Annotated in this window: 55 protein-coding genes and 1 other RNA gene (2 of these 56 only partly in view); 29 read left to right on the forward strand and 27 right to left on the reverse strand. The window is 61.3% G+C overall.

Annotation, left to right across the window (positions count from 1 at the left end):
* Nucleotides 1-951 carry the 5' portion of an NAD(P)/FAD-dependent oxidoreductase gene (locus J5274_RS14740; protein ID WP_219274657.1) on the reverse strand. It extends 312 nt beyond the left edge of the window, so 951 of the gene's 1263 nt are visible here — the first part of the coding sequence; the start codon lies at nt 949-951; the stop codon falls past the left edge of the window.
* Nucleotides 952-1188: 237 nt separating this feature from the next.
* Here J5274_RS14740 and J5274_RS14745 point away from each other — a divergent pair, with 237 nt between their 5' ends.
* Complete coding sequence (locus J5274_RS14745) at nt 1189-1521, forward strand: hypothetical protein (RefSeq protein WP_111222911.1); 333 nt, start codon at nt 1189-1191, stop codon at nt 1519-1521.
* 9 nt (nt 1522-1530) lie between these two features.
* On the opposite strand, the gene J5274_RS14750 is transcribed toward J5274_RS14745, so the two are convergent.
* Nucleotides 1531-1995: an Lrp/AsnC family transcriptional regulator gene (locus J5274_RS14750; protein ID WP_142823139.1), complete on the reverse strand. Its 465-nt coding sequence runs from the start codon at nt 1993-1995 to the stop codon at nt 1531-1533.
* 159 nt (nt 1996-2154) lie between these two features.
* Between J5274_RS14750 and J5274_RS14755 the strand changes: the two genes are divergently transcribed.
* Nucleotides 2155-2874: an aspartate/glutamate racemase family protein gene (locus J5274_RS14755; RefSeq protein ID WP_142823140.1), complete on the forward strand. Its 720-nt coding sequence runs from the start codon at nt 2155-2157 to the stop codon at nt 2872-2874.
* A 32-nt stretch (nt 2875-2906) separates the two neighbouring features.
* On the opposite strand, the gene J5274_RS14760 is transcribed toward J5274_RS14755, so the two are convergent.
* The gene (locus J5274_RS14760; RefSeq protein ID WP_142823141.1) at nt 2907-3326 is read right to left on the reverse strand and encodes a helix-turn-helix domain-containing protein; all 420 of its coding nucleotides are present in this window, start codon (nt 3324-3326) and stop codon (nt 2907-2909) included.
* 139 nt (nt 3327-3465) lie between these two features.
* Between J5274_RS14760 and J5274_RS14765 the strand changes: the two genes are divergently transcribed.
* Entirely contained in the window at nt 3466-4347 is an 882-nt protein-coding gene (locus J5274_RS14765) for an SDR family oxidoreductase (RefSeq protein WP_142823142.1), read from the forward strand.
* A gap of 55 nt (nt 4348-4402) precedes the next feature.
* On the opposite strand, the gene J5274_RS14770 is transcribed toward J5274_RS14765, so the two are convergent.
* The 3 genes from J5274_RS14770 to J5274_RS14780 all read right to left on the reverse strand — a co-directional run bounded on the left by J5274_RS14770 (nt 4403) and on the right by J5274_RS14780 (nt 7112).
* Nucleotides 4403-5155, reverse strand: coding sequence for a pyridoxine 5'-phosphate synthase (locus J5274_RS14770; protein ID WP_142823143.1), 753 nt, complete (start codon nt 5153-5155; stop codon nt 4403-4405).
* Nucleotides 5156-5269: 114 nt separating this feature from the next.
* Nucleotides 5270-6397 carry an ATP-dependent RecD-like DNA helicase gene (locus J5274_RS14775; RefSeq protein WP_111222907.1) on the reverse strand — a complete coding sequence of 376 codons (1128 nt, stop codon included), beginning with the start codon at nt 6395-6397 and terminating at the stop codon, nt 5270-5272.
* A gap of 121 nt (nt 6398-6518) precedes the next feature.
* Nucleotides 6519-7112: a LysE family translocator gene (locus tag J5274_RS14780; RefSeq protein WP_142823144.1), complete on the reverse strand. Its 594-nt coding sequence runs from the start codon at nt 7110-7112 to the stop codon at nt 6519-6521.
* A gap of 280 nt (nt 7113-7392) precedes the next feature.
* Here J5274_RS14780 and J5274_RS14785 point away from each other — a divergent pair, with 280 nt between their 5' ends.
* Nucleotides 7393-8238, forward strand: a complete 846-nt coding sequence (locus tag J5274_RS14785; protein WP_142823145.1) for an aldo/keto reductase — start codon at nt 7393-7395, stop codon at nt 8236-8238.
* Between the two features lie 27 nt (nt 8239-8265).
* Here J5274_RS14785 and ilvN read toward each other — a convergent pair whose 3' ends face one another.
* Together ilvN and J5274_RS14795 are read right to left on the reverse strand one after the other, a co-directional pair.
* Nucleotides 8266-8838, reverse strand: a complete 573-nt coding sequence (gene ilvN / locus J5274_RS14790) for an acetolactate synthase small subunit (protein ID WP_111222904.1) — start codon at nt 8836-8838, stop codon at nt 8266-8268.
* A gap of 80 nt (nt 8839-8918) precedes the next feature.
* Nucleotides 8919-10712 carry an acetolactate synthase 3 large subunit gene (locus J5274_RS14795; protein ID WP_142823146.1) on the reverse strand — a complete coding sequence of 598 codons (1794 nt, stop codon included), beginning with the start codon at nt 10710-10712 and terminating at the stop codon, nt 8919-8921.
* A 323-nt stretch (nt 10713-11035) separates the two neighbouring features.
* On the opposite strand from J5274_RS14795, the gene J5274_RS14800 reads away from it, so the two are divergent.
* Complete coding sequence (locus J5274_RS14800) at nt 11036-13078, forward strand: ATP-binding protein (protein ID WP_219274658.1); 2043 nt, start codon at nt 11036-11038, stop codon at nt 13076-13078.
* A gap of 12 nt (nt 13079-13090) precedes the next feature.
* Here J5274_RS14800 and miaA read toward each other — a convergent pair whose 3' ends face one another.
* A complete protein-coding gene (miaA, locus tag J5274_RS14805) occupies nt 13091-13984 on the reverse strand; it encodes a tRNA (adenosine(37)-N6)-dimethylallyltransferase MiaA (protein WP_142823148.1) in 894 nt (297 codons plus the stop codon).
* Between miaA and serB the strand changes: the two genes are divergently transcribed.
* Nucleotides 13983-14873 (forward strand): phosphoserine phosphatase SerB, encoded by an 891-nt coding sequence (gene serB / locus J5274_RS14810; protein WP_142823602.1) that lies wholly within the window; start codon nt 13983-13985, stop codon nt 14871-14873. The genes miaA and serB overlap by 2 nt on opposite strands.
* Before the next feature lie 48 nt (nt 14874-14921).
* Nucleotides 14922-15491, forward strand: a complete 570-nt coding sequence (locus J5274_RS14815) for a GNAT family N-acetyltransferase (protein ID WP_142823149.1) — start codon at nt 14922-14924, stop codon at nt 15489-15491.
* A 3-nt stretch (nt 15492-15494) separates the two neighbouring features.
* Here the strand turns inward: J5274_RS14815 and J5274_RS14820 are convergent, their stop codons facing one another.
* The 4 genes from J5274_RS14820 to J5274_RS14835 form a co-directional block, all read right to left on the reverse strand.
* Nucleotides 15495-17222 (reverse strand): Do family serine endopeptidase, encoded by a 1728-nt coding sequence (locus tag J5274_RS14820; protein WP_142823150.1) that lies wholly within the window; start codon nt 17220-17222, stop codon nt 15495-15497.
* Between the two features lie 209 nt (nt 17223-17431).
* Nucleotides 17432-18403 carry a protease modulator HflC gene (hflC, locus tag J5274_RS14825; RefSeq protein ID WP_142823151.1) on the reverse strand — a complete coding sequence of 324 codons (972 nt, stop codon included), beginning with the start codon at nt 18401-18403 and terminating at the stop codon, nt 17432-17434.
* Nucleotide 18404: 1 nt separating this feature from the next.
* Entirely contained in the window at nt 18405-19526 is a 1122-nt protein-coding gene (gene hflK, locus J5274_RS14830) for an FtsH protease activity modulator HflK (protein WP_142823152.1), read from the reverse strand.
* Nucleotides 19527-19765: 239 nt separating this feature from the next.
* Complete coding sequence (locus J5274_RS14835) at nt 19766-20278, reverse strand: dihydrofolate reductase (protein ID WP_142823153.1); 513 nt, start codon at nt 20276-20278, stop codon at nt 19766-19768.
* Nucleotides 20279-20503: 225 nt separating this feature from the next.
* On the opposite strand from J5274_RS14835, the gene yghU reads away from it, so the two are divergent.
* Nucleotides 20504-21373, forward strand: a complete 870-nt coding sequence (gene yghU / locus J5274_RS14840) for a glutathione-dependent disulfide-bond oxidoreductase (protein ID WP_142823154.1) — start codon at nt 20504-20506, stop codon at nt 21371-21373.
* Nucleotides 21374-21432: 59 nt separating this feature from the next.
* On the opposite strand, the gene J5274_RS14845 is transcribed toward yghU, so the two are convergent.
* Nucleotides 21433-21804, reverse strand: coding sequence for a cytochrome c family protein (locus J5274_RS14845; RefSeq protein WP_202617114.1), 372 nt, complete (start codon nt 21802-21804; stop codon nt 21433-21435).
* Nucleotides 21805-22050: 246 nt separating this feature from the next.
* Between J5274_RS14845 and nhaA the strand changes: the two genes are divergently transcribed.
* Complete coding sequence (nhaA, locus tag J5274_RS14850) at nt 22051-23265, forward strand: Na+/H+ antiporter NhaA (RefSeq protein WP_142823155.1); 1215 nt, start codon at nt 22051-22053, stop codon at nt 23263-23265.
* A 21-nt stretch (nt 23266-23286) separates the two neighbouring features.
* Here nhaA and J5274_RS14855 read toward each other — a convergent pair whose 3' ends face one another.
* Nucleotides 23287-24222 carry a thymidylate synthase gene (locus J5274_RS14855; RefSeq protein WP_142823156.1) on the reverse strand — a complete coding sequence of 312 codons (936 nt, stop codon included), beginning with the start codon at nt 24220-24222 and terminating at the stop codon, nt 23287-23289.
* Between the two features lie 132 nt (nt 24223-24354).
* Here J5274_RS14855 and ssrA point away from each other — a divergent pair.
* The 4 genes from ssrA (at nt 24355) to J5274_RS14875 (ending at nt 25880) form a co-directional block, all read left to right on the forward strand.
* Nucleotides 24355-24715: a transfer-messenger RNA gene (gene ssrA, locus J5274_RS14860) on the forward strand.
* Nucleotides 24716-24833: 118 nt separating this feature from the next.
* Nucleotides 24834-25340 (forward strand): SspB family protein, encoded by a 507-nt coding sequence (locus tag J5274_RS14865; RefSeq protein WP_142823604.1) that lies wholly within the window; start codon nt 24834-24836, stop codon nt 25338-25340.
* Nucleotides 25341-25377: 37 nt separating this feature from the next.
* On the forward strand, nt 25378-25572 hold the full coding sequence (locus J5274_RS14870; RefSeq protein ID WP_142823157.1) for a DUF4169 family protein: 195 nt from the start codon (nt 25378-25380) through the stop codon (nt 25570-25572).
* 86 nt (nt 25573-25658) lie between these two features.
* Nucleotides 25659-25880: a ribbon-helix-helix domain-containing protein gene (locus tag J5274_RS14875; protein WP_142823158.1), complete on the forward strand. Its 222-nt coding sequence runs from the start codon at nt 25659-25661 to the stop codon at nt 25878-25880.
* A 23-nt stretch (nt 25881-25903) separates the two neighbouring features.
* Here the strand turns inward: J5274_RS14875 and J5274_RS14880 are convergent, their stop codons facing one another.
* Complete coding sequence (locus tag J5274_RS14880; protein WP_219274659.1) at nt 25904-29800, reverse strand: AsmA family protein; 3897 nt, start codon at nt 29798-29800, stop codon at nt 25904-25906.
* An 88-nt stretch (nt 29801-29888) separates the two neighbouring features.
* Nucleotides 29889-31301 carry an FAD-binding oxidoreductase gene (locus tag J5274_RS14885; RefSeq protein ID WP_142823605.1) on the reverse strand — a complete coding sequence of 471 codons (1413 nt, stop codon included), beginning with the start codon at nt 31299-31301 and terminating at the stop codon, nt 29889-29891.
* Nucleotides 31302-31649: 348 nt separating this feature from the next.
* Here J5274_RS14885 and J5274_RS14890 point away from each other — a divergent pair, with 348 nt between their 5' ends.
* The 4 genes from J5274_RS14890 to J5274_RS14905 all read left to right on the forward strand — a co-directional run bounded on the left by J5274_RS14890 (nt 31650) and on the right by J5274_RS14905 (nt 34541).
* Complete coding sequence (locus tag J5274_RS14890) at nt 31650-32444, forward strand: transporter substrate-binding domain-containing protein (RefSeq protein ID WP_142823160.1); 795 nt, start codon at nt 31650-31652, stop codon at nt 32442-32444.
* Between the two features lie 66 nt (nt 32445-32510).
* Entirely contained in the window at nt 32511-33182 is a 672-nt protein-coding gene (locus J5274_RS14895) for an amino acid ABC transporter permease (protein ID WP_142823161.1), read from the forward strand.
* On the forward strand, nt 33179-33838 hold the full coding sequence (locus J5274_RS14900; RefSeq protein ID WP_142823162.1) for an amino acid ABC transporter permease: 660 nt from the start codon (nt 33179-33181) through the stop codon (nt 33836-33838). Before J5274_RS14895 ends, J5274_RS14900 begins: the two co-directional genes overlap by 4 nt.
* On the forward strand, nt 33816-34541 hold the full coding sequence (locus tag J5274_RS14905) for an amino acid ABC transporter ATP-binding protein (protein ID WP_111222883.1): 726 nt from the start codon (nt 33816-33818) through the stop codon (nt 34539-34541). The genes J5274_RS14900 and J5274_RS14905 overlap by 23 nt, the downstream gene beginning before the upstream one ends.
* A gap of 9 nt (nt 34542-34550) precedes the next feature.
* Here the strand turns inward: J5274_RS14905 and J5274_RS14910 are convergent, their stop codons facing one another.
* Nucleotides 34551-35588: an aldo/keto reductase gene (locus J5274_RS14910; protein ID WP_142823163.1), complete on the reverse strand. Its 1038-nt coding sequence runs from the start codon at nt 35586-35588 to the stop codon at nt 34551-34553.
* A 90-nt stretch (nt 35589-35678) separates the two neighbouring features.
* Between J5274_RS14910 and J5274_RS14915 the strand changes: the two genes are divergently transcribed.
* The 3 genes from J5274_RS14915 (at nt 35679) to J5274_RS14925 (ending at nt 37349) form a co-directional block, all read left to right on the forward strand.
* Nucleotides 35679-36584: a LysR family transcriptional regulator gene (locus J5274_RS14915; RefSeq protein WP_142823164.1), complete on the forward strand. Its 906-nt coding sequence runs from the start codon at nt 35679-35681 to the stop codon at nt 36582-36584.
* Between the two features lie 153 nt (nt 36585-36737).
* Nucleotides 36738-37085 carry an HNH endonuclease gene (locus J5274_RS14920; protein WP_142823165.1) on the forward strand — a complete coding sequence of 116 codons (348 nt, stop codon included), beginning with the start codon at nt 36738-36740 and terminating at the stop codon, nt 37083-37085.
* Nucleotides 37086-37103: 18 nt separating this feature from the next.
* Nucleotides 37104-37349 carry a hypothetical protein gene (locus J5274_RS14925; RefSeq protein ID WP_142823166.1) on the forward strand — a complete coding sequence of 82 codons (246 nt, stop codon included), beginning with the start codon at nt 37104-37106 and terminating at the stop codon, nt 37347-37349.
* 70 nt (nt 37350-37419) lie between these two features.
* On the opposite strand, the gene J5274_RS14930 is transcribed toward J5274_RS14925, so the two are convergent.
* On the reverse strand, nt 37420-38088 hold the full coding sequence (locus tag J5274_RS14930) for an OmpA family protein (RefSeq protein ID WP_142823167.1): 669 nt from the start codon (nt 38086-38088) through the stop codon (nt 37420-37422).
* A 294-nt stretch (nt 38089-38382) separates the two neighbouring features.
* Between J5274_RS14930 and J5274_RS14935 the strand changes: the two genes are divergently transcribed.
* Nucleotides 38383-40854 carry an ATP-dependent helicase gene (locus tag J5274_RS14935; RefSeq protein WP_142823168.1) on the forward strand — a complete coding sequence of 824 codons (2472 nt, stop codon included), beginning with the start codon at nt 38383-38385 and terminating at the stop codon, nt 40852-40854.
* Nucleotides 40855-41141: 287 nt separating this feature from the next.
* Here J5274_RS14935 and J5274_RS14940 read toward each other — a convergent pair whose 3' ends face one another.
* The 3 genes from J5274_RS14940 to J5274_RS14950 form a co-directional block, all read right to left on the reverse strand.
* A complete protein-coding gene (locus J5274_RS14940) occupies nt 41142-42710 on the reverse strand; it encodes a hypothetical protein (protein WP_142823169.1) in 1569 nt (522 codons plus the stop codon).
* Nucleotides 42711-43019: 309 nt separating this feature from the next.
* Nucleotides 43020-43439: an N-acetyltransferase gene (locus J5274_RS14945; RefSeq protein WP_142823170.1), complete on the reverse strand. Its 420-nt coding sequence runs from the start codon at nt 43437-43439 to the stop codon at nt 43020-43022.
* A 45-nt stretch (nt 43440-43484) separates the two neighbouring features.
* Nucleotides 43485-43982 carry a GNAT family N-acetyltransferase gene (locus J5274_RS14950; protein ID WP_142823171.1) on the reverse strand — a complete coding sequence of 166 codons (498 nt, stop codon included), beginning with the start codon at nt 43980-43982 and terminating at the stop codon, nt 43485-43487.
* Nucleotides 43983-44298: 316 nt separating this feature from the next.
* Between J5274_RS14950 and fucP the strand changes: the two genes are divergently transcribed.
* The 3 genes from fucP to J5274_RS14965 all read left to right on the forward strand — a co-directional run bounded on the left by fucP (nt 44299) and on the right by J5274_RS14965 (nt 47469).
* Nucleotides 44299-45576: an L-fucose:H+ symporter permease gene (fucP, locus tag J5274_RS14955; RefSeq protein ID WP_142823172.1), complete on the forward strand. Its 1278-nt coding sequence runs from the start codon at nt 44299-44301 to the stop codon at nt 45574-45576.
* Nucleotides 45577-45682: 106 nt separating this feature from the next.
* Nucleotides 45683-46309, forward strand: coding sequence for a bifunctional nicotinamidase/pyrazinamidase (gene pncA, locus J5274_RS14960; RefSeq protein ID WP_219274955.1), 627 nt, complete (start codon nt 45683-45685; stop codon nt 46307-46309).
* 44 nt (nt 46310-46353) lie between these two features.
* A complete protein-coding gene (locus J5274_RS14965) occupies nt 46354-47469 on the forward strand; it encodes a glycosyltransferase family 1 protein (RefSeq protein ID WP_257625646.1) in 1116 nt (371 codons plus the stop codon).
* Between the two features lie 7 nt (nt 47470-47476).
* On the opposite strand, the gene J5274_RS14970 is transcribed toward J5274_RS14965, so the two are convergent.
* Nucleotides 47477-48859, reverse strand: coding sequence for a hypothetical protein (locus J5274_RS14970; protein ID WP_224127726.1), 1383 nt, complete (start codon nt 48857-48859; stop codon nt 47477-47479).
* Between the two features lie 206 nt (nt 48860-49065).
* On the opposite strand from J5274_RS14970, the gene panC reads away from it, so the two are divergent.
* Both panC and panB read left to right on the forward strand, forming a co-directional pair.
* On the forward strand, nt 49066-49941 hold the full coding sequence (panC, locus tag J5274_RS14975) for a pantoate--beta-alanine ligase (protein WP_142823175.1): 876 nt from the start codon (nt 49066-49068) through the stop codon (nt 49939-49941).
* A gap of 1 nt (nt 49942) precedes the next feature.
* Nucleotides 49943-50764, forward strand: a complete 822-nt coding sequence (gene panB / locus J5274_RS14980) for a 3-methyl-2-oxobutanoate hydroxymethyltransferase (RefSeq protein ID WP_142823176.1) — start codon at nt 49943-49945, stop codon at nt 50762-50764.
* A 9-nt stretch (nt 50765-50773) separates the two neighbouring features.
* Here the strand turns inward: panB and J5274_RS14985 are convergent, their stop codons facing one another.
* Nucleotides 50774-51028 (reverse strand): DUF2164 domain-containing protein, encoded by a 255-nt coding sequence (locus J5274_RS14985; protein WP_142823177.1) that lies wholly within the window; start codon nt 51026-51028, stop codon nt 50774-50776.
* Nucleotides 51029-51153: 125 nt separating this feature from the next.
* Between J5274_RS14985 and J5274_RS14990 the strand changes: the two genes are divergently transcribed.
* Nucleotides 51154-51876 (forward strand): AzlC family ABC transporter permease, encoded by a 723-nt coding sequence (locus J5274_RS14990; protein WP_142823178.1) that lies wholly within the window; start codon nt 51154-51156, stop codon nt 51874-51876.
* 2 nt (nt 51877-51878) lie between these two features.
* On the forward strand, nt 51879-52190 hold the full coding sequence (locus J5274_RS14995; RefSeq protein ID WP_111222868.1) for an AzlD family protein: 312 nt from the start codon (nt 51879-51881) through the stop codon (nt 52188-52190).
* 27 nt (nt 52191-52217) lie between these two features.
* Here the strand turns inward: J5274_RS14995 and J5274_RS15000 are convergent, their stop codons facing one another.
* Nucleotides 52218-54053, reverse strand: a complete 1836-nt coding sequence (locus J5274_RS15000) for an aminopeptidase P family protein (RefSeq protein WP_219274660.1) — start codon at nt 54051-54053, stop codon at nt 52218-52220.
* A gap of 287 nt (nt 54054-54340) precedes the next feature.
* Here J5274_RS15000 and J5274_RS15005 point away from each other — a divergent pair, with 287 nt between their 5' ends.
* Nucleotides 54341-54505, forward strand: a complete 165-nt coding sequence (locus J5274_RS15005; protein ID WP_162854792.1) for a hypothetical protein — start codon at nt 54341-54343, stop codon at nt 54503-54505.
* 204 nt (nt 54506-54709) lie between these two features.
* On the opposite strand, the gene J5274_RS15010 is transcribed toward J5274_RS15005, so the two are convergent.
* Both J5274_RS15010 and J5274_RS15015 read right to left on the reverse strand, forming a co-directional pair.
* The gene (locus tag J5274_RS15010; RefSeq protein WP_142823180.1) at nt 54710-55588 is read right to left on the reverse strand and encodes a 50S ribosomal protein L11 methyltransferase; all 879 of its coding nucleotides are present in this window, start codon (nt 55586-55588) and stop codon (nt 54710-54712) included.
* A gap of 219 nt (nt 55589-55807) precedes the next feature.
* Nucleotides 55808-56226, reverse strand: the 3' portion of a protein-coding gene (locus J5274_RS15015; RefSeq protein WP_142832208.1) for an SCO family protein. Its footprint extends 187 nt past the window's final position; the window shows 419 of its 606 coding nt (coding positions 188-606); the start codon falls outside the window, past its right edge — the gene reads right to left on this strand; the stop codon is at nt 55808-55810.

Here is a 56226-nt window from a genome sequence, read left to right on the forward strand (position 1 = left end):
GGCCGGCGCAACACCGGGCACAGGCGTCCCGTCTTCGCGAAGAACCGACGCCGTATCGCCGATCACGAAGATTGCGTCGTCGCCGGGTACCGTCAGGTTCTTTTCGACAACAACACGGCCAGCGCGGTCTGCCGGCACATCGAGCCAGGCCGCCGCGGGCGACGCCTGCACACCGGCTGCCCAGACGATCGTCCGGCACGGAATGAAGCTGTCGCCGATAACGACACCGTCGGCCGTGCAGGACGTCACGGCCTTGCCGGTGCGGATCTCGACGCCACTGCTCTGCAGCTTCCTGTGGGCGTAGGCCGACAGGTCATCGACGAAGGCCGAGAGAATGCGCGGCCCGGCCTCGACGAGAACGACCTTGGTCTTCGTGGTATCGATGCGGCGGAACTCCTTCGGAAGGGTATCGTGCGCCAGTTCGGCGATGATGCCTGCAAGTTCGACACCGGTCGGTCCTGCACCGACGATGACAAAGGTCAGCAGCGCCTCGCGGATCGCCGCGTCTTCTTCCATCTCGGCCCGCTCGAAGGCCAAAAGCAGCCGGCGGCGAATGGTCGTGGCATCCTCGAGCGTCTTCAGGCCGGGTGCGACCGGCTCCCATTCGTTATGGCCGAAATAGGCGTGCGTGGCACCGGTCGCCAGCACCAGCGTATCGTAGCCAACGATGTCGCCGTTGGTAAGCGCCACGGTCTTTGCCTGCCTGTCGATGCCCTCGACTTCGGCAAGCAGCGTCGTGACATCGGGCCGCTCGCGATAAAGGCTGCGGATCGGCCAGGCGATTTCTGAGGTCGACAGCAGTGTCGTTGCGACCTGATAGAGTAACGGCTGGAAGAGGTGGTGATTGCGCCGATCGATCAGCGTGATGCGGACGGGCGCCCGCCGGAGGTCGTTGACGATCTGCAATCCCGCAAAACCGCCGCCGACCACGACGACATGATGTTCCTGCATGACGATCCTTTCCTGTGCTCACCCTCCCTCACGTGAGCCTGTTCTCGACGGACATCAACCGCCGTTTACGCATGGCTCCGTTGCACATCTTCAAATCCGCCAGCCGTCGACCAGAGCTACCTTCCCGGAAGAACAGCAATTGCGGGCCAATCCTCCACGCTAATGTCGACACCAACGTCCGCGTGCATTAAGCGTTGGGAAGCCGACGCCTGCAGTGGCGACTGGAGGAACACAGTATTGACCGTGTCGAAAAAAGATAATCCGGCTGCTGAAAAGACACTGGCCCAGCATATCCTGCCGACATCCGGCACCATGGTCGGTATCTGCACCACGCTGATCGGACTGGTGAAGGTTGTCGAGGGTCGTATCGGGCCAAGCCGGGTCGATGAATATGCAGGCTGCGCCTCGCTTCTCTTCCTCGTCAGCGCCATTACGTCCTACCTGTCGATCCGCTTTGCCAACCGGCTGAAGCTCAGCAGGACACTCGAGACCGTCGCCGACCAATGCTTCTTGTTCGGCCTGTTCGGCATCACCCTCATCGGCTTGTTGTTCGCCTATGAGGCGATCTGAGCACCCCGCCTATACCGCATACCCAACGGGGATTGCCATTCCGCTTTTGAGTTCCTCCATCGAGATAGAAGCCGCTACGTCGAACAGTTCGACCCGGCGGACGATGGTCTTGTAGATCACGTCGTAATGCTCGACGCTCGGCAGCACGATCTTGAGGATATAGTCGTGGTTGCCCGTCAGCCGGTGCGCCTCGACGATCTCCGGTATGTCGGTGATAGCCCTCTTGAAGCGCTCGATCCATTCGTCGGCGTGATGGGCGGTCTTGATCAGCGCGTAGACGGTGGTGGGCACGCCCATCTTGCGGCGGTCGAGCACGACGATCTGCCGGGCGATATGACCGCTGTCCTCCAGTCGCTGGATCCGGCGCGAACAGGCGGATACCGACAGAGCCACGGCATCGGCCAAGGCCGTGACCGATATTCCGGCATCGCCTTGCAAGATATCGAGCAATTTCCGGTCCCGTTCGTCCAGCATCAGCGTCCCTCCTCACTATCACGCCATAAATTTGCACAAATACGTCATATTGCGCAATCTCATTACATTATTTTTGTAAATCGAACGAAAAATGCAAATCACGCGCGGATGTTTCGAACGACAATGGTGACAACGGAATCACATGCGGAGACAAATTCTATGCGCACCATTGGCCTGATCGGCGGCATGAGCTTCGAAAGTTCGGCGGTCTACTACCGTCTCGTCAACGAGATGGTCCGCGATGCACATGGCGGCCTGACCTCTGCCGAGGTTCTGATGCATTCGGTCAATTTCGCCGATATCGTCGCCTTGCAGAAGGCCGGTCGCTGGACCGACGCCGCCAGACGACTCGGGGACGTCGCAGCTGGTCTGGAGCGCGCCGGTGCCGACTGCGTGCTGATCTGCACCAACACCATGCATCTGATTGCCGAGGAAGTGGCAGCCCGCATCTCCGTTCCGCTGGTCCATATCATCGATGAAACCGCAAGCGCGCTCAAGGCAGCCGGTCGCAGGAGGCCGCTGTTGCTGGCCACCCGCTACACCATGGAACACGGGTTCTATGCCGACCGCATGGCCGAACTCGGCGTCTCCGTCATGGTCCCGGACGTCGATGACCGCACGGCGGTGCACGACATCATCTTCGACGAACTCTGCGCCGGCAAAGTCCGCGATGAATCGCGTGTTAAACTGCTGGAGATCGTCGAACGGGCGAAGGCTGGTGGTGCGGACAGCGTCATCCTTGGCTGCACCGAGATTTGCCTCATTCTCGATGCTGAAAAATTGCCGCTGCCCGGTTTCGACAGCACGACGATCCACGCACAGGCAGCCGTACATTTCGCCTTAGCCCCGCTGGCCAATATCGACGCCGAAGCTGCCTGAAACACCTCAGAACGTCAGAACTGGCGCACGCCTCAGGCGCCGGGCTCGTCGAACCTGCGCCGCGCCGCCCGGACGTTATCGTGATTGGCTTCCGCCCAGTTCAGCAAGTGCGACAGGGGCTCGTAGAGCGAGCGCCCGAGTTCGGTCATCCGGTATTCGACACTCGGCGGCTTTGTCGGAAAGACCTCGCGTTCAACATAACCGTCGCGCTGCAGGTCGCGCAGCGTCTGGGTGAGCATCCGTTGCGAGATATCAGGCACGGCGCGCTTGAGTTCGCCGAAGCGATAGGGACGCTGCGATAGCGCGTCGACAAGCAGCGTCGACCACTTTCCATGGATTTGCTGCATCACGTCCCGGATGGGGCAATTGCTCGGATCAAGTTTGGCGACATCGAACACCCGGCCATTCCCGGCCATGTCCTTGTTGCGCAGATTGACGACGGTGCCGCTCATGGCAGTTCCCTTTTGGTAACCTACGGCAGAAAAACTGCCTCCTTTACAGAACTCTCTCAATTCCTATTGTAGCGCAAGTCTCTTTTTGAGACTGCAATGCCGGTCGTGGAGCCGGTTGCCAGGAACAGAGGAAAATCCCATGACCCTTCTCGTCACCGGCGCTGCCGGCAAGCTCGGCCAGAGCGTCGTCCATCACCTGCTCGAAACCTACAAGGTCGCTCCCGGCGATATCGTCGCCGCGACCCGCAGCCCGGAAAAGCTCGGCACACTTGCAGCCAAGGGCGTCGTCACCCGCAAGGCGGATTTCGACGATGCGGCAGGCCTCGTATCGGCCTTTGCGGGCATCGACCGCCTGCTGATCATCAGCACGGATTCGCTCGATACTCCCGGCAAGCGCCTGGCTCAGCACAAGGCTGCCATCGAGGCTGCCAAGGCCGCCGGCGTCAAGCACATCCTCTACACCTCGATGCCAAACCCCGACAAATCGCTGGTGACCTTCGCCCCCGATCATCTCGGCACCGAAAATGCCATCAAGGCCAGCGGTATCGGCTACACCATCCTGCGCGACGCCTGGTACCTAGATAATTTCATGATGTCCCTGCCGCACAATCTGCAGGGCGGAAAGTGGTACACCGCGACATCAGGCGGCAAGGCGCCCTACATTTCCCGCGAAGACTGCGCGCTGGCCATTGCCGCAGCCCTTGCTTCCAGCGATACGGAAAGCAAGACATACACGCTGACGGGCTCTACTTCCTATTCGATCACGGATGTCGCCTCGACGGTCTCTGCCATCACCGGTCGCCCGCTAGAGGTCATTGACGTCACCGACGAACAGCTTGCCGCCGGTATGGCCGGCGCCGGCCTGCCGCCATTCCTGGTCGACATGCTGGTATCTGCCGACGCAAACATACGCGCCGGAAACTTCGACAGCCTGACCGCCGATTTCACGACACTGACCGGCAAGGTTCCGCAGACGTTGAGAAGTTTCTTTGAAGAACGAAAGGCTGAATTGGCAGCGTAAGCCCAAGGCCGCTAACCTGATCTCCCCCATCCGGGGGAGATTGGGCGACGGTGGCCTAAACCACCTGCCCGCACGCCCGGCGAAACCGGCGAACGGTCTCCGCCATGCCGAACTCCAGGGCATCGGCGGTGAGTGCATGACCGATCGATGCCTCGGCAAGCTGCGGGATACGCTTGATCAGGTCCGGCAGGTTGGCGACCGTCAGATCGTGACCGGCATTGATGCCCATCCCCAGCGCGATGGCTGCATCCGCCGTCTTGCCAAGACCCGCAAGCACGGCAGCCGCCCGCTCCGGCGAATTATGACATCCACCGTATGGACCGGTGTAAAGCTCGATCCGGTCGGCACCGACAGTCTTGGCAATCGCTACTGCCTCGGGATCGCCGTCGCCGTCGGCAAACAGCGAGACGCGGCAGCCCAGTTTCTTGTAGGGCGCGATGACATCGGCAAGAAACGCCTGGTGCTTGCGGAAATCCCAGCCATGGTCCGACGTCGCCTGCGACGGATGATCCGGCACCAGCGTCACCTGCTCCGGCTCGACACCGGCACAGAGATCGAAGAATTCCGGCGTCGGATAGCCCTCGATATTGAATTCTGCCTCAGGGAACTCGTCGTCGATCAGCGCCCGGATGACCGGGAGGTCCGAAAATCGCACATGTCGTTGATCAGGACGCGGATGCACCGTCAACCCGCTGGCGCCGGCTTGCAGCGCGATGCGCCCGAGCGCCGCAAGGCTCGGCCAGGGAAGGTCGCGGCGGTTGCGAAGCATGGCGATTGCATTGACATTCACGGAGAGCTTGGTGGGCATCGTCGATATCCAGTTCACGAGCAACGTGCCTGCGCTTTTAATCCGATCGTCTCGTCAACGCCAATGACATTCGCATGTGCAAGCCATGCAAAAGATTGATGCAACCGGCAGACCTCAGCGAACGATGGTCAGCGTCTCGGCAGCGCGGGTGATCGCCGTGTAGAGCCATCGTTCGCGCGTGTCGCGAAAGGCCCAGCTCTCGTCGAACAGCACAACCTTGTTCCACTGCGAGCCCTGCGCCTTGTGCACCGTCAAGGCATACCCGAAGTCGAACTCGTCATAGCGTTTGCGGGTGGTCCACGGGATTTCGCCCTGAACATCCTCGAAGGCCGTCTTCAGCACCTTGATCTTGGCCGCACCGCGATCCATGTCGTCGTCTTCGGGACGGATCAGAAGGTTGATGCCGGGCTTGGTGGTCTCTTTGGACGAGGTCATGACCTGCCAGAGCGAGCCGTTCAGCAGCCCCTTAGCCGGATCGTTACGGAGGCAGACGAGCTTGTCGCCAGACTGCGGATATTCTGTATTGAAGCCCTTCAGCTCGCGAAGGCGCTGGTTGTAGCGCTTGCGTGTCTTGTTGGTGCCGACGAGCACCTGATCGGCCTCGAGCACCAGCGGCTGCGTGACCTCGCCCTTGGAGATGACCTGCACGGTCCCGTAGTCACCGTGCATGATCTCCTTGCCTTCGCGCACCTGCATGGCGAGCTGGATGATCGGGTTGTCGCGAGCCTGGCGGTGGATATCGGTCAGCAGGTAGTCCGGCTCTTCATTGGTGAAAAACCCACCCCCGGTGATCGGCGGAAGCTGGCCCGGATCGCCGAGCACAAGGATCGGCGTGCCGAAACTCATCAGATCCTTGCCGAGCGCCTCGTCGACCATCGAGCACTCGTCGACGACGATCAGCGCAGCCTTCGACACCGGGCTCTGCCGGTTGACGGTAAACATCGGCGTCATCGAGCTTTTGCCGGTTTCCTCATCCTCGACGGACTCCTCGCCGCGCGGACGATAGATCAGCGAATGGATGGTTCGGGCATTGGTGGCGCCGCGCGACCGCAGCACCTGGGCAGCCTTGCCGGTGAAGGCGGCAAACAGCACCTCCCCATCGACATTCTCGGCGAAATGGCGGGCAAGCGTCGTCTTGCCGGTTCCGGCATAGCCGAACAGGCGAAAAAGCGGCGACCGCCCGTCCTTCAGCCATTTGGAAACGGCCTTAAGCGCTTCATCTTGTTGTGGCGCAAATTGCATCGCCGGACTTGGCAGGATTCGCCCTTTGGAGGCAACCGGAAAAATCTGCGGATACCGGGAATAAGAGGCAGAGCTACCTTCTCCCACCCCCGCAACGCACGTGAGCCTCCCCAACGCTGCCTTACTTCAGCATCGGCCAGAGACTGAGCACGAGCAGAACCGCCATGGTAATATTAAAGCACTTCAGCCGCACCGGCACCGCCAGCCACTCGCGCAGCGCCGATCCGAAGCCGGCCCAGGTGGAGACCGTCGGGATATTGACGGCGGCAAAAACCAGTCCGACGATCGTCACGCTGACAAAATATCGGTCCGCATCGGTATAGGCAGCCATCGCGGTGACGGCCATGACCCAGGCCTTCGGATTAATCCACTGAAAGGCAGCGGCTGCCAAAAACGACATCGGCCGGGCGCCGCCTTCCCTTTCACCGAGGCTGCGCGACGAGCCGATCTTCCAGGCAATCCACAGCAGATAGGCCCCGCCGGCAAATTTCAGGGCGGTGTATACCACCGGGACCGTATGCAAGATGGCGCCAAGCCCAAGACCGACGCTCAAAAGCAGCGACAGAAAGCCGACACCTATGCCGAACATGTGCGGGATCGTGCGCCGAAAGCCGAAATTTACCCCCGATGCGAACAGCATCATGTTGTTCGGCCCCGGTGTGATCGACGTGGTGAAGGCAAATAGAAGCAGGGCCAGCAACGTATCAGGCGGCATCATCGTCTCCCCGGCATGTCGCGTTTCCATCGCTCTGTGCAGGGCACGGAATATCCGTCCTCTGCGACGCGTGCATCCGATATGCACGCAATCCTCGTGATGTACGAGATGACAAATGTGACGGTGACAAAATAGCATCGGCAGCGCGTCCGTGGCTGACACCGACGACCGGGGTCACGACAGTGTTACCTTTAAAACTGTGGTGCGGAGCATACATCGCTTGGAGACAAGAAGCGTACTCTGTGAACCTCTTCCACGAACGATACGAAAGGCGACAGCCATGAGCGATGCCATCCCGTCGATTAGCTTTCCCTCCGGCATCAGCGTTCCAGCCCTTGGCCAGGGCACCTGGAACATGGGCGACGATGCCTCCGGGGCGAAGACGGAGATCGAAAGCCTCCAGGTCGGCATCGACCTCGGCATGACGATGATCGATACTGCCGAGATGTATGGCGAAGGCGCCTCGGAACGGCTTGTCGGCAAGGCAATCGAAGGTCGTCGCGACGAGGTTTTCCTTGTCAGCAAGGTCTATCCGCACAATGCCAGCAGCGAGGGCACGATCAAAGCTTGCGAGCGCAGCCTGCAACGATTAGGAACCGACCGGCTCGACCTCTACTTGCTGCATTGGCGCGGCAGCTACCCGCTGGCAGAGACAGTCGACGCCTTCGAGCGGCTGAAGGCTGCCGGCAAGATCCGCGCCTGGGGCGTCTCGAATTTCGATGTCAATGACATGGAGGAACTGTTGCGGGTGCCGTCTGGCCGAAACGTCGCCACAAACCAGGTGCTCTACAATCTCGGCCGGCGTGGAATAGAATTCGACCTGCTGCCGTGGTGCCACGACCGAAATATTCCAGTGATGGCCTATTCGCCTATCGAGCAAGGCCGGCTGACGCGTCACCCGACGCTCGTCCAGCTTGCCAAGGCCTATCAGGCAACGCCTGCCCAGGTCGCACTTGCCTTCGTGCTCAGGCGCGACGGCGTTTTCGCGATTCCGAAGACGTCCCAGCCGGCGCGCACCAGGGAAAACCGGCAGGCAGTGTCGCTCGACATTTCGAATGAGGACTGGGCAGCCCTAGACGCAGCCTTTCCGCCTCCGCAGAGGAAAACACCGCTGGAGATGCTCTGATCTCCAGCGGCACCGCGTGATTGCAGCTTACATGCCTTGCGGGCCGCGGTTCATTGCCGCGATGCCCGTGCGGCATACCTCGACCAGGCCGAGAGGCCGCATGATGGCGACGAACTGGTCGATCTTCGAGGATTTGCCGGTGATTTCCAGAATGAAATGTTCGACGGTGGCATCGACCACCTTGGCGTGGAAAGCGTCGGCCAGCCGCAGCGTCTCGGCCCGCGTCTCGCCGGTACCGGTGATCTTTATCAGGGCCACTTCGCGCTCGATCGGCCGTTCCTGGCCGAGTTCGCGGGCCCGTACCGTCAGGTCGACAACCCGGTGAACGGGAATGATACGCTCCAGCTGCGCCTTGATCTGCTCCAGCACCTGTGGCGTCCCGCGGGTCACGATGGTGATGCGTGACAGATGCGCCTGATGTTCGGTTTCCGACACGGTCAGGCTCTCGATGTTATAGCCGCGACCGGAAAAAAGACCGATGACGCGAGCAAGCGTGCCCGGCTCGTTATCGACCAGAACCGAAAGCGTGTGGTTCTCGGCCGTCGCAGTTTCCGGCGAAATGAAATAGGCGGAGCCGGTCGGTTGAAGGTGTGCATTCATGATCTTGGGTCCGTTTCCTCAGATATTTGTTCAACGCCATGCATGATTGGAGGCGCGTCCACCGCGCCTCCGCGTCGCGATCAAACCAGCGCGCGCCCCTTGGCGTCGATGGCGTTGGCGACGGCCTCATCGGTGGCTTCGTCCGGCAGCAGCATCTCGTTGTGTGCCTTGCCCGACGGGATCATCGGGAAGCAGTTGGCGAGATTGGCAACGCGGCAGTCGACGATGACGGGACGCCTGACGTCGATCATTTCCTGGATCGTCGCATCGAGATCGCCGGGTTTTTCGACGCGCAGGCCGACACCGCCATAGGCATCCGCAAGCTTGACGAAGTCAGGCATCGCCTCCGTGTAGGAGTTCGACAGGCGGTTACCATGCAGCAGTTGCTGCCACTGGCGAACCATGCCCATGTACTGGTTGTTGAGGATGAAGATCTTGATCGGCGCATCGTGCTGCACCGCCGCCGACATCTCCTGGATACACATCTGGATCGAGGCATCGCCGGCGATGTCGATGACCAGCGCATCCGGATGGGCGATCTGGACGCCGAGAGCTGCCGGCAGGCCGTAGCCCATGGTGCCGAGGCCGCCTGAAGTCATCCAGCGGTTCGGCTCCTCGAAGCCATAGAACTGGGCCGCCCACATCTGATGCTGGCCGACTTCGGTCGTGATGTAGGTGTCGCGATGCTTCGTCAGCTCATAGAGCCGCTGGATCGCATATTGCGGCATGATGACATCGTCGCTCATCTTGTAGGCGAAGGAATTGCGCGCCCGCCAGCGGTTGATGTCGTCCCACCACGCGGAGAGCTGGCCGGGCTCCTGCTTCTTGGGCAGGGCACGCCACAGGCGGACCATGTCTTCTAGGACATTGCCGACGTCGCCGACGATGCCGATGTCGACATGAACGGTCTTGTTGATCGAAGACGGATCGATATCGATGTGGATCTTCTTCGAATTCGGCGCAAAGGCGTTCAGGCGACCGGTGATGCGGTCGTCGAAACGGGCACCGATGCAGACCATGACGTCACAGTCGTGCATCGCCATGTTGGCCTCGTAGGAGCCATGCATGCCGAGCATTTTCAGCCAGTTCTTGCCGGAAGCTGGATACGAGCCGAGACCCATCAGCGTCGATGTGATGGGGAAATTGGTCAGCTCGACCAGCTCGCGCAGCAATCTGGAGGCTTCCGGACCGGCATTGACGACGCCGCCGCCCGAATAGATGACGGGACGGCGGGCAGTCGCCATCAGCTCGATAGCCTGCTTGACGCGGTTGATGTCGCCCTGGACCTGTGGCTGGTAGCTCTTCTGGACTGCATGCGCTTCCGGCGGCGTATAAGTGCCGGTGGCGAACTGAACGTCCTTGGGGATGTCGACGACGACGGGGCCCGGACGGCCGGTCTGGGCGATCCGAAAGGCTTCGTGAATGACGGCCGCAAGCTTGTTGACGTCCTTGACCAGCCAGTTGTGCTTGGTGCAAGGCCGGGTAATGCCGACCGTGTCGCATTCCTGGAAAGCATCGGAGCCGATCAGCGTCGTCGGAACCTGGCCGGTCAGGCAGACGAGCGGGATCGAATCCATCAGCGCATCCTGCAGCGGCGTGACAGCGTTGGTGGCGCCGGGGCCGGAGGTCACCAGCATGACGCCGACTTTGCCGGTCGAGCGCGCATAGCCCTCGGCCGCGTGTCCGGCGCCCTGCTCGTGGCGGACGAGGATGTGCTTGATATCGTCCTGCTGGAAGATCTCGTCGTAGATCGGCAGGATTGCGCCGCCCGGATAGCCGAAAATATGCTCGACGCCATTGTCCTTGAGCGCCCGCAGGACGATTTCTGCGCCGGTCATCCTGTTATCGCTGATCTGCTTGTCTGTGCCCGTCATTGCCAAGTTCCGTTGCCTGCTTGAGTATTCTGGAAGCGCGACGCCCGATTTCGGGCATAAAAAAAGGCTCCTTCGGGAGCCTGTTGTCTAGCGCATGGGTGGCTATCGCCGGATGGTTACACCATCCTGCCCATGCGCTGTCCCACCACAATAAGAGTTGTCGCTATGTTCATGACCGGAATTGATAGACAGAAAATTTCGTAGCGTCAACGCTTTGGGCAATAAAAAGTCAATGCACGAAAGGTCAGCTGAAAAAACAAGCACTTCGACAGGACTTTGTTAAGCGGATAACCCTATGCTCGGCCGATATCAGGAGCACCCGGTTGCTAAACAACGATTTGCAGACGTCAGGCAAAGCGGGCGAACATGACCGCCGCGACAACCTCACCCCCGGGAACCGCTTTCTTGGCCGCGTCGTCGCATGCAGCGGAGCTCGTGTCACGATCGCCGCAACCGCAGAGGCGGGCGGCACCGATCTCACAGAACTCTGGTCCGTCGGACGGCTGATCTCCATCAGCGTCGAGGGCAACCGCGTCGCCGCGCTGGTCTACTCCATGGACACCGGCAACATGGCCTGGGGTGAAGGTGAGGACAACCAGTTCCGAATTGAAGCCGAGTTGCTGGGCGAAGTGCGCGTCGATGCCGATGGCCGCGAAGAATTCTCCTCCGGCATTTCCCGCTATCCTCATCTCGGCGCCGTCGCCCATCGTATTCGCGCTCGCGACCTGATGCGCATCTATGACGCCGGCCAGGAAAGCAGCTGCGTCATCGGCAAGTTGACGCAGGACGAAACGATCGACGCCGCCATCCACATACCCTCCATGCTCTCGAAGCACTTCGCCGTTGTCGGCTCGACCGGCGTCGGCAAATCGACGGCGGTATCGCTGCTGCTGCACAAGGCCATTGCGTCCGATCCGAAATTGCGGGTGCTGATCCTCGATCCCCACAACGAATTTGCCGCCGCTTTTCCCGACCATTCCGTCGTCGTCGATACCGATACGCTCGACCTGCCCTTCTGGCTGATGCGGCTGGAGGAGTTTGCCGAGGTCATCTTCCGGGGCCGCCCGCCCGTGGCTGAAGAACTCGATATGCTGCGCGATATCATTCCGGATGCGAAGCGCGCCTTTCGGGGCAACGATTCGACGCTGATGCGCCGCCAGACCGAAAAAAGCTCGATGACGGCAGACACGCCCGTTCCTTACCGGATGGCCGATCTTCTCGCGCTGATCGACGAGCGCATTGGCAAGCTCGAGGGACGGCAGGAGAAGCCGCATCTTCGCTCGCTGAAAATCCGCGTCATCTCGGCGATCAACGATCCGCGCTATCACTTCATGTTCTCCAACAACACGATCAGCGACACGATCATGGAGACCATCGCGGAAATCTTCCGGATCCCGGGCGACGACCGGCCTATCTGCACGTTTCAATTGTCGGGAATTCCCTCGGAAGTCGTCAATTCCGTCGCCTCGGTCCTCTGCCGCATGGCATTCGAAATCGCGCTCTGGAGCGAGGGTGGCATTCACATGCTGGTTGTCTGCGAAGAAGCCCATCGCTACATTCCAGCCGATCCCAATCTCGGTTTTGTGCCCACCCGGCAGGCCATATCGCGGATAGCCAAGGAAGGGCGGAAATACGGCGTTTCCCTCGGCATCATCACGCAGCGCCCCGGCGAACTCGACCAGACGATCCTGTCGCAGTGCTCGACGCTGTTTGCCATGCGCCTTGCCAACGACCGCGACCAGGAGATCATCCGCTCCGCCATTCCGAACTCGTCCATCTCCACCACCAGCTTCCTGTCGTCGATCGGCAATGGCGAGGCTATCGCTTTCGGCGAGGCGATTGCCGTGCCGATGCGCATGCGCTTTACCAGGGTGGCGGACAATCTCATTCCGAAAGCCAACGGCCTTGCCGAACGGGCCGACGACGTGACCCCGGACACGGTCGATTTGCGCAATATCGTCAGCCGCATGCGCTCGATCTCCGGACCGGACATATCGGCGTTCCAGCAGGCCTATTCGACGGGCAGCAGCAGGACCGGCGAAGACGAGATCGAGCCGGAAGTAGCTTCGGTGCGCCACCTGTCCGAGGAAACACCACGACCCGTGCCTTTGGGTCCCGTATCGGTCGAGGCCTACAGGTCCGACATGCTGCCTCGCCCCGGCGAGCCTGCCGCCGGCCTCGCCATGCCTCCGCAGACCTCGATCGACAGCAAGCTTGCCGAATTGCGCCGCGAATACAGGCGCGATGATGCCAGCCGGGCAAACCCTACGCAGGACACCGGCGCATCTCCGCGCCGCGATCAGGCTTCGTCGATGCGTGACAGTCTTATCAGGAAGCCGCTGGGGTCGCTGTTCAGCAGGGATTAACGCCCGCCGACTTCAGCCGATCCGCTCCCAGCTTTCATCCATCTGGTTGCGAAACCAGGTCATCTGCCGCTTCGCATATTGCCGGGTCGCAGCCGAACCGAGTTCGATGACCTCCTCGCGCCCGATTTCGCCGCGTAACATCGCCGCAATCTGCGAGACGCCGATAGCCTTCATGATGGGCTGCTGCTGCGAAAGGCCGAGCGCCAGCAGATCGGCTACCTCTTTCTCCGCACCATCAGCAAGCATCGCCTCGAACCGGCGGTCGATGCGCGCGTGCAGCAACTGCCGCTCGGGCAGTACGACGATCTTGCGGGCACGGGCGGGGTCGATGATGACCGGTCCGGCAAGCCCCTGTAGCGCGGCAAGCGACTGGCCTGTTGCCAGTTTCACTTCGAGCGCCCTGACGATGCGCTGCCCGTCCTGCGGCTTGAGGGTAGCCGCCATCGCCGGGTCGCGCTGCGCCAGTTCGCGGTAGAGCGGTTCCGCCCCCTCCTCGATCAGCCGCTGGCGCAGACCCTCACGAAGTTCGGCCGGGATTTCCGGCATAGGAGAAAGTCCGCCCGTCAAAGCCTTGAAATAGAGCCCGGTTCCGCCGACGATGACCGGCATGCGGCGCTCCCGGCGGAGTTCTGCCAAAAGCTCCGAAATCTGCCTCAGCCACATCCCGGTCGAATAGGCATCCCTCGCCGGGACGTGGCCGTAGAGATGGTGGGGAATGCCCTTCGTATCCTCGATGGAAGGGCGCGCGGTGAGGATCCGCAGCGTGTCGTAGACCTGCATGCTGTCGGCATTGATCACCACGCCGTCGTGCAGGCTGGCAAGCTCCACGGCCATGCCGGACTTGCCGCTGGCGGTCGGCCCGGTTATCAGGATCGCGTCGATGTCGTTCACAGGGTTTCCCATCATGGCCTTCGTTGCCACGCTTATTGCCAATCCGTCAAACCCCGTTCTCGTCTCGCGCCTCGCGGAACAGGCGGCCGATGCGGTGAAAGCATCGGGATTGTACTGGCTGGCGGATGGCATAGCCTGCGACATCGCCCTCCGGGACGGCACCAACCTGCAGGCGGCCGAGACAAGCCTCAGGACCGTACTAGGCAGCGCACCCATCGATCTCGTCATCCAGGATGCCGAGACCCGACGCAAGAAGCTGCTGGTGGCCGACATGGATTCAACGATAATCGCCCAGGAATGCATCGACGAGCTGGCAGCCGAAGTCGGCCTGAAGGATCAGGTCGCAGCCATCACTGCGCAGGCCATGAACGGCGAGATCGATTTCGAACCCGCCCTGCGCGCCCGCGTCGCGCTGTTGAAAGGCCTGCCAATCTCGGTCGTCGACGAAGTGATCGCCAGGCGCATCACCATGACACCAGGAGGCCCGCAACTGATCGCCACCATGAAGGCGAAGGGCTTCTACACCGCGCTCGTCTCGGGCGGGTTCACAGTCTTCACCAGCCGCATCGGCGCTACTCTCGGCTTTAATGAAGACCGCGCCAACGTGCTGCTGGAAGACAATGGCGTGCTCACCGGCTTCGTCGCCGAGCCGATCCTCGGCAGGCAGGCGAAGGTCGATGCCCTCACCGAAATCGCGGCCACCCTCGGCATCTCCACCGAGGACGCGATTGCGGTCGGCGACGGAGCCAACGATCTCGGCATGCTGGAGCTCGCCGGCTCCGGCGTCGCCCTGCATGCAAAACCCGCCGTCGCGGCTGAAGCAAAAATGCGCATAGACCACGCCGACCTCACCGCGCTCCTCTATATCCAGGGCTACCGCAAAACGGATTTTGTCGACGCCTGAATCTCCAAACGCATTTCGAGGCTTCAAGAGACGGATGGAACTTTGGCCATGATCATTCTCGAAACCGACCGCCTCATCGTTCGCAACTGGCGCGAACCCGACCGTGATCTTTTCTTCGAGATCAACTCCGACGAGACGGTCATGAAGTTCTTTCCCTTCTGCCGGGATCGGGCGAGCGCGGATGCTTTCTTCGACCATCTGAAGACCCTGATTGCGGAAACAGGCCTCGGCTTCTATGCGCTTGAAAGCAAGGCGACCGGCGAAACGATCGGCTTTTGCGGCCTTGCCCGCACCGACCTAGAACCGTTCATTCCGCTTGGGACGGTGGAAATCGGCTGGCGTCTGCCGGTGCGCTTCTGGGGACAGGGTTTCATCAGCGAGGCGGCAACCGCCCTGCTCCGTCACGGCTTCGAGACCCTTGATCTCGACGAGATCGTTTCCTTCGCCGTCCACAACAACCACCGCTCGACGGCCGTGATGCGGCGCATCGGCATGCACCGGGATATGAACGGCGACTTCGATCATCCCCGCATCCCCGACAGCAAGCCGGAGCTGAAGCATCACGTGCTCTACCGGTTGACGGCAGACCAGTGGCGCGACGCGGAGAGTGCGGCCTAAGCCCTACTCCAGCGGCACGGCAATGAAGCGCAGGTCGCCGTTGGGCGCGGCGATCATCATCTGCGCGTTGCGACGGCCTTCCTTTTTCAGGGACGTAACCTTGGCCGAGATCGATCCCGGCGTCTTCATGAATTCCTGCGCCACCTCGACGATTACGTCGCCGGGCTTGAGGCCTTTTTCGAGCGCCGGCGATCCCGGTGCAACCTCCATGACGACGACACCGTCGACGCTGTCTGCAATACCGAAGGTCTTGCGGTTGTCCGCGTTGAGGCCCGCCAGCTGTATACCAAGTACGGTCTGGACTGTATCGGCGTTCGGAGCCGGTGCAGCGTCGCCCTGGTCTTCCTGATCGTCCATCCCATCGTCATCGCCAGCGCCGTCGCCATCGGGGTTAATGACGCCATTGCCATTGGAGCCGCCGGGTGCCGCATCCGGCGCAGCCGCTTTATCGTCCGCGGCAGCGGCAGTGTCGTCAAGCTTGCCGAGCGTCACCTTGACGGTCTGCTGCTTGCCGTTGCGCATCACCACGACATCTACCGCCTTGCCGACCGGACTTTCCGCAACCACGCGCGGCAGGTCGCGCATTTCGTTGACAGCCTTGCCATCGAAATTGAGAATGACGTCTCCCGCAAGGATCGAGCCGTTGTCGACCGGACCGCCCTTGATGACACCCGCCACAAGCGCGCCCTTGGCCGACGGCAGTCCGAGGCTCTCCGAGACATCGTCGGTCACAGGCTGGATACGCACCCCCAACCAGCCACGACGCGTCTCACCAAAATCCATCAGCTGCTTGACGACACCCTCGGCAATCTCTGAAGGCACGGAGAAGCCGATGCCGATGGAGCCGCCGCTCGGCGAGATGATAGCCGTGTTGATGCCGATCACTTCACCGCGCATGTTGAACAGCGGACCGCCGGAATTGCCCTTGTTGATCGCAGCATCCGTCTGGATGAAATTATCGTACGGGCCGGCATTGATGTTGCGGCCACGTGCCGAAACGATACCGACCGTCACCGAGCCGCCAAGACCAAAGGGATTGCCGACGGCCATCACCCAGTCGCCGATACGCATCTGGCTGGAATCACCGAAGTGAACCGACTTCAACGGCTGCTTCGGCTCTACCTTGAGGACGGAAAGGTCGGTCTTGGTGTCGGTGCCGACAAGCTTTGCCTTCAGCTTGGTGCCATCCGGAAAGATCACCTCGATATCGTCGGCGCCCTCGATCACGTGGTTGTTGGTGACGACATAGCCCTTCGGATCGATGACGAAGCCGGAGCCCAGGGAACTGACCTTGTGATTGTTGCTCTGCCCGGGCTTATCCTTGAAGAAGTCGTTGAACAGATCCTGGAAAGGCGATCCGTCGGGCATCTTCGGTGTCGACACGGTGCCCTCGCCCTTGACCTTCTGCGAGGTCGAGATGTTGACGACGGCATCAAGCAACCCGGCTGCGAGATCGGCAACCGAGGCAGGTCCTGCCATCGGTGGGCGTGGAGCGGCAGGCGGCGCAGATCCTGGCGGTGGCACCGGCAACGGACCTGACGGCGTCGGCGGGGTCGTGGCATTCGGCGGCGCGGGAGTGGCCGGCATGGTGCCCGGCACGCCCGAGAGGACATTCGTCGTGCCTTCCGCATAAGCCCGTTCGAAGCCATTGAAGGTGGAGCCGGCAACAAGGGCCGCGCCAGCCATCAGGGCAAGCGAACGTCGAAGGGTCGGGCAAGCGGTCGAAGCCATCAGGCATCCTCATCAAAAGGTCAGGTCGTTTATTACAGCATCAGCATAGGGCGGAATGATGAAGGGTGGAATCGCCTTTTTCGCTAATCCCCGCCCGTGATGACAAAGGTCGGAGATGGGCGCCACTTGCCGGTGGTTAGCGGGCACAAAAAAATCGGGCCACCCTTTGGATGGCCCGACATGATCGCAATCTTGAGTGCGAGACAGCGTCAGTTGACGGCTGGTGCTCCCGGCAGGGCGAGAGGCGCGCTGGCCGATGGCGCTGCCAGGGCGGGTGCGCCTGGCTGCGGTGCAGGCGGCGTTCCGTTCGGGTTCTGGAAATACCGGAAGAAATCCGATGTCGGCGACAACACCATTGTCGTCGTCCCGGACCCAAGTGCCGTCGTGTAGGCGGCCATCGACCGATAGAACTGGAAGAAGGCAGGATCGCGCGAGAATGCATCGGCAAAGATCCGTGCCCGCTCGGCTTCGCCCTGACCACGCAGGACTTCCGAATCCTTGCTGGCTTCGGCAACGATCTCAACGACCTGGCGGTCGGCGACAGCCCGGCGACGCTGGCCCTCTTCGGTGCCTTCGGCGCGCAGCAGCTCTGCTTCCGCCAGGCGCTCGGCGCGCATGCGGTCGTAAGTCTTCTGCGACACGTCCTGCGTCAGGTCGGTGCGCCGGATGCGGACGTCATCGATCTGGAGACCGAGCGTTTCTGCATCCTTGTGCAGGTCGTTGCGAACTTCGAGCATCATCGATACGCGCTCGTCCGAAAGAGCGGCATCAAATTCGCGCAGACCGTAGACCCGACGCAGCGAGGCGTCGAAGCGGGTACGAAGCTGCGATTCGGCCGCCGTGCGGTCGCCCGACACGGTTTCGCGGAACTTGCGGGCATCGGCGATGCGGTAGACCACGAAGGCATCGACATCGAAGGTGGCGCCGCCCTTAACCTGGACGCGGATATTATCCAGATCGAAGCGCAAGGCCTGCTTGGAGACATACTGGACGCGGTCGGCGTCAGCGAAGGCGAAAGGCAGCTTGAAATAGATGCCCGGCTCGGACTTCACCGACTGGATCTGACCGAAGCGGACCAGAACGGCCTGCTCGCGAGCGTTGACGACGAACACCGACGAATAGACGATGAACAGGAGGACGAAGATGGCGATGACGATCGCCGGAAGACGACTGGAGGACATGTTACTTACCCCCCTCTGTCGCGGCAGCCGGCGGAACGACCTTGCCTATCCCGTTCAGCGGCAGATAGGGCAACACACCCTGCTTCTGGTCGATGATGACCTTGTTCGAATTCTTCAAGACGGATTCCATCGTTTCAAGGAACAGGCGTTCTCGGGTGACATCGGGCGCCTTGACGTACTGCTCGTAGACCGACACGAAGCGCTGGGCCTCACCCTCGGCTTCCTTGACGACACGGTCCTTGTAGGCAGCCGCTTCTTCGCGGTTCTGCGCCGCCTGGCCGCGTGCGCCACCGAGCTTCTGGTTGGCGTACTGGTTAGCTTCTTCGACGAGGCGCTGCTTGTCCTGGTCAGCACGCTGCACTTCTTCGAAGGCATCGGCGACTTCGCGAGGCGGAGCAACATCCTCGATGTTGACGCGGTTGATGGCGATACCCGAGCCGTAGCGGTCCATCGTGCCCTGGATGATGTTCTGGACTTCGCTGGCGATCGGCTGACGGTTGTCGCGGAATGCATCCTGTGCCGGACGACGGCCGACGACTTCACGCATGGCGCTCTCGGACACCTGCTGCAGGGTTTCTGCCGGATTTTCGAGATTGAACAAGTAGGCCTTCGGATCGCTCACCGTGAACAGCACCGTGAACTGGACATTCAGGATGTTCTGGTCACCCGACAGCATCAGGCCAGATGTGGAATTGGCACTGCCGCGTCCACCGATGCTCTGCAACTGCTCAGTAACCTTGACGATGTTGATCTGGTCCATCGGCCAGAGGTGGAAATGAAGACCAGGAAGCGAGACTTCCTCTTTGGGCTTGCCAAAGCGCAGTTCGACGCCTCGCTCGTCCGGCTGGACGGTGTAGATGCACTGGATAAGCCAGAAAACAACGACGACCGCAGCAACAATCAGGAAAATACCGCTGTTGAAACCGCCTGGAATGATCCCCCGCAGGCGCTCCTGGCCGCGTCGGATGATGTCTTCCAGATCGGGAGGACCGCCCCCGCCGTTGCCGCGCGGACGGTTGGGACCCTTGCCCCAGGGGCCTGGCTTGTCGCCACCGCCACCATTACCGCCGCCGCTGCCACCGCCGCCCCAGGGACCGCCGCCATTCTGATTACTCCAGGGCATTAAAACCTCATCGTTCGTGGAATCCTTGACACGTTGTCCGGCCCTGGTTCCCCGCGGCAGCAACGATGCCCTCGTTATAGGTATCGGCGGTGTCGCTTTCAACGCAACCTCTGGAAGTTGGGCGGCATAATTGGAAAAATAGTTGATTTTTGGAGCTTAAATGCAGTTTCGCGTGTTTCGCGGCAAAGCCGTTGCAAACTTTGAAGCAGGCAAAGCCACGCCTGTAATCCGCGCGACTTTCACCGGCGACGATACGTCACGAAGCGCGTTGCAAAGCTGTCTCGCTCGCCAGCGGGGACTGCCAACTCGGCCTCTTCCTGCCATACCGCCGGGTCGATCGCCGGGAAGGATGTGTCTCCCTCAACCTCTGTCTCGATGTGCGTCACATACATGCGCTCGGCAGTCTCCATCGCCTGGTGATAGATCTCTCCGCCACCGATGACGCAGATTTCATCCACGCCATCGAGCCTCGCCTTTTCGGAAGCCTGCGCAATCGCGTCCTGCAGCGAGTTCAAGACCGTAACGTCTTCAGGAGCGAAAGTGGGGTCGCGGGTAACGATGAAGTTCGGCCTTCCCGGCAGCGGCTTGCCAATCGACTGGAACGTCTTGCGGCCCATGATGACCGGCTTTCCCGACGTCAGCGCCTTGAAGCGCTTGAGGTCGGTGGATAACCGCCATGGCATGGCGCCATCCCTGCCGATGATGCTGTTTCGCGAAATCGCGACGATGATGACCTGTCTTATGTCCGACATGGAACCTGCATCCCTTCAATCCCTCGGCAGCGCCGGCACCCATCTTGGCGCGGTCGGCCTTCCCGCCCGTTCTTACCGCACCATAATCATCGGTGCCACAAAAAGGCTCGAGCGGGGGAGCCGTCCCGCGACCGCATCGCACAAGTGGACCTTGCCTGCGAAATGCAGCATACCATTTGGTCCTTGCCTCAAGCAAAAACCGGCAATCCCGACTGGAGTTAACCGATGACCGAGAACACCGAATACAAGCCCGCAAGCGTCTGGACATGGGACAAGGCAAGCGGCGGGCGGTTTGCCAATATCAACCGGCCCATCGCCGGAGCCACCCATGAAAAAGCCCTCCCCGTTGGCAAGCATCCCCTGCAGCTCTATTCCCTGGCGACACCCAACGGTGTCAAGGTGACGGTCATGCTCGAGGAACTGGTGGCCCTCGGCCACGAAGGGGCTGAATACGATGCCTGGCTGATCCGCATCAACGAAGGCGACCAGTTCGGCAGCGACTTCGTCGACATCAATCCGAATTCCAAGATCCCGGCCCTGATGGATCGCAGCGGACCGACACCGGTGCGCGTCTTCGAATCAGGCTCGATCCTGTTTTATCTCGCCGAAAAATTCGGCGCCTTCCTGCCGACGGAACAGCCGATCCGTACGGAATGCATGTCCTGGCTGTTCTGGCAGATGGGCAGCGCCCCCTATCTCGGCGGCGGCTTCGGTCACTTTTACGCCTACGCACCGACAAAGATGGAATACCCGATTAACCGCTTCACGATGGAAACGAAACGCCAGCTGGACGTCCTCGACCGCCGGCTTGCCGACAATGAATATCTGGCCGGCTCGGACTATACCATCGCCGATATCGCCGTCTGGCCCTGGTATGGTGCGCTGGCCAAGGGCTGGCTGTACGAAGCAGCCGAGTTCCTGCAGGTCCAGGAATACAAGAACCTGCAGCGTTGGACCGACCTGATCGGCGAACGCCCCGCAGTCCAGCGCGGCCGCATGGTCAATCGCGTGTTTGGAGAACCGTCGAGCCAGTTGCATGAGCGCCACGATGCCGCCGATTTCGACACGAAGACACAGGACAAGAATCCGTCGTAAACAGTCAGAGGCAGTTTCTTACCGCCCACATGCGGCCCCGGCTTTCGGGGCCGTTCCCATCACGGGTTGGCGCGCAGATAGGCAATGACGTCCTTGATCTCGCTGTCGCTCCACAATCCCCAGAATGGCATGGTCGTGCCCGGGACTTTCTTCTTCGGGCTGGATAGAAACGCCGAAAGCGCTGCCTCGTCCCACACCAGTCCGGCAGCACCGGCATCGCTCATGGCCTTCGAATACCGGTAGCCGGCAACGGCCCCGGCAGGCCTGCCGACGACGCCCTTCAGATAGGGACCGAAGCCGTTCCTCTCGCGGTCCACAACATGGCATTGCGTACAGAGCTGGAAGACTTTCTTGCCATGCGCAAGATCCTCAGCCGACACCCCCGTCGCTCCGCCGATCGTCATAGCGACGGTAAAAGCCGCCACCGGCATCTTCCGCAAAATCAAATGTCTGAGGCACTCCATTTCGCGCTGATCTCCTCGACAGCCAGTTGCAGCGCAACGTGATACGCCGTTGCAGGCTGAAAATCGCTTGGCTTTATAGTCGCAGCATCGGTGGTTTCGAAGACCCGGCGACAAAACCCCTGACACGCGCTTTCAGAGCTGGGCTAAGCGTCGCGATATCGAAAGTGCCGGTTTCGTCTGGATTTGCACGCCTGGATAGTCCAAAACAGCAGAATGAAAACAGCAAAGAAATCGAAATTTCCAATCCGGCCGATGTCGTTCGTGCGACATTTTCTGCAAAGTTCGTCCGCAGGCGGCATCGTTCTCATGGTGTCCGCAGTGGTGGCGCTTACCGTCGCCAACTCGCCCCTCTATTCTGTGTATGCGGACACCCTGCATCTCTACGTCGGAGGTCTTTCGATACTTCATTGGGTCAACGATGGCCTGATGGCGATATTCTTCCTGATGGTCGGCATGGAAATCAAGCGGGAAGTTCTCGACGGCCAGTTGTCGACCTGGTCGCGCCGGATCCTCCCCGGTGTCGCAGCGATTGGCGGCATGCTGGTGCCCGCCCTCATCTATCTCTCGTTCAATCTCGGAGAAGCCGGGCATCCGAAGGGCTGGGCTATCCCGTCTGCCACCGATATCGCCTTTGCTCTCGGTGTCCTCTCGCTGCTCGGGCCAGCAGTCCCGACATCGCTGCGCGTTTTCCTGACGGCCCTCGCAATCATCGACGATCTCGGCGCCGTGCTGATCATTGCCGTGTTCTATACCGGCGACCTCAATGTCTATGCACTCGGCGGCGCTGCCGTGACATTGCTGGCGCTCGTCGCACTCAACCGCGCCGGCGTGACACGCCTGCTGCCTTACCTCGTGCTAGGCGCAATCCTCTGGTTGCTGACACTGCAGTCGGGCATTCATGCGACGCTAGCCGGTGTCGCCCTCGCCTTCACCATTCCGCTGAGGGCTATCGCGAGTAAAACAGATACGGAAGTCTCCCCGCTGCTGACGCTGGAGCACGGCATACAGCCCTGGGTCAATTTCCTGATTGTGCCGATTTTCGGGTTTGCCAACGCCGGCGTTTCGTTTGCCGGACTGTCGCTCGGTGCTTTCGTCGATCCCGTCCCGCTCGGGGTGGCGACAGGCCTGTTCGTCGGCAAGCAGCTTGGCGTCTTCGCCTTCTCAGCCGCCGTCATCCGCATGGGTTGGGCGGAATTGCCAAGGCACGCGACCTGGCTGCAACTCTACGGCGTCGCCCTCCTCTGCGGCATCGGTTTCACCATGAGCCTGTTCATCGGCCTGCTGGCCTTTGCCTCGGACCCGATGCTGCAGGATGAAACGAAGCTCGGCGTCCTGCTCGGCTCGTTCTTGTCTGCAATTGTCGGCGCGATACTCCTCAAGACCACCGGCGGCAACGATGCCCAGCCGGACAGGCCGGCAAGCGCCTGATCCCTGCGCCATGCCCGGTCGCTACACCGCGACCGGGGCCTCGATGGCCGGATGCGGATCGTAGCCGCTGACCTCGAAGTCCTCGATGCGATAGTCGTCGATGCTGTCTGGATGGCGCAGCAGACGGAGCTTCGGAAACGGCCGTGGCTCGCGACTGAGGATCGTGCGGGCCAGATCGACGTGGTTGAGATAGAGGTGCACGTCTCCCCCGACCCAGATCAGTTCGCCCGGCGTCATGTCCACCTGCTGGGCCACCATGTGAACCAGCGCCGCCTGCTGGGCGAGATTGAAAGGATTGCCGAGGCCGACGTCACAGGAGCGCTGGCCGACCAGCAGCGAAAGCTTGCCTTTCTTGCCCGACCCCGCAGGGGCGCCCTCGTCTGCGATATTGCTGACATAGAACTGGTACGTCATATGGCACGGGCTGAGCGCCATCCGGTCGAGTTCACCGACGTTCCAGGCGTGGAACAGCATGCGCCGGCTGGAGGGATTGGACTTCAGTGTCTGGATGACGGCCGCGATCTGGTCGTGTTCCTGACCGTCCGCATCCAGCCACCGCCGCCACTGCTTGCCGTAGACTGGCCCGAGGTCGCCCCACTCAAGGGCGAAAGCGTCGTCGCCGAGCACGCGCTCCTCGAAGGCCTCCTGCGAAATATCGTCGCCGGTTGCCTTCCGATATTTGTCGAGCGGCCAGTCGGTCCAGATCCGGACGTTTTCGCGCAGCAACGACTGGATGTTAGTCTGCCCGGTCAGGAACCACAGCATTTCCTTCACGGCCGTTTTCCAAAACACCCGCTTCGTGGTGTAGACGGGGAAACTTCCATCGGAGAGGTCGAAGCGCATCATCGCGCCGAACGTCGACAAGGTGCCGACGCCGGTCCTGTCGATGCGGCGGTCGCCCTTCTCCAGAAGGTGTTCCAGCAGATCCAGGTACTGGTATTCGGGATGCCGGGCCATGTGAGAAATCCTTTTGCGTCGCCAGTTTCGTAACGTCGCCGCGCCTCAAAACCAAGCCATGCCAGCAATCGGGACCGACTTCTCCCCCAGTTTCGACGCCGATCAAGAAAATGCCAAGCAATTTTGCCACGAGGTCTTCCCTCGGGCACGAGAAGACACTATATCGGTATTGCCGGTTTTCGGACCGGCTATGGCAATAAATGAGCGATGTAATAAACCTATTGGACCCGGGGGCGGTACCCGGCGCCTCCACCAAAAACTGGCCAGAGATGATCGGCTTTTGATGGGGGCGAAATAGGATCGACAAGGGTGTAAAGATCTACTTTTTGCCCGGCATTGTACCACCGTTATCGGACTAAATCTGTAGTTGCAAACACCAACTATGCGGAAGCTCGTCTCGCTGCTTAATCGCAGTGTGACACTTCAAATCAAGTCCTGAAGGTTCGCACCTTAAGGCGGGGTTCGGAGGTACCTGGCAACAGAAACCTCCACCTTCTCCCTTTTTCGGAAATCATGTATGGTCGGTCGACATGACTCGCGCGTCGGGGGTTTTCCGAATCCGCCTGCTGTGGCATAGAGCCTTGAAGACGGCCAACGAAAGACGGGAAAGCATGGGGCAGGATCATATCCGCTACGATATTCTGGCACAGGACGCTCTGCGCGGAGTTATCCGTAAGGTTCTGACCGAGGTCGGCACGACCGGCCGCCTGCCCGGCGACCACCACTTCTTCATTACATTCCTGACCGGCGCCGCTGGCGTGCGCATCTCCCAGCATCTGAAGTCGAAGTATCCGGAGCAGATGACCATCGTCATCCAGCACCAGTTCTGGGAGCTGAAGATCACCGAAACCCATTTCGAGATCGGCCTGTCGTTCTCTGACGTACCGGAAAAGCTGGTGGTGCCTTTCAACGCCATCCGCGGTTTCTATGATCCGTCGGTGAATTTCGAGCTCGAATTCGACGTGCCTCTCAGCGACGAGGAAGAATTGCCGAGTGGCGAGATCACCGCATATCCCGTCAATACGGATACACCGGTCGAGCACATCGCCACCAACGAAAGCGAGCCGAAGAAGCCCGGCTCCGTCGTGTCGCTGGATGCATTTCGCAAGAAACAGTGAAATCACGGCCCCAGGCGATGCGTTGGGGAGCGGATCGATGACTGCAGAGATCGTCAACCTGAAACAGTTTCGAAAGCAGCAGGCACGCTCCGACAAGGAGAAGCAGGCCGAGCAGAACCGCATCACTTTCGGCCGCACCAAGAGCGAAAAGAAGCTGACGACAACGCTCAACGACAAGGCTAGCAAGGCGCTGGACGACGGACATATCGAGCAGCCGTCGACTGACAAATAAGCCGCAAGCTTGGCGGGTCCACGCAGTCAAATACGTCCGGTCGATCGATTTACAGTCGTTTCCGAAAAAGCGTCCACCAGGCCATCATGATCCGCAAACACTCCGCCACGCTCCATGGCCACCGCACCAGCTTCACGCTGGAGGATGGTTTCTGGGACGAACTGAAGCTGATTGCCAATGCACGTGGCCTGTCGCAGGCCGCACTTATCGCCGAAATCGACGATAGGAGATCTCCGGAAAGCAACCTGTCGTCAGCGCTGAGGCTCCATGTCCTACAATGGCTGAAGGACGCTGCCAGAAAAGAGTGACGACCAGCGACTGCCCCGCCTGATCAGAACTTTTGCGGTGGAGTGGAAAAATCCGGAACAGTCAGCGGTGCCGGTAAAGGTGGCTGCTGCTGCGATTTGGCTTTCTGTTCGGCATCGGCTTTTGCCTTGACCTCAGCTTCAGCCCGTGCCGCCTCGTTTGCCTGAAATTTGGCCAAGGCCTCAGCACGTGCCTTCGTTGCCGCTTTGATCTTGGCCTTTACGGCGGCATCGGCCTTCGCCTTTTCTTCCGCCTGCGCCTGCGCTTCGGCCTGTGCCTTGGCCGCAGCGTCAGCTTCAGCCTTGGCGGCGGCATCGGCTTCCGCCTGCAGCTTTGCTTTCGTCGCCGCCTCCGCCTGTCGCTGCGTCTCGGCCTGTTCGGCCAGCATTCTCAGGCGCTCCTCCTCGGCCTTGCGCTGCTCCTCGATGACTGCATCCTGCTGGCGCTTGATATCGCGCTCGGTGGCTGCGAATTTCGTGAGCGCCACCTCGCGCCTCAACCGCTGCTTTTCCAGCACACCAGATTGCAGCCGCTCGACCCGGCGTCGTTCGCGCTCGAAGGCCCGCAAGGACAGGAAGCTGGTGACAGCGCTGGAATCGACGCTGCGGGTCGGTGTTGCCAGCGGCCCAGTGAAGCCGAGACGCAGGGCCGGATCGGCACCACTGACAGCATCGGCGCCGGCATTTAGAGAAATGGCGAGCGCACCGCGGATGGTCTCGTCGGACAGGTTGATATCGGCATTGCCGGTCAGTTTGGCCGTATCGGTCATGGCAACGAGATTGTCGATCCGCACCCGTCCGCCCGAAATATTGAGCGGCATCGTCAGCGGCTTCAACACCGCATCGCCGTTGTTCAGCAGCGTCTGGACGATCGGCTCCACCTTGTCGGCGGTGACGGCGCCCTGGATCTGGTCGGTGGCCGACAACAGCGATGGCAGGATGCCGAGATTGAGACCACGAATACGCGTTTCGCCGAGCATCACCTGGCCGGAGCCGCTCGCCGAGGCCGCGAGGTCGCTGACGCTCTTGCCGCTTGCCTCCATGTTGAGAGAGAGCCCTGCCCTCCCGGTCGCCACAGGGGCGCCGTCGCGCTGCCAGCCGATGACGGCCAGATCGGCATTGCCGAGATCGATCTTCGTTTGCAGCAAGGCATTGCCATCATTGTTGGCAAGCAGCAGGCGACCGCCGATCGTTCCACCGCTCCATTTGCCTGCCATGTCGTTGAACTGCAGGGCATCGCCCTTGTATGACATGTTGGTGGTGAAATCGGATACGGGACCGAAAATGCCGGGCCACATCTGCTGAGCCGAGAGTTTTACATTGATGTCGGTGCCGGTAAACATCGGCAGTCCCAGCTTGGCCCTCGTCAGGCTGCCATCGGCCGGGTCCGTCATCGGGCCGAAGATGGCCTCTCCGAGCCACCCGAGATCGGCTTCCGTCATGGCAATGTCGCCGCTCGCCTTGATGTTGGCCGCCTTGCGGTCGAAGGCCAGCTTGCCGGTCACGCCGTTGCTGGCGAATTGCCCCTTGATGTCGGAGAACGCCACCTTGTCCGAATCGATCGTCGCGGTGATCTGGAGTTTCGCCGGCAGGCCGGTGCCCATCTGCGGCATGCCGATGCCGTTCATGACCAGATACGGATCGAGATCGGCGCTCTCCATTGACAGCGCCATCGTGCCGTTGAGAAATGTCGCCGGCCGGACATCGACCTTGCCGTTGGCAGTAAACGACGTCTTGTCGGTGGCAAATGTCAGGGCCGCATCGGCCGGGTCGTTATCGGTCGCCGACACCTTCAGAGTCAGGCGTCCGTTGGCATCGGCATCGACGGGCAGCGGATCGAGGCCCGCCTGGCCGAACAGGATCGAAGTGACCGAATTCTCAAGCGTCGCCTCAAGCGTCGTCGTACCCTTGCCGGTCAGCGCCAGAAGGTCGGACATGCGGTAATCGAGGTTGACGCGGCTGCCGTTGGAAACGCCGGCCAGCGTCAGTGCCAGCCCGTTGCCCTGGTCGCCGCCCAGCGTCAGTGCTCCGCGAAGGGCCGTGTTGCCGTACCATGCACCATTGCGCACAAGCCGGTCGACGACCGGGTGATGCGGCAGGTGCTGGCTGAGCATCGTGAAGAACGACGTCGGGTCGGCAGCCTTGAAGGTGATTTCGCCCGATCCCTTGTATTCGAGCAGAGAGCCTGACGCGCGCCCGGTGGCGGTAATCTCTGCGCCGGCAACGTCGCGCACGAACAGCTTGTCGAGCTTCAGGGCTCCATCGGCAATTCCGAACGTAGTCTCGACATCGCTGGCGGCTATGCCGAAGGCGGAAAACTTGTCTGCTTTCAGATGGGCGTTGATCTTGTGATCGAGAATGTTTTCACCCGGTTCCTGTCCGGTAAACAGGCCGGTCAGGGCGCGCAGCGCGTCGAGATCGAGGGAATCGCCATTGAGATCGACAGCCAGCGTCGGCGCCTGGTTTTCCGGCAGCTGACGATCCAGCCGCCCTTTCAGCGTCGCATCGCCGATGGCAATCTCGAGGTTGTCGAAACGCTGCCGTAAATGGGTCAGGTTGACGTCGGCGGAAAAGCCGGCGGCCTTCAACTCGCGAATGGACGGATCGACGGTGCCAGACAGCCAAGTGGCGAGCCCCGAAGGCTGGCTGGAGGCCACCAGCAGGTTGCCGGTGAAGTTCGGGTCGCCTTGCAGCAGCAACTTGCCCTTGGCTTCCACTTGCGTGCGGCCGGGTAGCGTGCCGACTGCCTTGTCGACGGTCCAGCCGGCGCCCGCTGGTTCGAGATCGAGCTGCACGTCGCGCAATGTCGTGTCGCCGGCAACGATTGCCGGCAGGCGTACCGTTGCCTTGCCAGGCACTTGAGGCACCGGTATTTCGGCTGCGATGGCAATGAGGTTGCTCAGCCTTTGCCGCGCGGAAACTGCGGGGTTGCGCGTCGTCTTGCCTTCGCTGCCCTGATTTCCGAGCCGGTTGACATCGATCTGCTGTCCGTCCGCCGTCAGCAGGAACTCCGGCTTTGGCCCCGTATCGAGCGTTGCCTCGCCGGTGATGACATAAGGGTCGTCGGAAGCACCGAGCTCCAGGCGGTATTCGGGAATACGAATGCGGTCGTTGGTGAGTTCGAACTTGCCCTTGGCACGCGGCTCGCTCGATTTAGCGTCGCCCGATATCTTGCGTGCCTGCCGGGTTTCAATGCCGGCCGAGAACGTACCAAGGTAATCGGGCTTGCTCGCCACCAGCTTCAGTTCGCCATCGAGATCGATGCTGACGGGATGGCTCTGCGGCACCAGGCGCGTGCGGACCTTCAGCACGCCGTTGTCATCGGGCTGGCTGCTGGCGATGGTGAACTTCCCATGCTCGTCATCGAGCGCTGCCTCGCCTTCGACCCGCCAAGGGCCGGCCAGCGATTTCGCGGACATTTCGGCATTGAGATCGGTAATATGGCGCGTGCGCCCTGATTGCTCGTCGATGAACTCGACCGATCCGCCATCCACATGGACGTTTTCCAGCACCACGGATTTCGCCGGAATTTCCGACTGGCTGCCGCGCATCCAGTCCAGCGTGCCATCCTTCAGCAGCCGCAGGCGGACCTTCGGCTGGGAGATGCGCATGTCGAAGATCAGCGCCTCGCCAGACAGGAAAGGCGCAAGCTCGGCATCCATCGCAAATTCTGAAATCTGCACAATCGGCGTCCCGTCCGGCTCCTGGCCGACGCGCACGTCATGCAGCGTGACTGAGGGAAACGGCAGCAGGCGGGCATCGACGGAACCATGAACGGTGACCTTCTTGCCGATGATGCGGCTGGCCTGTTCCTCGAAACTTTGCCGAAATCCGGTCCAGTCGATGAAGAGCGGCGCCAGCAGCGCCACGAACAGCACCACCACCAGAACGCCACCCAGAAAGACCAGGACCTTGCCTAACAACGCGTTGAATCTCCATTCCTCATGCCCGTCACGACACTAGCGCCATTCGCGTCGGGGGCAAGGCAAACTCATGGTAATATTCCATTTTTCAGTCTGCATGAAAGATTTTGCCGGGATTGAATATGCCATCGGGATCGAGACTGCGCTTGATCTGGCGCATCAGGTCGACGGCGCCGCCGAGCTCCTGCTCGAGAAACGCCATCTTGCCCTGGCCGATGCCATGTTCGCCCGTGCAGGTGCCGTCCATCGACAGCGCCCGCGCATTGAGACGCGCGACAAATCCCTCGGCAACGGCGACACCTTCGGGCGTCTTGTCGTCGAACAGCAGCAGGACGTGGAAGTTTCCATCACCGGCGTGCCCGACGATCGGCCCCAGCAGTCCATGCGCCTCGATATCGGCCTGTGTTTCGACGACGCACTCGGCAAGCCTCGAAATCGGCACGCAGACGTCCGTCGACAAAGCCGCCAATTCAGGCGCAAGCGCGCGGCAGGCCCAGTACGCATCGTGACGGGCCTTCCAGAGCTTGTTGCGCTCCTCGACATTGACGGTCCATTGAAACTCGTCCCCGCCACATTCGGCAGCGATCTCACCGAATTCAGCCGATTGCAGCGGCACCGTTTCCTCCGTGCCATGAAATTCCAGGAACAGGGTCGGCCGCTCGGGATAGGACAGGCCGGAGTAGCGGTTGCAGGCACGAACCTGCATGCTGTCCAGCAATTCGATGCGGGCAACGGGAATGCCCATCTGGATGGTCATGATGACGGCGTCACAGGCCGCCTTGATGGTCGGGAAGGCGCAGACGCCACCGGCGATCTTCTGCGGAATACCCTGCAGCCGCAGCGTCACCGAGGTCAGAATGCCGAGCGTCCCCTCGGATCCGACGAACAGGCGGGTCAGGTCGTAGCCGGCGGAGGATTTACGGGCCCGGCGAGCGGTGCTGATCTCCTCGCCGGACGCCGTTACAGCGGTCACAGCCAGAACATTGTCCTTCATCGTCCCGTAGCGCACCGCATTGGTGCCGGATGCGCGGGTCGACGTCATGCCGCCGATCGAGGCGTTGGCCCCTGGATCGATGGGGAAGAACAGGCCGGTATCGCGCAGGTAGACGTTGAGCTCCTCGCGCGTCACGCCCGGCTCGACGACGCAATCGAGATCCTCCGCATTGACTGCAAGAACCTTGTTCATCCGACTCATATCTATCGATATTCCGCCATTTGGCGCATTGATCTGGCCTTCCAGCGACGAGCCCGTGCCGAACGCGATGACGGGCACCTTGTGCTCGGAACAGGCGCGCACGGCAGCCTTGACGTCGTCGCTGCTCTCGGCAAAAAGCACGCCGTCGGGCAGCTGCGAGGGAATGTATGTGGTGGTGTGCGCGTGCTGGGCACGAAAGGCATCACCCGTCTGGAAACGGTCGCCGAAAGCCTGCTTCAGAATGCCGAGAACGGCAGCAACGCCCGCCTCGTTGCGTGTTCCAGCTCTTGCATCCGCCAGCGCCATTGCGTGATCTCCCATGCGATCTCGGCAGGACCTGTAAGGCCCCGAAGGGCTTCTATGAGACAAGCGATCCGTCCTGTCCAGCCCAACGTCGGGTCCAGCGGTCTCATGGAACGACACCGGACCTTGCTCTCCGGCAGATCGGAATTGCGGCTGCGACCGACAACCGCTGCAGCGTTAGAGAACCGAAATATTGCACAAAATCGCGGCATGTGCGTTTGCGGCAGGCCGCCTTTCGGCTCGTCGGAGAGCCCGGACCCGCCACATCGCGCCAGTCCCGGCGCTCATCGTCTGGCACGCGAATTGCGTAGGCCTTCTTGATTTTTCATTCGAGTTTAAAAGGACAAGCCTATGAAACGCCAACAGTTCCTCCTCATGGCCGCACTCGCGATGATGACGGTCGGCACCGTCTCCGCTCCCCATGCGGCGCGCGCAGACGCGCTCAGCGACATCGCCGCCCGTGGATCGATCCGCGTTGCCGTGCCGCAGGACGCACCGCCCTTCGGCACTGTCGGCCCGGACATGGAACTGCAGGGACTCGACATCGACATGGCGAAACTCATCGCCTCCAAACTGGGCGTCAAGGCCGAACTGGTGCCGGTGACGCTGCCGAACCGCATCCCCTACCTGCAGACCAACAAGGCCGACATCGTCATCTCCAGCCTTGGCAAGAACCCGGATCGCGAGAAGGTCATCGACTTCACCTCCGCCTATGCGCCCTTCTTCAACGGCGCCTTTGCCCCCGCCGACCTGAAGATCACGTCCGCTGCCGATCTCTCGGGCAAGACCGTTGCCGTGGCCCGCGGCGCCATCGAGGACCTCGCCCTGACGAAGATCGCCCCGCCGGATGCAATCATCAAGCGCTTCGAGGACAATAACGGCACGATCTCGGCCTTCCTCTCGGGCCAGGTCCAGGTTATCGTGACAGGCAACGTCATTGCCGCTGCGATCCTCGAGAAGAACCCGCCGAACCGTCCGGAACTGAAGTTCCTGATGAACAAGTCGCCCTGCTATATCGGCCTCAACAAGAACGAGGACGCACTCAAGGGCAAGATCAACGAAATCATCGCGGCTGGCAGGGCCGATGGATCGATGAACAAGATCACCCAGAAATGGCTGCACCAGGACATCCCGGCAGACCTCTGACCGCTCCCTGACAAAGGCTGGCGCCCTTGCGGCGTCGGCCTCCCCACCGGAAGCGGAGGAACCTGGATGCACTACCATTTCGACTTCGCCTGGCTCGGCGAATACTACCCCATGCTGATCAAGGGCGTCGGCATCACGCTGGAACTGACCGCCGTCGGCGCAGTTTTCGGCATCGGGCTTGCCATAGCCTGCGCCTGGGCCCGCTCGCTCGGCCCCCGTTGGCTGAGGCCCTTGGTCGTTCCCTATGTCGAACTGATCCGCAACACGCCCTTCATCGTCCAGCTGTTCTTCATATTCTTCGGACTGCCCGGCATCGGCATCAAGCTCGGGGAAATGCAGGCAGCCAATTTCGCCATGGTCATCAATCTCGGCGCATATGGATGCGAGATCATCCGGGCCGGCATTCAGGCGACACCGCGCGGCCAGTTCGAGGCGGGCGCCAGCCTTGCGATGACGCCGTTCCAGACATTCTGGCATGTGATCCTCGTCCCAGCGCTGCAGCGCATCTGGCCGGCCCTGTCGTCGCAGATCATCATCGTCATGCTCGGCTCCGCCGTCGTCTCGCAGATCGCTGCTGAAGACCTGACCTTTGCCGCAAATTTCATCCAGTCGCGTTCGTTCCGCGCCTTCGAGGCCTATTTCGTCTCGACGACTATCTACCTGCTGCTGGCAATCATCCTGCGCCAGCTCCTGTCCGGCCTCGGCCGCATCCTCTTTCCGCGCGGGAGCACCCGATGATCCAGTTCACCACCTGGGATATCGTCCGCAATCTTCTCTACGCTACCCGCTGGACAATCCTCCTGTCGCTGGTCTCCTTCGTCGGCGGCGGCCTGCTCGGCATGGTGCTGCTCTACCTGCGCACGGGGAAGCGGCGCATCGCGCGCATTTTCGTCAAATACTACGTCGAACTGTTCCAGGGCACGCCGCTGCTGATGCAGCTGTTCCTCGCCTTCTTCGGCATGGGGCTGTTCGGCATCGACGTCCCGGCCTGGCTTGCCGCCGGCGTCGCGCTCATCCTCTGGTCGGCCGCTTTCCTTACTGAAATCTGGCGCGGTTGCGTCGAGTCCGTCGTCAAGGGCCAGTGGGAGGCGTCTGCCAGCCTCGGCATGGGATACGCCCAGCAGATGCGCCATGTCATCCTGCCACAGGCCCTGCGCGTCGCTGTGCCGCCGACCGTCGGCTTTTCCGTGCAGGTGGTGAAAGGCACGGCGCTGACATCGATCATCGGCTTCGTCGAACTGTCGAAGGCCGGCACCGCCATCACCAATGCCACCTTCGAGCCGTTCACCGTCTACGGTTTCGTCGCCCTCATCTATTTTGCCCTCTGCTGGCCTCTGTCGAAAAGCAGCCAGATCCTGGAAAGGAAGCTCAATGTCGCTCATCGAAATCACTGAGGTGCGCAAGAGCTTCGGCAGCAACGAAGTTCTGAAGGGCATCAACATAAACGTCGAACCCGGCGAGGTCATCGCCATCATCGGCAAGAGCGGCTCGGGGAAATCCACCCTGTTACGCTGCATCAACGGCCTAGAACTTATCGATGACGGCTCGATCTCCGTCGCCGGTGCCCAGTTCCTGCCCGACGAATTGCATCTGAAGGCGCTGCGGCTGAAGGTCGGCATGATCTTTCAGCAGTTCAATCTCTTTCCGCACCTGACGGCCGGCCGCAATGTCATGCTGTCGCAGACGGTGGTGCGGAAGACGTCCAAGGCTGATGCAGAAGCTATGGCCCGAAAGATGCTCGAGCGGGTCGGCCTGGCCCACAAGTTCGATGCGTATCCCGACGAGCTCTCCGGCGGCCAGCAACAGCGCGTCGCCATCGCCCGGGCGCTGGCGATGCAGCCGATCGCGCTGCTCTGCGACGAGATCACCTCGGCGCTCGACCCGGAGCTCGTGTCGGAAGTGCTGGCCGTGGTCCGCGAACTCGCATCCGAAGGCATGACGCTGCTGATGGTCACCCACGAGATGAAGTTCGCCCGCGACGTCTGCTCGCGCGTCGTCTTCATGCACGAAGGCCGCGTCCACGAAATCGGCCCGCCGGAAGAGTTCTTCAGCAACCCCAAAACGCCGGAACTGAAACAGTTTCTGGGGATGCTGTGAGGCGGGAGCCTAAGGCAACATCGGCGGATTGAGCCGCGCAAATCCCTCCTGCCGGCGGTATGGATAGTAGGGGTAAGGCGCGGCGACAGCACTTGCCGCATCGAGGCGGGCAATCTGCTCGCTGGTGAGGCTCCAGCCGACAGCGCCGAGGTTTTGCCGGAGTTGTTCCTCGTTTCGAGCCCCGATGATGACGCTCGAGACGGTTGGCCGGCTGAGCAGCCAGTTGATGGCGATCTGAGGCACCGAACGGCCGGTTTCCCCGGCGATCCCGTCGAGGACATCAACGATATCGAACAGCTTGTCTTCATCCACGGGCGGCCCGAACTCTGCCGTCTGGTGAAGCCTGCTGCCTTCCGGCAAAGGCTGGCCACGGCGGATCTTGCCAGTCAGCCGCCCCCAGCCGAGTGGGCTCCAGACCAGCGCGCCGACACCTTGGTCTGCGCCAAGCGGCATAAGCTCCCATTCGTAGTCGCGGCCGACCAGCGAATAATAGACCTGGTGCGCGACATAACGAGGATGGCCGCCCCGGTCGGCTGCCGCCAGCGATTTCATCAGCTCCCATCCGGCGAAGTTCGAGGCGCCGACATAGCGGACCTTTCCCGCTGAGATGAGATCGTCCAGCGTCGACAGCACCTCCTCCACCGGCGTATGGGCATCGAATGCGTGAAGCTGCAGCAGATCGATGTAATCCGTGCCGAGCCGGCGCAACGCATCGTCTGTCGTGCGGATCAACCGCGAGCGCGAGGTGCCGGCATCGTTCGGTCCGTCGCCCATCGGCAGCGCCATCTTTGTCGATATCAGCACGCTGTCGCGGCGGCCACGGATCGCCTGCCCCAGCACTTCCTCCGAGGCGCCGGCCGAATAGACGTCCGCCGTGTCGAACAGGTTGAGGCCAGCTTCCAGGCAGATGTCTATGAGGCGGCGGGCTTCGACGACATCCGTCGTCCCCCAGGCACCGAACAGCGGGCCACTGCCGCCAAACGTCGCCGCGCCAAAGCTCAAGGCGGGGACCTTCAGGCCGGATCGGCCGAGATATCTGTATTCCATTGTCGTCTCCTGCGTTTCGTCAAAGGTAGATTGCAAAGACGATGTGAACTAGACTGCCGCAACGATCAGCATTCATGAATTGAATTCATAGTGAGCAAAACCGACGTAAACCGTTCAGGCGAAATGGAGATCTTTGTCCGGGTGGTCGATCTCGGCGGATTTTCGGCTGCCGCCCGTGCCAGCCGCCTCACCCCCTCGGCAATCAGCAAGCTCATGACGCGGCTGGAAGGACGGCTAGGCACGAGGCTGCTCAATCGCTCCACTCGCACGCTGCAGCTGACAACGGAAGGCAGCCTCTTCTACGACAGCAGCGTCCGGATACTTGCCGACATTGCCGAGGCGGAACGCAACGCCTCGGTCGGAGAATTGGCGATCGGCCGCATACGCATCAACACCAGCGCATCTTTCGCCAATCATGTTCTTGCGCCGCTCGTCCCGCAATTTCTGCGGCTTTATCCCGCAGTCACACTCGAGATTACCGTTACCGACGCGGTCGTCGACCTCATGGCCGAAAATGCAGATGTCGCGATACGGGCTGGTCCGATGAAGAGTTCGCAGCTGGTCGCGCGCAAGCTCGGTGGCACGTCGATGGCGATCGTCGCCACGCCGGACTATCTCGAGGAACATGGCACGCCGCGCACGCCAGCCGATCTCGACAGACACCGGAAGATCGCTTTTTCATACCGGCGAGCCGTCGCCGGCTGGCCGCTGCTGGTGGACGGCAAGTGCGTCGCGAAAAAGCTGGTCAGCACGATCGAGGCGAGCGATGGCGAGGCCATGCGACATCTCTGCCTGGCCGGCGGCGGCCTGGCGCGACTGGCAAGCTTCACGATCCGGGACGATGTCGCCGCTGGACGCTTGCTTGTCGTGCTCGACGACTGCAATCCCGACGACATCGAGGCGTTCCACGCCGTCTATATCGGCGAAGGCGGCCCTGTGCCAGCGCGAGTTCGTGCATTGCTGGATTTTCTGGCCGAGCACGTCAGGCTGTCATAGGCAAGGTACAGTGCGTCGCAAATGCGAGGCTGAGACGACTGCGCAAGATCGTTGCTCCATTCCGTCAGAAGCGATATCTGCGGGAGACGCCTGCATCGATCGAAACGATACGAATGCACGACAGCACCAGCTCGAAAAATTGACCGAGGATAGATGGCCCGCAAGAACAGAGACGACTTTGACTCATCGAACGCGGAGCCGGAGCCAACGATTTGCCCGCTCTGCGAGCGCGTGATCCCGGACGATCAGAAGGACGCCCACCATCTCGTCCCGAAGAGCAAGGGCGGCAAGGAGACCGTCTACCTGCACCGCGTCTGCCACAACCAGATCCATGCAATCTTCACGGATAGCCAACTCGCCAAGAAGTTCAGCACGATCGAGGCAATTCTCGAGGATCCGGCTGTGCAGACTTTCGTGGCGTGGATCAAAAGCAAGCCGCCGGGATTTGCAGACCTGGCCAAGGAGTCCGGACAGGCCTTGGGCCGTGGGCGCAAACGGTAGTATCCGGGAGCACAGGCCATGACCCTCGATGAGCTCGTCACCCGCTATCGCCCGCATCTGGAAGATGAATCCGTCAGGGTCCGGCGGAGCTGGGAGGAGATGTTTACCTACACGCTCAGGCTCTATCCGAAGGACACCCTTCTGGAAGCCTTCGATGTGCATGGCCTTGAACAAAAGCTGATCTCTGCAGGCCTGCACCCGCCCGTCGTCAACGGTTACGTCAAACGCTGGGCCGATTTGCTCGCGCGCGCACAGGACCTCTGACCTCTAACGGCATGAGTTCAGCCTACCAGGGGCGGCGCGGGTCCTGCCTGCGCACGCCCTCTATAGGCAATCAGCCGTTCTGGGTGATCGGCGCTATCTGGATTTCGACGCGACGGTTCTGCGCGCGGCCGGCTTCCGACGCGTTGCTGGCGACCGGCTGTGTCGGGCCGAAGCCGACGGCGGAGACGCGGCGCGGATCGATGCCCTGGGTGCCGAGATAGCCGGCGACCGAGTCTGCGCGACGCTCCGAGAGCTCCTGATTATGCTGCATGCTGCCGGTCGAATCCGTATGTCCGTTGACGTCGATCAGCGTTTTGTTGAACTTGCGCAGAACGATTGCCACCGAGTTCAGCGTCTGGTCGAACTCCGGCTTCACGTAATACTGGTCGGTATCGAAGGTGATGGCCGACGGCATGTTGAGAATGATGCGATCACCGGTGCGGGTGACGGAAACGCCGGTGCCCTGCAGCTGCTGACGCAACTCCGATTCCTGCTGGTCCATGTAATTGCCGATGGAACCGCCGGCGAGAGCGCCGATGCCTGCGCCGATCAGCGCCGCGTTGCGCCGTCCGACCGGGGAGCCGCCGACGGCAAGGCCCGCAATCGCCCCGAGCCCCGCGCCGATGGCAGCGCCACCCGCAGTGTTCGAAACCTTCTGCTCGCCCGTGTAGGGATCGGTGGTCGTGCAGGCATTCAGGAAGGCAGCCGAGACGGCGAGTAGAACGAATTTCTTGATCATGGACGAGGGCCTCTGCTTCGATGACGAGACGTGTATCAAGGATTGCGGCAATATCATGAAAAATAATGACAGCCCCTTGTCAACGCACAGATTTGCCCCATGAGCGTCGTAGCGAACCATAGGCCGTAGTGGATGCGCAGGGACATTGCCGCGCGGACGACGACACGTCACCGCGCCCTGCCGTCTCCGAATCGCGCGCTGGGGCGGCTCCGATAGCGGGCGGGATGGCAATAAGGGAATGAAAGCAGAACATCTTTTCTGGCCTTTCGATTCCGAATCACTACATTACGCGACATGACGATAGGACACGACGACATTCCCTTCTTCGACGAAGAGCCCGAGCACGCCGAGCCGAGGCGCCACGAGCCGGCTGCAGCGCGTCCGCAAGCTGCCGGCGGCATTGCCGCCCGCGCCATGGCAGCGCGCGATGTCGGCCGCGTGCCGGATTACCTCGCAGGCCTCAACGCCGAGCAGACAGAGGCTGTCGAGACGCTGGAGGGGCCGCTGCTGGTACTCGCCGGCGCCGGCACCGGCAAGACCCGTGTGCTCACCACCCGCATCGCCCATATCCTGTCGACGAACCGCGCCTTCCCCAGCCAGATCCTGTCGGTGACATTCACCAACAAGGCGGCGCGCGAGATGAAGGAGCGTGTTGCACTGCTGGTCGGCGGCGCAGTCGAAGGCATGCCATGGCTCGGCACCTTCCACTCGATCGGCGTCAAGCTGCTCCGCCGTCACGCGGAACTGGTCGGCCTGACATCGGATTTCTCCATCCTCGATACCGACGACGTCGTTCGCCTGATCAAGCAGATCATCCAGGCCGAGGGCCTCGACGACAAGCGCTGGCCGGCAAAGCAATTCGCCGGCATGATCGACGGCTGGAAGAACAAGGGCCTGACACCGCCCGATATTGCCGAGGGCGATGCCCGTGCTTTTGCCAACGGCAAGGGCCGCGAACTCTACGCTGCCTACCAGGCGCGGCTGAAGACGCTGAACGCCTGCGATTTCGGCGACCTGCTGCTGCATCCGATCACCATGTTCCGCCAGAACCCGGATGTGCTGAAGGATTATCACCAGCGCTTCCGCTATATCCTCGTCGACGAGTATCAGGACACCAACACCGCCCAGTACATGTGGCTGCGGCTGCTCGCCCAGCGGCCGAAGGGCGAGATGCAGAATGTCTGCTGCGTCGGCGACGACGACCAGTCGATCTACGGCTGGCGCGGCGCCGAGGTCGACAACATCCTGCGCTTCGAGAAGGATTTCCCGGGCGCCAAGGTGATCAAGCTCGAGCGCAACTACCGCTCGACCGAACACATCCTCGGCGCGGCTGCCCATCTGATCGCCCACAACGAAGGCCGGCTCGGCAAGACGCTTTTCACCGACCGCAGCGATCCCGAGGACGCCAAGGTTCAGGTTCACGCCGCCTGGGACTCGGAAGAGGAAGCCCGGGCGCTGGGCGAAGAGATCGAGCAGCTGCAGCGCGGCGGCCACGCGCTGAACGACATGGCGATCCTCGTGCGCGCCTCGTTCCAGATGCGCGAGTTCGAAGACCGCTTCGTCACGCTCGGCCTCAACTACCGCGTCATCGGCGGCCCACGCTTTTACGAGCGCATGGAAATCCGCGACGCCATGGCCTATTTCCGCCTCGTCTGCCAGCCGGCCGACGACCTCGCCTTCGAGCGCATCGTCAACACGCCGAAACGCGGTCTTGGCGACACAACGGTGCGCGCCCTGCACGACTATGCCCGCGCCCGCAATATACCCATGCTGGCCGCGGCAGCCGACATCATCGAAACCGACGAGATGAAGCCGAAGCCGCGCAAGGCTTTGTACGACGTCGTGATGTCCGTCCGCCGCTGGCAGGAACGGCTCGAAAACGCACCCCACACGGAGCTTGCCGAGCAGATCCTCGAGGAATCCGGCTACACCGACATGTGGAAGAACGACAAGTCGGCTGAAGCGCCGGGCCGCCTCGACAACCTGAAAGAACTGATCCGCTCGATGGACAGCTTCGAGAGCATGCGCGGCTTCCTCGAACACGTCTCGCTGGTCATGGATGCCGAAAACAACGAGAACCTCGATGCTGTCTCGATCATGACGCTGCATTCCGCCAAGGGACTGGAATTCAAGACGGTCTTCCTACCCGGCTGGGAGGAAGGCCTGTTTCCCCACCAGCGCTCGCTCGACGAGAGTGGACGGGCGGGTCTCGAAGAGGAACGACGGCTTGCCTATGTCGGCCTGACGCGGGCCAAACGCCTTTGCCACATCTGGTTCGTCTCAAACCGCCGCATCCACGGCCTCTGGCAATCCACCCTGCCCTCCCGCTTCCTCGACGAGTTGCCGAATACACACGTGTCCGTCGCCGAGACCGAGCAATCCTATGGCGGCTATGGACGCAGCGCCTACGGCCAGTCACGCTTCGACAAGGCCGAGCCCTTCTCCAACAGCTACGGCACGCCGGGCTGGAAACGCGCCCAGGCCAACAAGACCGATGCAACGCGCGACAACTGGGGCTCGCGCTCCGGCCACGCAGTCGAGCGCATCGGCTACGGCGAAAGCGGCCCGAAGGCGCGCACCATCGACGGCGAACTGGTGGCGAAATCAACGACCGACACTCCCTCCCGCTTCGCAGTCGGCGAACGCATCTTCCACATCAAGTTCGGCAACGGCAATATTTCAGCTATCGAAGGCAACAAGCTGACCATCGAATTCGACAGGGCCGGCCAGAAGCGTGTGCTGGATGGGTTTGTGGAGAGGGTGTGAGGGCGGAAGCGCGCTGTGGCGAGTAACCCCGTGGCGGATGTCGGCCCGTTGGGGACATTTTACGAATTCGAAGAATAGCTATTTAGCTCTGCGTCCAACGAATTCCGCAAACCGTCCTGCTTCGCCGTTAGCCTTAGGTAATCCAAGATCTCGACGATATATCCGGGATACGATATCCAACGATCTGGCGCAATCAGGACCTAATATTGAAGCGGTGTGGCAAAATGTAGGACGACACGGCACCTGAGGGCTGGGCGTGATCGCTGCGTCTTAATTGCGCCGCCGCCTTAATGAATAATGCAATCCCCGCGGCTTTCGCCGTTCTTGTCTGTATCCAGATAGCTCAGGTAGTCGATCAACATCTCGCTGCGCTGCTCAGCAAAATCATAGCCGCCAGCATTGGCAAGCATTTCCGTGAGCGCGGTGTCAGGGATCTCGCAACCCCGCCTGCGTTTTTCGAACGCCCCCAACCTTAGGCGTGCTCGATCAAGCGCGCTCTGCTTCGCCCGACGATCTTCATTAGCCCTATCGGCAAGCGTCTTTAGTGCCTTTTCAGCGGCCTGCCGCGCTACAGGGTTGGGCCAGATCTCGCCAGCCATGTCGATCGCCTCGGCCTCACGTTCGAGGCCCGGCCCCGCCTCGCTGCCATCATATTTTTCGAGATACCAAGTCAGTGCCTTGCTTCTGTCGGTATCGTAGAAGGCATCTTCACGGTGAACCTCCATAAATTCGGCAAACGACTGCTGAAGGAACTCCATGCCATAAATGCCCTTTTCAGCAATGTCGCTGAGCATCATCGCTGACTGCTGTACAGGCAGTCGGGCGAACACCTTCACCGCCTGATCGTGTTGACCGGCCTCTTCGAAGTGCAACGCAAGCGGTTGTATCAGACCCTCTGCAACTTCGCTGCGGATCACGCCAACAACGAAGGCCTGTTCCTGCGGGTTCTTGTATTTTTCTTTGGCCTCGCGCACATCCGTCTGCATCTGCGCCAGGACAGGATCAACAAGGTCAAGCGCAGCCTGCTCGCCTCGGCAAGCAAGCACACCAGTGGTCTGCCGAGACCAGTCTATCGCCTGTTTCTCTCTCTCCAGCTTCCAGCCCTGCTTCTCCTTCTCAAGCAGTGCGAGGATGCGCTCCCCTGGCTCATGATTGCCGTTATCACAGAAACGTGCAGCGGCCCGGCTCAGCCCCTCCCTCGGATCATAAGTCGCGGACTGCGGAAAATTATAGCGGCTGGCATAACGCTCCAGCGCATCCACATCATTATTTGCCATCCAGTCGAAAACCAGCGTGACGGTATCGAACGCATCGTTCCAGAGCATCTCTACGTGCTCGTCCCAAAGAGAAAGCGTAGCCGCGCGTTCTTTCTTAAGCAAAACGGGAAAGGCGAACTCAACGAAGTCGGCAAAGTTCGTCCTATCAGGCCCCTCTTGGCTGTCCAAAGCTTCCTCAAGGAGGTCAGCAGTCAGCCAGTCCGATGGAAGGAGAGGCCAGCTGGTCTTGTCTAGAGTGGCGAAGAAAGCCTCATCTGCTCCCGCCGCCTGCCAGCGTTGCCGAACCGCCTGCCACTGATCTGGCGGAACAAGCGCATAAAGCCTGCCGGCCCGCGTTGCATGTGGAGCGGCTTCGGCAATCGGATCGCGGCTGCTGAAATCCTTGATCGCTATGTCGAGTGCTACATCGAGGACACATTGTCGATCTTTAGGCTGGCAGAAGACGGCCCTGCTGCCAAAGGCGTCAAAAATGCCTGCGTTGGCGAACTGCGTTACGCAGAAAAACGATAATATGTTTGCAAAAAGGAGGGCAATCAGGAGACGATACTTCCGGAGAGGCAACCTTTTTGCAACGCGCATTATCGATGTCCCCCCATCCAGCCTGTCTGCTCATCGCACCTTCAGAGGCACCAAATAAGGTGCTTGTTCAGCATGACAAGGTCAGGGTGGGGACAGAATGACTGCAATTTGCGGTTGGTTCAACTGATCGCTGCAACACACTCACCGAAGCAGCCGTGGCCGCTCCAAGCGAAGCAGACACGCGACCTTTGCGATAAAGCTAGCGATGGTAAGGTACCGGATAATTGTCAAGGTGCAGCATTATGACCGGCCGACGGTGTCACCACCTTGCATATCCATAGAAGCTGATCCGCAGTCCTCGAGAAAAAATCACAGCATCTTGCACAAGAAAAAGCGCTGCGTTTGTCGGGGGTAGTGATCGAGCACGCTGAAGACGGTATAGCCTTGCTTCTCGTAGAAGCCTGGCGCCTGAAAGCTGAACGTATCCAGCCAGACGCCAACGCAGCCTCGCTCTCTGGCCCAGCCTTCCGCCTGTTGCAGCATCCTGGCACCAAGGCCTTGGCCACGAAAGGCTTCGGGGACCACGAGCAGTTCCACGAAAAGCCAGTCGTAGCTGTAGCTCGCCCATAGACCACCCCGCACCGTGCCAGCCTCGTCGCGCAGCAGGATTGCGAGCGGGCCCCAGGGCCCATCCACCTTTGAAGCATTGTAGTCGATCAGCGGTTGGCGAATTGCGTTGTAATCGTCATCGCTAGGCTGGATGACAAGCTCGAGGTCAAGGCCAGACATGTCATTCTCCTGTCGTTCAGCTAGGAACATTCCCGCAGGCAGCGGTCAGGTTCCGTAGAACGCCCTGTGATAAACGACAACGCCTTGTCGCGTGTCATCTCCGAAGTCGAGTCTTTGGAAATATTCCACCGGGACTCCGGGAAAGTGCAAAGCGGGGTCAGCCTTGAACCCGAAGCGGGCATAGTAGCCGGGGTCGCCGAGGACGACACATCCAGCCGCGCCATGGGTTTTTATCTGGTAAAGTCCAGCTTCGATAAGCCTCGCTCCGATGCCCTGTCGCTGCTTGTCGGGTCGCACGGCGACCGGCCCGAGCCCGTACCAGTTGACGGCTTGGCCATGGATTTCGACCGGAGAAAAGGCGACATGGCCGACAATCTCTCCATCCTTTTCTGCCACCAGCGACACCGTTAAAGCGCCTCCGGCTCTAAGACCTTCAACAATAGCGCCTTCCGTTCCGTCGCTGTGAGGAGCGCCGTCGAATGCGCTGGTGACGAGCACGCGGATTGGCTGAATGTCGCTGGTATTTTCGGGTCTTATGATCATCTGACGCTTGTAGTAGACAACAGAAAAACGGCCAAGAAGCAACAACTTAGCGCAGTTTCAGTACCCTACTCTGCCGCTGAATTACCATCAGCCGCCACCGGTTCGACACCCCCAAGCCTCAATCCTGACGCTATGCTGCACTGCAAAAAACACAATGCTGCGGTGCTACCAATTGTCGCTGACTGCTTTATATCGTCGCCTACGGCCCTGCCTCCCGCGCTCTTTTGCGGATTTTCAGCGGGCCGCTGCCAATCTGCCGCCCGGCAGGGCCTGAAACGTTTCAGGCGCGGCGACAACAGTTTTGAGGATCAATAAAGTGGCTGGTATAACAACAAACAGCGCTGTCTCCGAAGGTGCCAAGGCGCCGGCGGGACAGAATTATCAATTTGCGCTTATTGCGCTCACCTCTCTCTTTTTCATGTGGGGCTTCATCACCTGCCTGAATGATATTCTGGTTCCGCACCTGAAAAACGTCTTTCAGCTGAACTATACGCAATCGATGCTCATCCAGCTCTGCTTCTTCGGCGCCTACTTCATCGTCTCGCTGCCGGCCGGCGCTCTGGTCAAGCGCATCAGCTACAAATGGGGCATCGTCGTCGGCCTCGTCATTGCCGCTATCGGATGCGCGCTGTTCATCCCCGCCGCCAGCTACCGCATCTACGCATTGTTCCTCGGCGCACTCTTCGTGCTCGCCGCCGGCGTCACCGTTCTGCAGGTTGCCGCCAACCCCTATGTCACCGTCCTCGGCAAGCCCGAAACGGCTGCTGCCCGCCTGACGCTGACCCAGGCCTTCAATTCGCTCGGCACCACCATCGCGCCGATCTTTGGCGCCTTCCTGATCCTCTCGGCGGCAACAGCCGATCTCAGCACCGCGACGCCGGAACAGCTCGACGCCATCCATCTGGCTGAAGCCAGCACGGTCAAATTCCCCTACATGATCCTTGCCATCGCGTTTCTGGTGCTGGCAGCCGTCTTTGCCGCGCTAAAGCTGCCGAACGTCCAGGGCGATGAAACCGTCAACAAGCCCGGCGATACCGGATCGGCCTGGCAGTATCGCCATCTCGTCCTCGGCGCCGTCGGCATCTTCCTCTATGTTGGCGCTGAAGTCAGCATCGGCAGCTTCCTCGTCAACTTCTTCAGCCAGCCCGACATTGGCGGCCTGTCGGAATCGGATGCTGCCCACTACGTCGCCTATTTCTGGGGTGGCGCCATGATCGGTCGCTTTATCGGCGCCGTAGCCATGCGCTACGTCGATGACGGCAAGGCTCTGGCATTCAACGCCGCTCTCGCTGCCATCCTGCTGCTCATCACCGTGCTTACTACCGGACATGTCGCCATGTGGGCCGTGCTGCTGGTCGGGCTGTTCAACTCGATCATGTTCCCGACGATCTTCAGCCTGGCGCTCGAAGGCCTCGGCAAATACACCAGCCAGGGCTCCGGCATCCTCTGCCTTGCCATCGTCGGCGGCGCCATCCTGCCGGTCATTCAGGGCGGTCTTGCCGATACCATTGGCATCCACCTCGCCTTCCTGATGCCCGTGCTCTGCTACATCTACATCGCATTCTACGGCATCAAGGGTCACAAGCTGCGCTGAGACCCTGAACCCATTGCGCCTCGCACCCTGTGCGGGGCGCAAAACACTTGATCCTTCCGTGCCGTCTTGGCATCGTGCACCAAGACATGGATGGAAGGACGTGACGATGAAGGCCCTGCTGCTGATCGATATCCAGACCGGCTTCTGCCCGGGCGGAAACCTCGCCGTTCGAGAGGGCGACGAGATCGTGCCCGTCGCCAACAGATTGATCGACAGCGGCAAGTACGACCTTGTCGTCGCCTCGCAGGACTGGCACCCCGAAGGCCATGGCAGCTTTGCCTCCTCCCATCTCGGCAAGAACCCTTTCGACATGGGCATGCTCTCCGGCAAGCCGCAGATGATGTGGCCGGACCATTGCGTCCAGGATACCCCGGACGCCGCCCTCCATCCCGACCTCCACGCCGGCGCCATCGATTTCATCCGGCAGAAGGGCCAGAACCCTGAAGTCGACAGCTACTCCGCATTCCGCGACAACGATCAGGCGGCCCTGACCGGCCTCGCCGACTATCTGCGCGAGCGACAGGTCACGGAACTCGATCTTTGCGGCCTCGCCACCGATTACTGCGTCAAGTTCTCCGCCATCGATGCCGTCGAGATGCTGCCGAGCGTCAGGGTGCGCTTCATCGAGGACGCCAGCCGCGGCATCGACCCTGCCGGCGTAAAAGCCGCCATCGACGAAATGCGCGTGCGCGGCGTGGCGATCATCGACAGCGCCGAGGCGCTCAACGCCTGAGCGATCGGCGGAGGCGCTAAACCTTCCTTCACGAAGATCGCCGAATGTGGCGGAAACGCCATGGGGCCATTGCCGTGCAAACCATCACCATCAACGGCCGCTTTCTGACGCAGCCCCTTTCGGGCGTGCAACGCTTCGCAAGGGAACTGACACTGGCGCTGGATGCAAGGATCGCAGCCGGCACCGTGCCAGATGCCCTTAAAGAGGTTAACTGGCGTCTCGCCGTCCCCGCTGGTACCGCCGTTGACCTCGATCTTCAGGCCATCGGCGTCGATGCATTCGGCGCGGGGCCCGGGCACCTGTGGGAACAGACGGCGCTTTACGCTCATGCCCGCAAAGGCCGATTGCTGGGCTTCGGCGGCAGCGGCCCGCTGCTGCACCGGCGCCAGGCGGTTGTCATTCATGACGTGACGATCTTCCGCCATCCGGGCTCATTCAAACGCAGCTATCGGCTGCTGCACGCCGCTCTCGGCTTTGCCCTGACGCGGACGGCGAAGATCGGCACCGTCTCGGAATTTTCCCGCCGCGAACTCGCCTCTGTCTTCAAGGTGCCGGCCGCCGGTATTGATGTCGTTTACAACGCGGTCGATCATTTTGCCGCCATTGCGCCGGATACCGGGATCATCGACCGGCTCGGCCTCTCCACGAACGGCTTCTTCCTGCTGGTCGGCACCATGAAGCCCAACAAGAACCTGGAGTTTGCCATCCGCGCCTTCGAAGCCCTTTGCAACACCAGCCAGAAACTGGTCGTGGTCGGCGGCAGTGCGCCGAGCGTTTTCAAATCGAAGGACGCGGCCTCGACCGGTAGCATCCTATATCCCGGCAGGCTGACCGATGCCGAGATCGTGGCATTGGAACGCCATGCGACCGCCTTCGTCTTCCCGAGCCTCTACGAAGGCTTCGGCATTCCGCCGCTGGAGGCCATGACGCAAGCCTGCCCGGTCCTCGCGGCAGATATCCCGGCTGTGCGCGAAGCCTGCGGCACGGCCGCCCTCTATTTCGATCCGACCAGACAGGAAGAACTGACCGAAGCGATGCGCCGCATCTGCGACGAGCCATCCCTGCGCCAGTCTTTGCAGGATGCCGGCCGGATCAATGTCGGTCGTTTTTCCTGGGATACAAGCGCCGGCCGCATCCTCGAGATGCTGGCCGCCCTGTAAGCCATGACTAGGAGGTTGCCGCCGCGCTAAACAGCCGCCTGAAATAGCTGTACAACCCGGCGAGGCAAAAGACGCCGCCGCCGACCACGCCGACAGCCACCGAGGACCAGAGCGCTTGCCCGTAGCCGGCAGTGGCCACGACCGGGATGGCAAGCCCCACTGCCGCAAAAGCCACTGGCTGCCAGACGAACTCGAACGGCAGCGTCACCAGCACCTTCAACCCAACCACCATGGCCAAAAGTGCACCGACCATGCCGCCCGCCATCAACGGCCCGCTTGCATCGCCAAGCATTGCTGAAGTTGCCAGCGTCCCGCCGTTCAGCAACAGGCAATCGACGGCCGATAGCAGGAAAATCGACAGCAACCTGTGCCGAAGATGCGCAGGTGTCGGCAGCATGTTGAGCGTCAGCGCCCGGCAAAGCGCCAGGCCGACGACGAAGGGTGCAGCACTCATGAAACCGTCCCGGAGAGCAGGCGCGATAACGAATAGGCCGATGGGTTGCAGAAGGGCAAAAATGCCGGCAGCCGTCATCAGCGTAAAGCCGGTCAGCAGCGAGTAATAGGCGCCGAGTTGCGCCTTGAAAGCGCTGGTTTCGCCGTCCCGATCGTAAAGTGCCACGACATCGGGGTATTGGATCGCCTGCAGCGCCGAGACGATGAGCACGAAGGGCCGCTGCAGCAGATCGAGCGCCAGCAGCGCCCCGGCAGCAGCCGTAGGCCCAAGCACCGCCGTCAGGATCGCCTTCAGGCCGAGCGGCGCAAGCAGGCCGACGACCGAGGCGCCGGCAGCGACGCTACCGTAGATGAAGTGCTTTCGGACAACGGCAGCGTCGAAGCTTGCCCGCTCCGGTGAGACGCGGCGGGTCAGCGCCACCGCCAGCAGCGTATAGACCACATAGCCGGCCAGCAGCCCACCGACCGCCGCCATGAAGGTCGGGGCCAACAGCGCGCCGCTGAGCGTGCCCACGGCGAGGATTGTGGCGCGCGATCCCTGAAGCCTCGAAAAGGTGCGAAATTCCTGGCGGAAGCGCAACATCGTCAGGTGCAGGTCGCTCGCGCCTTGAAAGATCGCCACAAGACCGCCAACCAGCGCCACGCCGACAGGCACGGCAAACAGGATCGACCCCGCAGCCGCGACCACACAGATAAGCGCGCAAGTGGCAAACTCGACTTTCAACGCGCGCCGTTCTGTTGGCTCGCTCCCCGTCTGGCCGGGATAGAACCGGCTGCAGGCAAAGCGTATCCATTCGAAACAGAGGATCGCGGCAAACTGGCTGATGGAGATAAACAGCGAATAGGCAGAATAATCCGCAGGCGACAGCCAGTGGGCGACGACGATCAGCAGCCCGAATGCCACCGCCGCCTGATAGAAATATGCCGCCAAAGCCACGATCTTCGCCATCCGACGACATAACCGCAAAAAGCTGACGAAAATGCTAAGTCGCCGCTCATTCCGTGGTTGGCAGCGCAGGTTCCGGGCGAAGCGCCGAATTGCGTTTGGCAGCGCGGCGCGCTAGGAGAGCCTGCCGTTTCGTGGATGGGATGCATGGCCGGCTCGCGGGACTTCGGTTTCGCCCTGCGTGGGGAGAGTGATCTATGGATGTGACCAGCACCATTGCGGAGATGCGCGCCAGGCTTATGCCGCATCTGCGCGCCGGACGACGCATCGGCCTCGTGCCGACCATGGGCTATCTGCATGCCGGACACCTGGAACTCGTTCGCCGGGCGCGGAGCGAAAACGATATCGTCGTCACCTCGATCTTCGTCAATCCGCTGCAGTTTGCCGCCGGCGAGGACCTGGAGAAATATCCCCGCGATTTCGAGCGTGACAGCGCCATGCTGCGCAAGGCCGGGGTCGATTATCTCTTCGCCCCGACGCCTTCAGACATGTATCCAAGACCGATGGAAGCCGTCGTCGACGTGCCGGCCCTCGGCACCGAACTCGAGGGCTCTGTGCGTCCCGGCCACTTTGCCGGCGTCGCCACCGTCGTGACCAAGCTCTTCAACATCGTCCAGCCCGACAAGGCCTATTTCGGCGAGAAGGATTTCCAGCAGGTAACCCTGATCCGCCGCATGGTGGAGGATTTGGCGCAGCCGGTGACCGTCGTCGCTGTCCCGACGGTGCGCGATGTCGATGGTCTGGCGCTGTCATCGCGCAATAGCTACCTCACCGCCGATGAGCGCGCCGCTGCCGTCATCGTGCCGCAAGCGCTCGCAGAAGCCGAACGCCTCTACGCGGCGGGCGTCCGGGATCCCGCAGCGCTGGAAAGTGCCCTCACCGACTTCATCGCGCGCGAGCCGCTCGCCACGCCCGAAGTGGTCGCCGTGCGCGATCCGCAAACTCTGAAACCCTTGGCGGCCACCGGCGAAGGCCCGATCCTCGTCGCCCTCTTCGTGCGGATCGGAACAACCCGGCTGCTTGACAACCGCGTCATCGGTCAAATCAACGCCCGTAGCGAAAAGGCCGCCTGACATGAGTGCCACGACCTCCGCCAAGCGCATCACACCAGCCCGCATCAAAGCGATGAAGGGCACGCGCCCTGTCGTAGCGCTCACGGCCTACACGACGCCGATGGCGCGTCTGCTCGATCCTCACTGCGACATGCTGCTGGTCGGCGATTCGCTCGGCATGGTGCTCTACGGCCTGCCGACCACGGTCGGCGTGACGCAGGAGATGATGATCGCCCACGGCCAAGCCGTGATGCGCGGCGTAGCCCACGCCTGCGTCATCGTCGACCTGCCCTTCGGCACCTACCAGGCCTCGAAGGAACAGGCATTCCTGACCGCTGCCCGCATCATGAAGGAAACCGGCTGCGACGGCGTCAAGCTCGAGGGCGGACGGGAAATGGCCGAGACCGTCGCCTTCCTCACCGCACGCGGCATTCCCGTGTTCGGCCATGTCGGCCTGATGCCGCAGTTGGTCAACACCAACGGCGGATACCGCGCACTTGGTCGTTCGGACAAGGAATCGGACAAGATACGTGACGATGCCGCCGCCATCGGAGAGGCTGGCGCCTTTGCCATCGTTATCGAAGGCACGGTTGAGCCGCTGGCTCGCGAGATCACCGCGAGCCTGTCGATTCCCACCATCGGTATCGGCGCCTCGCCTGCCTGCGACGGCCAAGTGCTCGTGTCCGACGACATGCTCGGCCTGTTCAGCGATTTCAAACCGCGCTTCGTCAAGCACTTCGCCAATCTCGCGCCGCTGATCTCGGAAGCCGCCGCAGCCTATGCGGAAGACGTGAAGGCGCGGTCGTTTCCCGGGCCGGAACATACGTTTCAGCCGAAAGGCTGACTCAATACATCAGGTCCCGTCATTGCGTTCCCGCTCGAGCAGATAGATCGCCTCGCCGAAATCCTCCATCTGCTTCGTCAGCGCCGCATGGGCGTCGCTTAGACCCTGGTTGTAGAAGAATGCGCCGATATCGTTGGCGAAAAACTCCAGCAGGAATTCGGCCGGCAGCACACCGATGGTCTGGTCGAGCTCGTCGGCGAAATATTGGCGGATACGCGTGACGGCAGCGGCCTTCTCCTCCTTGGGTAGAACGATCTTCTTCATCTGTGCCCTCCTTGCGCGCCGCAAGGTTCAGCGAAATCGATCCATCGATCAAGGAAATTCAGTTGCCGCTGCCAGCCCCTCGCCTTACAGGGAAGCCCGCAACCGGAAATAACGCAGGGCTTGAGATGAATCGCGCGGACTTTCAGGAGGGACTGCGCGGCGGTATCCTCGTCGGCCTTGCCTCCACACCCTTCGGCGCCCTGTTTGGCGCCATCGCCCAAGGCCACGGCCTTTCGCTCGGCGAACTGACATTGATGAGCGGCATCGTCTATGCCGGTGCCAGCCAGCTGGTCGGCCTCGATCTCTTCGGTCACGACGTCGCCGCCTGGCTGATCGTCCTGTCGATCCTGGCGGTCAACTTTCGCCATATCCTCTATTCGGCGGCGATTGCCCGCTACATCAGGCACTTCAACGGCATCCAGAAGGCCCTGACCTTCTTCCTGCTCGTCGATCCACAGTTTGCCGAGACGGTGAAGCGCGGCGAAGCCGGCAAGCAGGTGAGCTTTTCCTGGTATATCGGCCTTGCCCTGATGGTCTACATTCCTTGGGTATTCGCAAGCTTCATCGGCGGCCTGCTCGGCAGCCTGATCGGCGATCCCCGATCGATCGGCCTCGATGTGCTGCTGCCGCTCTATTTTCTCGGCATCGTCATCGGCTTCCGCAAGCGCGACAATTTCCTGCCCGTCGTCGCTGCCAGCGCCGTTGCCGCTGTCGTCGCCTACCGTTATGTCGGCTCGCCCTGGCATGTCAGCATCGGCGCGCTCGCCGGCGTTGCGTTGGCGGCCCTCCTGCCGCCGGTCAAAAGCAACCGCAAGCCCGACCTCGCCGTCGAAAACCACGAGGTGTGACGATGACGCAATTCGATCCCCACATGCTGTTGCTCATACTCGCGGCTGCCGGCGTAACCTACCTGACGCGCATCGGCGGCTACGTTCTCATCACCCGAATGACCCGCATCCCGCCGCGCATGGAGGCCGCCCTCAACGCCGTGCCCGCCGCCGTGCTGACAGCGCTGATGGCCCCCACCTTCTTCAACGGCGGCATCGACCTCAAGGTGGCGCTGGTAGCCGCAGGATTGGTCGGCCTTTATCTGCCGGCCAGCGCAATGCTCGTCACCGGCTGGATCGTCGTCATGGCCTGGCGCCAGTTCATCGGCGCCTGACCCTGACTTCGCGTGAAAAGTTCGGCCTCAGTGGCCGAGCGGCAGCGTCGCATTCTCCAGCCAGCTGCGCACCTCGGCGTCATGGATAAGCGGCATCAACGCCTCGCGGGTGCGCGCGTGATAGTCGTTCAGCCAGTGAAGCTCGTCATGTGTCAGCAATTCCGCGATGATCAGGCTGCGGTCGATGGGGCAGAAGGTCAGAGTCTCGAAACCCAGCATGTCGATATCGCCGCCGTCGATCGGCTCCGCATCGCGGACATAAATCAGGTTTTCGATTCGGATGCCGAAGCTGCCGGGACGGTAGTAGCCAGGCTCGTTGGAGAGGATCATGCCGGGCAGCAGCTCCTGCGTCGAGAGACGGGCAATGCGCTGCGGGCCTTCATGCACCGACAGGAAGGAGCCGACGCCATGGCCGGTGCCGTGGGCATAGTCGGCGCCGGCCTTCCAGAGCGCGATGCGGGCCAGCGGATCGAGATCGCAGCCGCGCGTGCCGACGGGAAAGCGCGCCGTGCTGATGCCGATCATGCCTTTCAGAACCAGCGTGAAAAACTGCCGCTGCTCCTCCGGCACGGTGCCGACGGCAACGGTACGGGTGATGTCGGTTGTGCCGTTGATATATTGAGCGCCCGAGTCGAGCAGGTAGAGTTCGCCAGCCTGCAGCAACCTGTCGCTCTCTGTCGTCACCCGGTAGTGGATAATGGCGCCATGCTCGCCGGCTCCTGAAATCGTGTCGAATGACAGGTCCTTCAGCGGATTTTGCATCGCCTGGCCGATTTCGGCCCTGACAGCCTCAAGTTTGCGGGCCGCGTCGATTTCCGAAACGGTGGCCGGCTTCTGCGTCTCCAGCCAATGAAGGAAGGTCACCATCGCCGCACCATCCTGCAGATGGGCAGCAGCGGAGCCATTCAGCTCGGCCTGATTCTTGCGGGCGCGCGGCAGCCGTGCGGGATCGTTACCCTCGACAACCTCGCCACCGGCGCTGCGGATAATGTCGGTCAGAGCCTGCGCTGCCAGATCCGGGTCGACCATTACGCGCGCGCCATTGGCGGAAGCGGCATTCAGCCTCTCTATCAGATCGGACGGGGGAAATTGCTGGCAGAGCTGCGCCAGATAGGCTTCCGCCTCGATATTGGTCTTGCGCTTGTCGAGAAACAGCTCTGCCCTGCCGCCGGCATGAATGATCGCCCGGGCGAGCGGATGTGGTGTATGCGGCACGTCATTTCCGCGAATATTAAAGATCCAGGCGATCGACGAGGGATCGGTGACCAGCACGGCCGCGCAGTTCTTCTCTTCCAGAAGCCTTGCAATAGAGCCGATCTTCTCGCTGGCAAGCACGCCGGCCTGCTCCACCGTCTGGATGGTCACGGGTCCAAGCGGCTCGGCGGGGCGGTCGGTCCACAGGCGATCGAGCGGATTGTGCGGCAGGAACACGAGCGTGCCGCCGATCTCGCCCAACGCCTTTTCCAGCCGTCGCACTTCCGCGCCGGTGTGCAGCCACGGGTCGATCCCGAGCCGAAGTCCCTTGGCGGCGTGCTTCTTAAGCCACTGATGCGGCGGTTCGCCGACAAGATCGCCACTGGAAAACACTGTCGTATCCACCTGCTCCAGCAGCTGAGTCGTGTAGCGGCCATCGACGAAAACAACAGCCTTCGACTGTGTTACCAGCGCCACGCCGGCAGAACCGGTGAAGCCGCTCAACCACGCCAGTCGCTCCGAGCAGGCGGGCACATACTCGCCCTGGAACTCGTCGGCGCGTGGCACCAGAAATGCATCGATCCCGAGAGCTGCAAACGAGGCTCGGAGCCCCGCAACGCGTTCACGGCCGAATTGCGGTGTGGAAGTGACATCAAAAGACTGGAACATGGGGCATCCAAATGCTGACAAAGCGAATCCGCCCTGGGCGGTTGCCTGCATGTTATCCCAATTCGGCGCCATTGCGAGACTGGCCCTCGCATTAATGCCTGTTAATGCCCGTTAACGACTGCGCCTATTTGATGGGCAGAATCAAGCGATTATGACTCAATCACGACAATACCCATGACGTATACGCATGGCTCCCATGCCGCATTAAATCTGTGCTGCAGTGCGGGATAGTTTATAAGGGGTGCATCAGAAGGGTTGAAAGCAACCCACCCAAAAGGAATACGACTATGAACACTCCCCGTTTCGCATACAGCAGCCCGATGCAGGCTGGCGAACGCCGGACCGTCCGTCACGTAATCGGTGCCCTGCGCGTTGCAGATAGCGAAGCTTCCCGGATCATCGGCGTAAGCCGCGGCGACGTACGCAACACGAACACCAGCTACGCATTCTAGGATCGGTCGATACGGCTTCTCCTCCCGGCCGACGACTGACGAGAATGCGAGACGCCCGCTTGAGCATTTCCTCCCCTCTGCTCGCGGACATGATCAGGTAACACTGATCTGCAAGGCGACACCCCTGGTGTCGCCTTTTGCATTTTGGAGGAAATTCAAGAACTTGGTAACAAAGCCGGAATCACTGCGCGAGCCGGTCAAGGCTCAGGCGCGGTCGAGATGGATTGTAACCCAGCCGTTGCGCCATATGGTGCGGACATGGCGCAGCGTGGCGCCGTTATAGGCGGCGATCACCTTCCAACGCTGGGCGGCAAGGATACCGGACAGGATGACAGACCCACCGGGAGCAAGATGGTTGGCAAGCTGCGGCGCCATGCGGATCAGCGGCCGCGCAAGGATGTTGGCGATGATCAGGTCGAAAGGCCCATGCCGGGAAAAGGCCGTCGAGTGAAATCCGGGAGCGGTTTCGAGCGAAATTCCCGAGGCTATGCCGTTGCGCACGACGTTTTCGCGGGCGACTCGAACCGCGATGGGATCGATGTCGGTGGCCAGCACCGGAATATTCTTTAGTTTCCGCACGGCAATGGCCAGCACGCCGCTGCCGGTGCCGAGATCCAGCGCATTGCGGACGCGTCGGCTGCGCATGACCGTCTCGATGGTTTCGAGGCAGCCGGCGGTCGTCCCGTGATGACCCGTGCCGAAGGCCTGACCGGCGTCGATCTCGATAGCGATCTCGCTGGCGCGGATCTTGTCGCGATCATGGGAGCCATGGACGACAAAGCGGCCGGCGCGCACCGGCTTCAGGCCGTCGAGCGAGCGGGCGATCCAGTCGACGTCGGGGATGATTTCCTTGTCGATCGCAAGACCCGGATAGGCCTCGGCCAGCAGCGCCTCGAACCGTGGGCGAACGTCCTCTTCCTGATCCGCATAGAGGTAGATCGAGGCTTCCCAGATATCCTTCTTCTCGTCGATCTCGGAGGTTGCGATCGGCAGTTCCTCGTCTTCGAAGACAGGCGTCATCAGGTCTAGGATCCGCTCGGCATCGCGCTCGGTCGTCGTCACATACAGGCGAATCTCATTCAACGCTTCGGTCTCTCATCGTCGTTCAGTCCAGCCGGTCGATGGCGGTTTGCAGGTGTCGTACCTCGCGACATGGCGCAAAAGCAAGCGGCGGACGACGGGAAGCCGCATTACCGGCGGGTTCATGGTCACAAAGCTCATCGGGCGCTGCGGCTCTTGCCTACCTGACGTATCGTGGATCGTACAACCGACAGACCGACAGGTCCGGCCCAGGCACCCCGCCTAGCCCTTGTTGATCAGGTTCTGCAGCTTCTTGACGGCCGTATCCGGATTTTCCTGGTAGGCAATCGTTCCTGCAAACCGGCCCTCTGCGTCCAGAAGATACACAGATGCCGAATGGTCCATCGTATAGTCGCCATTCGGATCCTTGGCGTCGAGCGGCACCTTGACCGCATAGACCCGGAAACCGTGCACCATCTCGGTCACCTTGTCGGTCGGCCCGGAAATGCCGGTGATGCGGCGCGAAACGTTGGAGACATATTCTTTCATGATGGCAGGCGTGTCGCGCTCTGGATCGACGGTGACGAAATAGGCCCCGAGCTTGGATCCATCCGGATCGACCTTCTGGAGCCAGCCATCCATTTCGAAGAGCGTCGTCGGGCAGACATCCGGGCAATGCGTATAGCCGAAGAAGACCGCCG

Origin of the sequence: Rhizobium sp. L51/94 (genome assembly GCF_019355555.1) — a bacterium.
In the GTDB taxonomy this organism is placed as follows: domain Bacteria; phylum Pseudomonadota; class Alphaproteobacteria; order Rhizobiales; family Rhizobiaceae; genus Rhizobium; species Rhizobium rhododendri.

Excerpts from the sequence above, each read along its gene's own strand:
- J5274_RS14750 (WP_142823139.1), bottom strand. The coding sequence starts at position 1,995 with ATGCTGGACGAACGGGACCGGAAATTGCTCGATATCTTGCAAGGCGAT.
- J5274_RS14755 (WP_142823140.1), top strand. The coding sequence starts at position 2,155 with ATGCGCACCATTGGCCTGATCGGCGGCATGAGCTTCGAAAGTTCGGCG.
- J5274_RS14760 (WP_142823141.1), bottom strand. The coding sequence starts at position 3,326 with ATGAGCGGCACCGTCGTCAATCTGCGCAACAAGGACATGGCCGGGAAT.
- J5274_RS14765 (WP_142823142.1), top strand. The coding sequence starts at position 3,466 with ATGACCCTTCTCGTCACCGGCGCTGCCGGCAAGCTCGGCCAGAGCGTC.
- J5274_RS14770 (WP_142823143.1), bottom strand. The coding sequence starts at position 5,155 with ATGCCCACCAAGCTCTCCGTGAATGTCAATGCAATCGCCATGCTTCGC.
- J5274_RS14775 (WP_111222907.1), bottom strand. The coding sequence starts at position 6,397 with ATGCAATTTGCGCCACAACAAGATGAAGCGCTTAAGGCCGTTTCCAAA.
- J5274_RS14780 (WP_142823144.1), bottom strand. The coding sequence starts at position 7,112 with ATGCCGCCTGATACGTTGCTGGCCCTGCTTCTATTTGCCTTCACCACG.
- J5274_RS14785 (WP_142823145.1), top strand. The coding sequence starts at position 7,393 with ATGAGCGATGCCATCCCGTCGATTAGCTTTCCCTCCGGCATCAGCGTT.
- ilvN (WP_111222904.1), bottom strand. The coding sequence starts at position 8,838 with ATGAATGCACACCTTCAACCGACCGGCTCCGCCTATTTCATTTCGCCG.
- J5274_RS14795 (WP_142823146.1), bottom strand. The coding sequence starts at position 10,712 with ATGACGGGCACAGACAAGCAGATCAGCGATAACAGGATGACCGGCGCA.
- serB (WP_142823602.1), top strand. The coding sequence starts at position 13,983 with ATGGCCTTCGTTGCCACGCTTATTGCCAATCCGTCAAACCCCGTTCTC.
- miaA (WP_142823148.1), bottom strand. The coding sequence starts at position 13,984 with ATGATGGGAAACCCTGTGAACGACATCGACGCGATCCTGATAACCGGG.
- J5274_RS14815 (WP_142823149.1), top strand. The coding sequence starts at position 14,922 with ATGATCATTCTCGAAACCGACCGCCTCATCGTTCGCAACTGGCGCGAA.
- J5274_RS14820 (WP_142823150.1), bottom strand. The coding sequence starts at position 17,222 with ATGGCTTCGACCGCTTGCCCGACCCTTCGACGTTCGCTTGCCCTGATG.
- hflC (WP_142823151.1), bottom strand. The coding sequence starts at position 18,403 with ATGTCCTCCAGTCGTCTTCCGGCGATCGTCATCGCCATCTTCGTCCTC.
- hflK (WP_142823152.1), bottom strand. The coding sequence starts at position 19,526 with ATGCCCTGGAGTAATCAGAATGGCGGCGGTCCCTGGGGCGGCGGTGGC.
- J5274_RS14835 (WP_142823153.1), bottom strand. The coding sequence starts at position 20,278 with ATGTCGGACATAAGACAGGTCATCATCGTCGCGATTTCGCGAAACAGC.
- yghU (WP_142823154.1), top strand. The coding sequence starts at position 20,504 with ATGACCGAGAACACCGAATACAAGCCCGCAAGCGTCTGGACATGGGAC.
- J5274_RS14845 (WP_202617114.1), bottom strand. The coding sequence starts at position 21,804 with ATGCCGGTGGCGGCTTTTACCGTCGCTATGACGATCGGCGGAGCGACG.
- nhaA (WP_142823155.1), top strand. The coding sequence starts at position 22,051 with ATGAAAACAGCAAAGAAATCGAAATTTCCAATCCGGCCGATGTCGTTC.
- J5274_RS14855 (WP_142823156.1), bottom strand. The coding sequence starts at position 24,222 with ATGGCCCGGCATCCCGAATACCAGTACCTGGATCTGCTGGAACACCTT.
- J5274_RS14865 (WP_142823604.1), top strand. The coding sequence starts at position 24,834 with ATGGGGCAGGATCATATCCGCTACGATATTCTGGCACAGGACGCTCTG.
- J5274_RS14870 (WP_142823157.1), top strand. The coding sequence starts at position 25,378 with ATGACTGCAGAGATCGTCAACCTGAAACAGTTTCGAAAGCAGCAGGCA.
- J5274_RS14875 (WP_142823158.1), top strand. The coding sequence starts at position 25,659 with ATGATCCGCAAACACTCCGCCACGCTCCATGGCCACCGCACCAGCTTC.
- J5274_RS14885 (WP_142823605.1), bottom strand. The coding sequence starts at position 31,301 with ATGGCGCTGGCGGATGCAAGAGCTGGAACACGCAACGAGGCGGGCGTT.
- J5274_RS14890 (WP_142823160.1), top strand. The coding sequence starts at position 31,650 with ATGAAACGCCAACAGTTCCTCCTCATGGCCGCACTCGCGATGATGACG.
- J5274_RS14895 (WP_142823161.1), top strand. The coding sequence starts at position 32,511 with ATGCACTACCATTTCGACTTCGCCTGGCTCGGCGAATACTACCCCATG.
- J5274_RS14900 (WP_142823162.1), top strand. The coding sequence starts at position 33,179 with ATGATCCAGTTCACCACCTGGGATATCGTCCGCAATCTTCTCTACGCT.
- J5274_RS14905 (WP_111222883.1), top strand. The coding sequence starts at position 33,816 with ATGTCGCTCATCGAAATCACTGAGGTGCGCAAGAGCTTCGGCAGCAAC.
- J5274_RS14910 (WP_142823163.1), bottom strand. The coding sequence starts at position 35,588 with ATGGAATACAGATATCTCGGCCGATCCGGCCTGAAGGTCCCCGCCTTG.
- J5274_RS14920 (WP_142823165.1), top strand. The coding sequence starts at position 36,738 with ATGGCCCGCAAGAACAGAGACGACTTTGACTCATCGAACGCGGAGCCG.
- J5274_RS14925 (WP_142823166.1), top strand. The coding sequence starts at position 37,104 with ATGACCCTCGATGAGCTCGTCACCCGCTATCGCCCGCATCTGGAAGAT.
- J5274_RS14930 (WP_142823167.1), bottom strand. The coding sequence starts at position 38,088 with ATGATCAAGAAATTCGTTCTACTCGCCGTCTCGGCTGCCTTCCTGAAT.
- J5274_RS14935 (WP_142823168.1), top strand. The coding sequence starts at position 38,383 with ATGACGATAGGACACGACGACATTCCCTTCTTCGACGAAGAGCCCGAG.
- J5274_RS14940 (WP_142823169.1), bottom strand. The coding sequence starts at position 42,710 with ATGCGCGTTGCAAAAAGGTTGCCTCTCCGGAAGTATCGTCTCCTGATT.
- J5274_RS14945 (WP_142823170.1), bottom strand. The coding sequence starts at position 43,439 with ATGTCTGGCCTTGACCTCGAGCTTGTCATCCAGCCTAGCGATGACGAT.
- J5274_RS14950 (WP_142823171.1), bottom strand. The coding sequence starts at position 43,982 with ATGATCATAAGACCCGAAAATACCAGCGACATTCAGCCAATCCGCGTG.
- pncA (WP_219274955.1), top strand. The coding sequence starts at position 45,683 with ATGAAGGCCCTGCTGCTGATCGATATCCAGACCGGCTTCTGCCCGGGC.
- J5274_RS14965 (WP_257625646.1), top strand. The coding sequence starts at position 46,354 with ATGTGGCGGAAACGCCATGGGGCCATTGCCGTGCAAACCATCACCATC.
- panC (WP_142823175.1), top strand. The coding sequence starts at position 49,066 with ATGGATGTGACCAGCACCATTGCGGAGATGCGCGCCAGGCTTATGCCG.
- panB (WP_142823176.1), top strand. The coding sequence starts at position 49,943 with ATGAGTGCCACGACCTCCGCCAAGCGCATCACACCAGCCCGCATCAAA.
- J5274_RS14985 (WP_142823177.1), bottom strand. The coding sequence starts at position 51,028 with ATGAAGAAGATCGTTCTACCCAAGGAGGAGAAGGCCGCTGCCGTCACG.
- J5274_RS14990 (WP_142823178.1), top strand. The coding sequence starts at position 51,154 with ATGAATCGCGCGGACTTTCAGGAGGGACTGCGCGGCGGTATCCTCGTC.
- J5274_RS14995 (WP_111222868.1), top strand. The coding sequence starts at position 51,879 with ATGACGCAATTCGATCCCCACATGCTGTTGCTCATACTCGCGGCTGCC.
- J5274_RS15000 (WP_219274660.1), bottom strand. The coding sequence starts at position 54,053 with ATGTTCCAGTCTTTTGATGTCACTTCCACACCGCAATTCGGCCGTGAA.
- J5274_RS15005 (WP_162854792.1), top strand. The coding sequence starts at position 54,341 with ATGAACACTCCCCGTTTCGCATACAGCAGCCCGATGCAGGCTGGCGAA.